The 44,089-nt window shown below is 34.5% G+C and carries 37 protein-coding genes, 2 pseudogenes and 2 riboswitches (1 of these 41 running past the window's edge); of the genes and pseudogenes, 34 read left to right on the top strand and 5 right to left on the bottom strand.

Translation table 11 applies throughout. From position 1 onward, the window contains the following. Window positions 1–185: 185 nt before the first annotated feature. The 3 genes from HMPREF3134_RS04255 (at window position 186) to HMPREF3134_RS04245 (ending at window position 3,342) form a co-directional block, all read left to right on the top strand. Window positions 186–1,181, top strand: coding sequence for a LacI family DNA-binding transcriptional regulator (locus HMPREF3134_RS04255; RefSeq protein ID WP_037551475.1), 996 nt, complete (start codon window positions 186–188; stop codon window positions 1,179–1,181). Between the two features lie 160 nt (window positions 1,182–1,341). After that, window positions 1,342–2,190 carry an AhlS family quorum-quenching N-acyl homoserine lactonase gene (locus tag HMPREF3134_RS04250; protein ID WP_070440984.1) on the top strand — a complete coding sequence of 283 codons (849 nt, stop codon included), beginning with the start codon at window positions 1,342–1,344 and terminating at the stop codon, window positions 2,188–2,190. Window positions 2,191–2,214: 24 nt separating this feature from the next. Then, window positions 2,215–3,342: a zinc-dependent alcohol dehydrogenase family protein gene (locus HMPREF3134_RS04245; protein WP_037551478.1), complete on the top strand. Its 1,128-nt coding sequence runs from the start codon at window positions 2,215–2,217 to the stop codon at window positions 3,340–3,342. An 86-nt stretch (window positions 3,343–3,428) separates the two neighbouring features. Here HMPREF3134_RS04245 and HMPREF3134_RS04240 read toward each other — a convergent pair whose 3' ends face one another. Next, window positions 3,429–3,761 carry an SdpI family protein gene (locus HMPREF3134_RS04240; RefSeq protein WP_037551487.1) on the bottom strand — a complete coding sequence of 111 codons (333 nt, stop codon included), beginning with the start codon at window positions 3,759–3,761 and terminating at the stop codon, window positions 3,429–3,431. Between the two features lie 259 nt (window positions 3,762–4,020). Between HMPREF3134_RS04240 and HMPREF3134_RS04235 the strand changes: the two genes are divergently transcribed. Next, the gene (locus tag HMPREF3134_RS04235) at window positions 4,021–5,103 is read left to right on the top strand and encodes a CapA family protein (protein ID WP_176743870.1); all 1,083 of its coding nucleotides are present in this window, start codon (window positions 4,021–4,023) and stop codon (window positions 5,101–5,103) included. Between the two features lie 62 nt (window positions 5,104–5,165). On the opposite strand, the gene HMPREF3134_RS04230 is transcribed toward HMPREF3134_RS04235, so the two are convergent. Beyond that, complete coding sequence (locus HMPREF3134_RS04230; protein ID WP_070440979.1) at window positions 5,166–6,806, bottom strand: alpha-keto acid decarboxylase family protein; 1,641 nt, start codon at window positions 6,804–6,806, stop codon at window positions 5,166–5,168. 151 nt (window positions 6,807–6,957) lie between these two features. Here HMPREF3134_RS04230 and HMPREF3134_RS04225 point away from each other — a divergent pair, with 151 nt between their 5' ends. Further along, window positions 6,958–7,407, top strand: a complete 450-nt coding sequence (locus HMPREF3134_RS04225) for a MarR family winged helix-turn-helix transcriptional regulator (RefSeq protein ID WP_037551495.1) — start codon at window positions 6,958–6,960, stop codon at window positions 7,405–7,407. Window positions 7,408–7,469: 62 nt separating this feature from the next. Here HMPREF3134_RS04225 and HMPREF3134_RS04220 read toward each other — a convergent pair whose 3' ends face one another. Continuing rightward, on the bottom strand, window positions 7,470–8,096 hold the full coding sequence (locus HMPREF3134_RS04220) for an FMN-dependent NADH-azoreductase (RefSeq protein ID WP_070440976.1): 627 nt from the start codon (window positions 8,094–8,096) through the stop codon (window positions 7,470–7,472). A gap of 219 nt (window positions 8,097–8,315) precedes the next feature. Here HMPREF3134_RS04220 and HMPREF3134_RS11760 point away from each other — a divergent pair, with 219 nt between their 5' ends. The 3 genes and pseudogenes from HMPREF3134_RS11760 to HMPREF3134_RS04210 all read left to right on the top strand — a co-directional run bounded on the left by HMPREF3134_RS11760 (window position 8,316) and on the right by HMPREF3134_RS04210 (window position 10,003). Then, window positions 8,316–8,417 (top strand): SE2200 family small protein, encoded by a 102-nt coding sequence (locus HMPREF3134_RS11760; RefSeq protein WP_016930637.1) that lies wholly within the window; start codon window positions 8,316–8,318, stop codon window positions 8,415–8,417. Between the two features lie 400 nt (window positions 8,418–8,817). After that, window positions 8,818–9,036, top strand: a pseudogene (locus tag HMPREF3134_RS04215) (DegT/DnrJ/EryC1/StrS family aminotransferase); the annotation flags it as partial. A gap of 19 nt (window positions 9,037–9,055) precedes the next feature. Continuing rightward, window positions 9,056–10,003 carry an LCP family protein gene (locus tag HMPREF3134_RS04210; protein ID WP_070440973.1) on the top strand — a complete coding sequence of 316 codons (948 nt, stop codon included), beginning with the start codon at window positions 9,056–9,058 and terminating at the stop codon, window positions 10,001–10,003. A gap of 89 nt (window positions 10,004–10,092) precedes the next feature. Here the strand turns inward: HMPREF3134_RS04210 and HMPREF3134_RS04205 are convergent, their stop codons facing one another. Continuing rightward, the gene (locus tag HMPREF3134_RS04205) at window positions 10,093–11,568 is read right to left on the bottom strand and encodes an alkaline phosphatase (protein WP_070440970.1); all 1,476 of its coding nucleotides are present in this window, start codon (window positions 11,566–11,568) and stop codon (window positions 10,093–10,095) included. A 224-nt stretch (window positions 11,569–11,792) separates the two neighbouring features. Further along, a riboswitch (SAM riboswitch) is annotated at window positions 11,793–11,893 on the top strand. 72 nt (window positions 11,894–11,965) lie between these two features. Between HMPREF3134_RS04205 and HMPREF3134_RS12200 the strand changes: the two genes are divergently transcribed. The 23 genes and pseudogenes from HMPREF3134_RS12200 to HMPREF3134_RS04100 all read left to right on the top strand — a co-directional run bounded on the left by HMPREF3134_RS12200 (window position 11,966) and on the right by HMPREF3134_RS04100 (window position 38,118). Further along, entirely contained in the window at window positions 11,966–12,136 is a 171-nt protein-coding gene (locus HMPREF3134_RS12200; protein ID WP_176744128.1) for a hypothetical protein, read from the top strand. A gap of 185 nt (window positions 12,137–12,321) precedes the next feature. After that, on the top strand, window positions 12,322–12,486 hold the full coding sequence (locus HMPREF3134_RS11960; protein WP_016930641.1) for a hypothetical protein: 165 nt from the start codon (window positions 12,322–12,324) through the stop codon (window positions 12,484–12,486). A 29-nt stretch (window positions 12,487–12,515) separates the two neighbouring features. Then, window positions 12,516–13,193: a response regulator transcription factor gene (locus tag HMPREF3134_RS04200; protein WP_070440967.1), complete on the top strand. Its 678-nt coding sequence runs from the start codon at window positions 12,516–12,518 to the stop codon at window positions 13,191–13,193. A gap of 2 nt (window positions 13,194–13,195) precedes the next feature. Then, window positions 13,196–14,092: a sensor histidine kinase gene (locus HMPREF3134_RS04195; RefSeq protein WP_070440964.1), complete on the top strand. Its 897-nt coding sequence runs from the start codon at window positions 13,196–13,198 to the stop codon at window positions 14,090–14,092. A gap of 174 nt (window positions 14,093–14,266) precedes the next feature. Next, window positions 14,267–15,016: an ABC transporter ATP-binding protein gene (locus HMPREF3134_RS04190; protein ID WP_070440961.1), complete on the top strand. Its 750-nt coding sequence runs from the start codon at window positions 14,267–14,269 to the stop codon at window positions 15,014–15,016. Then, complete coding sequence (locus tag HMPREF3134_RS04185; protein ID WP_256262267.1) at window positions 15,000–17,009, top strand: ABC transporter permease; 2,010 nt, start codon at window positions 15,000–15,002, stop codon at window positions 17,007–17,009. The genes HMPREF3134_RS04190 and HMPREF3134_RS04185 overlap by 17 nt, the downstream gene beginning before the upstream one ends. An 89-nt stretch (window positions 17,010–17,098) precedes the next feature. After that, window positions 17,099–18,103, top strand: coding sequence for a DUF4064 domain-containing protein (locus HMPREF3134_RS04180; protein WP_070440955.1), 1,005 nt, complete (start codon window positions 17,099–17,101; stop codon window positions 18,101–18,103). A gap of 342 nt (window positions 18,104–18,445) precedes the next feature. After that, a riboswitch (TPP riboswitch) is annotated at window positions 18,446–18,547 on the bottom strand. Between the two features lie 359 nt (window positions 18,548–18,906). Continuing rightward, window positions 18,907–20,106: a 5,10-methylene-tetrahydrofolate dehydrogenase gene (locus tag HMPREF3134_RS04175; RefSeq protein WP_070440952.1), complete on the top strand. Its 1,200-nt coding sequence runs from the start codon at window positions 18,907–18,909 to the stop codon at window positions 20,104–20,106. Further along, window positions 20,103–21,221, top strand: a complete 1,119-nt coding sequence (locus HMPREF3134_RS04170; RefSeq protein WP_070440949.1) for a 5,10-methylene-tetrahydrofolate dehydrogenase — start codon at window positions 20,103–20,105, stop codon at window positions 21,219–21,221. Before HMPREF3134_RS04175 ends, HMPREF3134_RS04170 begins: the two co-directional genes overlap by 4 nt. A gap of 173 nt (window positions 21,222–21,394) precedes the next feature. Next, window positions 21,395–22,210, top strand: coding sequence for a zinc ribbon domain-containing protein (locus HMPREF3134_RS04165; protein WP_070440946.1), 816 nt, complete (start codon window positions 21,395–21,397; stop codon window positions 22,208–22,210). Window positions 22,211–22,406: 196 nt separating this feature from the next. Beyond that, window positions 22,407–23,138, top strand: coding sequence for a phosphoadenylyl-sulfate reductase (locus HMPREF3134_RS04160; protein ID WP_070440943.1), 732 nt, complete (start codon window positions 22,407–22,409; stop codon window positions 23,136–23,138). 173 nt (window positions 23,139–23,311) lie between these two features. Further along, window positions 23,312–25,180 carry an assimilatory sulfite reductase (NADPH) flavoprotein subunit gene (locus HMPREF3134_RS04155; RefSeq protein WP_070440940.1) on the top strand — a complete coding sequence of 623 codons (1,869 nt, stop codon included), beginning with the start codon at window positions 23,312–23,314 and terminating at the stop codon, window positions 25,178–25,180. A gap of 18 nt (window positions 25,181–25,198) precedes the next feature. Beyond that, complete coding sequence (gene cysI, locus HMPREF3134_RS04150) at window positions 25,199–26,920, top strand: assimilatory sulfite reductase (NADPH) hemoprotein subunit (protein ID WP_070440937.1); 1,722 nt, start codon at window positions 25,199–25,201, stop codon at window positions 26,918–26,920. 35 nt (window positions 26,921–26,955) lie between these two features. Continuing rightward, complete coding sequence (gene cobA / locus HMPREF3134_RS04145; protein ID WP_011274742.1) at window positions 26,956–27,720, top strand: uroporphyrinogen-III C-methyltransferase; 765 nt, start codon at window positions 26,956–26,958, stop codon at window positions 27,718–27,720. A gap of 43 nt (window positions 27,721–27,763) precedes the next feature. Further along, window positions 27,764–28,375 carry an NAD(P)-binding protein gene (locus HMPREF3134_RS04140; RefSeq protein ID WP_070440934.1) on the top strand — a complete coding sequence of 204 codons (612 nt, stop codon included), beginning with the start codon at window positions 27,764–27,766 and terminating at the stop codon, window positions 28,373–28,375. Between the two features lie 20 nt (window positions 28,376–28,395). Continuing rightward, entirely contained in the window at window positions 28,396–29,265 is an 870-nt protein-coding gene (locus HMPREF3134_RS04135) for a sulfite exporter TauE/SafE family protein (protein WP_011274744.1), read from the top strand. A 51-nt stretch (window positions 29,266–29,316) separates the two neighbouring features. Continuing rightward, window positions 29,317–30,489 (top strand): sulfate adenylyltransferase, encoded by a 1,173-nt coding sequence (gene sat, locus HMPREF3134_RS04130; RefSeq protein WP_070440931.1) that lies wholly within the window; start codon window positions 29,317–29,319, stop codon window positions 30,487–30,489. A gap of 22 nt (window positions 30,490–30,511) precedes the next feature. Then, entirely contained in the window at window positions 30,512–31,111 is a 600-nt protein-coding gene (gene cysC / locus HMPREF3134_RS04125; RefSeq protein ID WP_037551520.1) for an adenylyl-sulfate kinase, read from the top strand. Between the two features lie 404 nt (window positions 31,112–31,515). Beyond that, on the top strand, window positions 31,516–32,886 hold the full coding sequence (locus tag HMPREF3134_RS04120) for a CitMHS family transporter (protein ID WP_070440928.1): 1,371 nt from the start codon (window positions 31,516–31,518) through the stop codon (window positions 32,884–32,886). A gap of 521 nt (window positions 32,887–33,407) precedes the next feature. Next, entirely contained in the window at window positions 33,408–34,187 is a 780-nt protein-coding gene (locus tag HMPREF3134_RS04115; RefSeq protein ID WP_070440925.1) for a CHAP domain-containing protein, read from the top strand. Window positions 34,188–34,368: 181 nt separating this feature from the next. Further along, entirely contained in the window at window positions 34,369–34,635 is a 267-nt protein-coding gene (locus HMPREF3134_RS04110; RefSeq protein ID WP_037551523.1) for a hypothetical protein, read from the top strand. A gap of 201 nt (window positions 34,636–34,836) precedes the next feature. Continuing rightward, entirely contained in the window at window positions 34,837–36,129 is a 1,293-nt protein-coding gene (locus HMPREF3134_RS04105) for an anaerobic C4-dicarboxylate transporter family protein (RefSeq protein WP_070440922.1), read from the top strand. A gap of 363 nt (window positions 36,130–36,492) precedes the next feature. Next, window positions 36,493–38,118, top strand: a pseudogene (locus HMPREF3134_RS04100) (BCCT family transporter). Window positions 38,119–38,177: 59 nt separating this feature from the next. On the opposite strand, the gene HMPREF3134_RS04095 reads toward HMPREF3134_RS04100, so the two are convergent. Beyond that, window positions 38,178–38,732: a choline uptake/conversion transcriptional regulator CudC gene (locus HMPREF3134_RS04095; RefSeq protein ID WP_037551526.1), complete on the bottom strand. Its 555-nt coding sequence runs from the start codon at window positions 38,730–38,732 to the stop codon at window positions 38,178–38,180. Between the two features lie 261 nt (window positions 38,733–38,993). Here HMPREF3134_RS04095 and betB point away from each other — a divergent pair, with 261 nt between their 5' ends. The 3 genes from betB to HMPREF3134_RS04080 form a co-directional block, all read left to right on the top strand. Then, a complete protein-coding gene (gene betB / locus HMPREF3134_RS04090) occupies window positions 38,994–40,484 on the top strand; it encodes a betaine-aldehyde dehydrogenase (protein WP_070440919.1) in 1,491 nt (496 codons plus the stop codon). Window positions 40,485–40,625: 141 nt separating this feature from the next. After that, entirely contained in the window at window positions 40,626–42,332 is a 1,707-nt protein-coding gene (betA, locus tag HMPREF3134_RS04085; protein ID WP_037551528.1) for a choline dehydrogenase, read from the top strand. Between the two features lie 784 nt (window positions 42,333–43,116). Beyond that, window positions 43,117–44,089, top strand: partial view of an amidohydrolase gene (locus HMPREF3134_RS04080; protein ID WP_070440916.1) — the 5' portion only. Its footprint extends 209 nt past the window's final position; the window shows 973 of its 1,182 coding nt (coding positions 1–973); the start codon lies at window positions 43,117–43,119; its stop codon lies off the right edge, out of view.

Genomic DNA, 44,089 nt, shown 5'->3' with positions numbered 1-44,089 from the left:
AAGAAATTCTACAAGCTAAGCAAGCTGGGGATACGACAAAATAAATTTTGAGAAATTATTATTTCTGTCCCACTCCCGTGCTTTTAATATTTTTTAAACTGATAAATATCTAACTTGAGTGATTGACAAAAACTAGGGAACAACCTATCATCAATAATGAAAACGTTTTCGTTAAAGGTGGTACTATGGCAACAATAAAAGATGTAGCTCAGAGAGCAGGGTTATCTATATCGACGGTTTCAAGATATTTAAATCATCATCCTTATATTTCTGAGGATAAGAAAATTAAAATCCAACAAGCGATGGATGAACTTGATTATGTGCCAAATTCAGTCGCTATGCAATTGCGTTCTAACAAGTCGTATACGATTGGTATCATTGTACCTAGAATTACGAATCCATATTTCGCGTATTTGATTGATGCAATTGATAAAAAAATTAAAGGCACACCATACCATATGTTAATTATGCAAACATATAATGATAAAGAAGAGGAATTAAGATTATTAAATATGTTTAAGCAAAGACAAATTGCTGGTGTGATAATGGGCGCACTTGAAAATGACATAGAGGTTTTAGAGACGTATACGAAATATGGACCTATTATTTTATCGGCAGATCAGTCAATGCAGTCTGATAAAGTGAAGATTATACATACCACCCAACGTCAAACGACGTATGATGCCATTCAATACTTAATTAATAAAGGATATCGAAACATAGCTTATTGCACGGACAATAATTACTATGATCATTGCTTCAATAAACCTAGAAATGTCGGATTTAGAGTAGCGATGAAAGATAATGGTCTAGATATTAGAAATGAATGGATTTTTAATAATGTTCATACAATTGAAGATGGTGAGCAGATAGGGAAAATATTGTTGCGACAAGAACAGTTACCAGATGCTATATTTACAGGTAGCGATGAAGTGGCATTAGGGTTAATGCACTTTATGACTGCCCATCAAATAGATATTCCTAACCAAATCGCCATTTTGGGATATGATAATCAACCCATTTCTAGTTTATTGAAGATTCCATTATCGACAGTCAATCAACCAGTCAATGACATTGGTATGCAATTGATTAACTATTTATTGGCATTACTTGAAGAGACAGAATTTGAAATCAACAATAATGTATTAAAATTAAATAACGTAGAACGACAAAGCACATAAATAGAGCTTTCCATTTCGAATTTCAAACGAAGTGGAAGGCTTGTTTTGATTTATAAATCAAACAAGGATACTTAAATATTGTAAGTAATTATTTTTATGTGTAAAATGTAAATAACATCTATGTATAATACATGCAAAAGTTAATAAGGGGATGAGTAGCATGGTAAATGTAAAAAAACAAAGAATGAAAATTTACGTACTAGACAATGGACGCATGAAGATGGATAAAAACTTGATGATTGCTAATTCAAACCAAGCGACGATGGATAATCCAAATCAGCCTAATGAAATGCATGAATTTCCTATTTATACTGTATTCATTGATCATCCTGAAGCAAAGATTTTATTCGATACAGCATGTAATCCAAATGCTATGGGAGATAATGGGCGTTGGATTACAGTAACACAAAAAGCGTTTCCATACTTTGCTGACGAAGCATGTCATTTACCTAATCGACTTGAACAAATTGGCATAGACCCTAAAGATGTTGATATTGTTGTGGCCTCTCACTTGCACTTAGATCATGCAGGATGTCTTGAATACTTTACAAATGCGACTGTCATAGTGCATAACGATGAACTCAACGGAACAATGCAATCTTATGCACGTAACCAAAAAGAAGGTGCGTATATATGGGCGGATATAGACGCATGGATTAAAAACGATTTAACTTGGAAGACTATGAAACGAGATGAAGATTATTTAAAACTCGTAGATGGCGTTAAGGTCTTGAATTTTGGCAGTGGTCATGCATGGGGCATGATTGGCTTAGAAATTGAAACTGAAGAACTTGGAACAATTATTCTCGCCTCAGATGCTATTTATACGAAAGAAAGTATGGAACCAACACTTAAATCTCCAGGTATCTTGTATGATTCGGTTGGTTGGACAAATTCTGTAGAAAAGATAAAAAAATTAGCAGCAGAGAAAAACGCACAAATTTGGTTTGGCCACGATGGAGAACAATTTGCAAAATTTCGAAAATCAACAGACGGATATTATGAATAGGGACTTTCAAGGGAGTGTTTAATTATGAAAACAAGAGCAGCAGTATTATATGAAATGGAAGCATCTCAACCTTATAAAGAATCGAAACCTTTAAAAATTGAGAGCTTAGAGTTAGAAGATCCTCATGAGCATGAAGTATTGCTAAAAATACATGCAGCAGGGCTATGCCATTCAGACTTATCAGTAATTAACGGCAGTAGACCTCGATCTTTACCAATGGTACTTGGTCATGAGGCAACTGGCGAAGTATTAAAAGTTGGAAGTAGTGTCACAAGGGTGAAAGAAGGTGACCATGTAGTTTGTACCTTCATTCCAAGCTGTGGTAAATGTATACCATGTAAAGAAGGACGTCCAGCTTTGTGTGAAAATGGAGCTAAAGCAAATGAAAAAGGCGAAATGTTAGAAGGAGGTATTCGATTATCTAATGAAGATGGACAAGTATATCATCATTTAGGTGTCTCTGGATTTGCAGAACACGCAGTTGTCTCTGAAAATTCTATTGTAAAAATCAGTGATGAAATACCATTTGAACGTGCAGCAGTATTTGGTTGTGCTGTCATTACAGGTATTGGTGCTGTGATGAATACAGCTCAAATTCGTCCAGGTAGTAATGTTGCTGTAGTTGGACTAGGTGGTATAGGATTAAATGCCATTATTGGTGCTAAGTTAGCAGGTGCAAATGAAATTATTGCATTAGATATTAATGAAGACAAATTTGATTTAGCTAAGCAGTTTGGAGCTACCGCGACATTTAACTCTAGTGATGATGATATAGATGAACAAATTAAAGAATATGTGCCTGGCGGAGTAGAATATGCATTTGAAACAGCAGGGGTTGTTCCAGCAATGCAAGTCGCCTATAAAATTACTAAACGAGGGGGTACTACAGTAACAACGGGCTTACCTCATCCTAAAGATGAATTTTCATTTCCACAAGTAACATTAGCTGCAGAAGAACGGACAGTTAAAGGTTCTTATGTAGGAAGCTGTGTTCCTGATAGAGATATTCCTCGTTTTATAAGTTTATATAAACAAGGAAGATTAAACATTGATCCACTCATTAGTGAAGTGATTACTCTAGATGATATCAATGAAGGATTTGATAAATTAGCTGGTGGTGATGTCGGTAGAATTATTGTTAAAATGCATTGATTGAAATTAAAAATTTGAGACTGAATAACGAAAAGTCCTCTATTTCAAATGAATGAAGTAGAGGACCTTGTTGTATAAAGTCAAAATTAAAGTGCTTTCTCCACTTTCCAATACACAATAAACATATACCACAGCATTACTACCAATTCTATGCCTAAACCAGTCATGATGATAATGTCAGTACTTCTCATCATACCTACAATTTCAATCACTACTCCGATAATTCCAAACAATAATAACACCCATAAGTATTTTAAAGAATAGATGCCAAATTGTTTTTGTGCTTTAATCCAATTACGATCATTGACCATTGATTTCGTTGTTCGATAACCGTACCAACGATTGCGCTCGGTAGGTGGATGGAATTTAAAGATATAACCAAAGCAACCCATAACAAAGCTTAATGGCAATAATATCATATTATAAACTCCCTTAATAATTTATCGACTATACAACTAAATGATATATTAAAATTTTTTCTTATCCAAATTGCATTAAAATTAGTAATTGTCTAAAATGAAAATTAAAGAGTTCGTTAATAAATGTTATGCAACTCAACTAAAATATGTTTTGAATATAAAAGACGTTGAAATTCTTCAATGAAAGAAGGCGTACTTTGTGATTAAGTATTATGTTAGTTGTTTAGTACTATTTTTCACTTTTGCAATTCTCTGTGGCATGGCACTGGCTGAAGATGTTACTGATGAAGCATCAGTGGTTGCAGTAGGAGATAATTTAATACACCCCGTTGTCTATAATGATGCACTGCAACAAGATGGGTCATTCAATTTTAAGCCTATGTATTTACATATTAAGAACGACATACAATCACCTGACCTTGCATTTATTAATCAAGAATCTCCATTAGGTGGGGATGATCGCCCATTTTCAGGATTTAAGAACTTCAATACTCCGAGTCAGATTGCTCAAGATGTTGTCGAAACCGGATTTGATATGGTAAATGGTGCCAATAATCATTCATTAGATCAAGGTGATGAAGGTGTCCTAAATCACCTCAAGACATGGAATAAGTTTGATAAACAAGTTTTATTTACAGGTATTTTTAATTCGGAAAAGGACGCTCAAACGATACCAGTTATGACTGTGAATGGTATTAAGGTGAGTTTACTTAGTTATACATATGGTACAAATGAAATGACATCACAATATCCTTACACAATTAAAACGTTTGACGAAGCTACTATTAAACAGGATATACAAAAAGCAAAACAACAAAGCGACGTAGTGATAGTGTCTGCCCATTGGGGAAATGAAAATCACCATACACCAAATAAGACACAGAAGAAATACGCTCAATTATTTGCGGATGAGGGTGTAGATGTTGTCATTGGTACACACCCACATGTCATTCAACCGGTTAAATGGGTGAAGAGTAAGCGTGATAATCATCAAACACTTGTCGCATATTCATTAGGTAACTTTCTGAATGGGCAAAATACTGGAGATGAACATAATCAATTATTAGGAAGACTAAATTTTGATATAGTTAAAGCGCCTAAAGGTGCACATATTGAAAATGTGAAGTGGACGAGTATGGTCAATCATTATCAACAGTGGGATCCTACCAATAAAGACACGAGACATGATTTTGAAGTGTATAATTTAGATGATTATAATGAGAAATTAGCCCAACAACATGGATTAATAAACGATAAGAAAAGTCAATGGGATATAAAACATCTTCAAGATATCACGAAAGATGTCATTGATTCTGAATACTTGGATGAAAAGAGTATATGATGCAAAAAAGCCTGTGACATGGCAGAACATGCGACAGGCTTATTTTAATAATTGTAGATGACCTATTTATTCTGTGCTGCAAAGGCTTTTGAAATGTCGCGAAGTTTAGCTGGTGCGTCATCCCACTTCATTGTGACTTCAGTGAAGTGTAATTGCTCTGGAGCAGCGTTAATGGCGTCAAAGACGTTCTGTAAGTCATTCGATGTTTTCACGTCATGCACAATAACATTATCGCCACCGAACACTTTAGGTAAGGCTTTATAATCCCACATACGGATATCATTGTACGTTTCTTCCATGCCGTGGATTAAACGTTCTACTGTATAACCATCGTTATTAATCACAAAGATAATCGGTTTGATATCTTGGCGGATCATCGTAGATAACTCTTGAACTGTAAGTTGTAATGAGCCATCCCCGATTAGTAAGATGTTACGGCGATTTGGATCAGCCATTTGCGTACCTAAAGTAGCTGGTAGAGTATAACCGATAGAACCCCATAATGGTTGTCCTATAAACGTCATGTCTTTCGGTAAAGCTAAATCATACGCACCGAAGAATGATGTACCTTGCTCAGCTAATAAGACATCATCCTCTTTAATGAATTGTTGCATCATGTCAAAGTAAGTTGATTGCGTTAAGATATCATCTGATAATGCGACTTCTTTTGATGTCCCTTTTTCAAAAGTAGGGAACGAGCCCTCATATCGATAATCAATGGTATTAAGTCCATCAATTAAGCTAGGTAGCGTCACATCTTCAGCAACCGTTTCATTCAATTTAAAGTTATGATGATTAAGCATAACCACATCATCAATATCAAATTCATAAGAGAAACCGGCTGTAGCTGAGTCAGTTAATTTAGCGCCAATATTTAAAATGGCATCACTGTTATCGACATAATCTTTAATTTGGTCTTCTGCAATTTTGCCATCGTAAATGCCAATATAATAGGGGTTCTCTTCGTTAAATGCCCCTTTACCTAATGATAATTGAGCGACTGGAATGTGTGTTTGATTAACAAATTGCTCGAGTGCTTTGTGTAAGTGAAAACTGTTGATTTCATAACCTGTGATAATGACTGGTTGTGAAGCGGAGCGTAGTTTGTCAGCGACCATATTAATATATCGATCAACATTTACGTCTGGAATTGGTGCGACATCATACTCTGAATCTACCTCGATTTCAGTCATTGCAACATCAATAGGAAGATGAATGTGCACTGGGCGACGTTCATGAATAGCAGCATTAATGACTCTAGGGATTTCAGTTGTTGCGTTCTCAGCAGTAATGTATGCTTGCGCTGTCGTAATGTGTTCGAACATCTTTTGATAGCTATCGAAACGACCTTCACCCAATGAATGGTGCACATACTTACCGGCTTGTTCTACTGCTTGCGTTGGCGCGCCTGTAATTGCAATCACTGGGACACGTTCAGCATACGAACCTGCGATACCGTTAACAGCACTTAATTCACCAACACCAAATGTAGTAACGAGCACGCCTAGTCCATTGATACGTGCATAGCCATCTGCAGCATAACTACCGTTAAGTTCATTAGTCGTTCCTACCCATTCAACGCCTTCATGACGTACGATGTCATCTAGAAAAGCTAGGTTGAAGTCTCCTGGCACGCCAAAGATTTTGTCGACGCCTGCATGATGTACTGCATCCATTAAGTATTGTCCTACACGTTGTTTCATATTCATTCCACCTTTATTTATAAATTAGAATACACTTACAATATAATTATATTGGCTAATAAAGTCAATTTAGTTGACCTTTTTTCGACTGTTTTTTGAAAATTGATTATAATGTGTATAATCATTCATAAATGGAAAAGGAAAGAAATCTATGGATAGTAATAAAAATGATTATGAACATATGTTATTTTACTTCGCATATAAGACATTTATAAAAACGGCAGATGAAATTATTGAAAAATACGACATGAGTCGTCAGCACCATCGCTTTTTGTTCTTCATTAATAAATTGCCTGGTATTACCATTAAGCAATTATTAAAGACATTAGAAATCTCTAAACAAGGATCACATGCGACGTTGCGTAAATTGAAGGAAGAAGGGTTAATTGTTGAACAAACATCTGAAGAAGATCGACGTGTGAAACAATTATTTCCAACGCCTAAAGGCAGTAAGTTAGTTGATAAATTAAATAAAGCACAAGATGAATTAATGCAGAGTACCTTTCAGAAGGTAGGACATGATTGGTATGACATCATGGAAGAACTATCGAATTACAGAGAAGGATTTCAAGATATTCAGCATTTGAAAGATGAGAAGTAAATAGGATTGAATAGTAAAAAGGCATTGCGTAAATGACTACGCAATGCCTTTTAATATGCTTATTAGAAATTTTTACCCATTTCTTGTGCTTCAGTAATTGAAGCGGCTTTAATTTCTTCTGTTCTCTCTGGTTCCGCATTATGACCTTCAATAATTACATTTTCGTATGAAGGTACACCTAAGAATGTCATGATTGTTCTTAAGTAACGGTCGCCACTTTCAACATCTGCAGCTGGACCTTCTGAATAGAAACCACCACGTGATTGAATGTGTAATACTTTTTTATCTGTTAAAAGACCTTGAGGACCTTCTGCAGTGTATTTGAATGTTTTACCTGCAATTGAAATTGCGTCAATGTACGCTTTCAATACAGGTGGGAATGATAAGTTCCACATTGGTGAAACGAAAACATATTTATCAGCTGAAAGGAATTCTTCTAAAATTTCACTGAAACGATCAACTTTTTGTTGTTCATCTTGATTAAGTTCATCGCCATTTCTTAATTTACCCCAACCAGTTAATACATCTTTATCAATAACAGGGATATCTTCTTTGAATAAATCAATGTGCTTCACTTCATCACTTGAATGATTATCTTTGTATGAATCAATAAATGCTTTACCAGCAGCCATAGAATTAGAAGCTAATTCATCTAATGGGTGTGCTGTAATGTATAATAATTTTGTCACAGTCGTGCATCTCATATATATTTATTTCGAAATCGATATAATTAATATACTCGATTTTCAAAATAATACAATACTTTTCATGAAAAATCAGACCAATGGTGTATAAGATAATTAAACGTGACTTTAAAAATGAACAATTTTAAGTGTATAATATAGGTAAATTTAGATTTTAATATTTAAGAAATCTAATAAATGTAGAACCTTAAAGGAGTGACAGACATGAAGGGATTATTAATTACAGTAGTTTTAGGCGTAGCTGCATATGTTGGTTTCAAAAAATACCAAAACAAAGTAAACGAAATGCCAAATATTGAATATTAATGTTTTAAGCCAAGATATCTCTGTGTAGAAATATCTTGGCTTTTTTATATTTATGTAAATTACATAATTATTGTTTGTTGGAGAGACCTTAATTGAGGAAGAGGATAAATGTAAGTATAACTTTTTAAGACAAATAATGAATTTATTGCATAAGGACATATATTGACCGTTCAAAATTGTATAATGTACGGATAAAGAAATCTGAAAGTTTTACTCGGAATTACATAGCTATAAAATGAATTTTTATAAATAAGCTACTAATTCATTACGCAAGTAGTTTATTTATTGCATATTTACATGATAGTTACATTAGTTTTAACGTAAATTCTAACTAATATTATAAGATAAAATGTAATGGTTTTGATGAATGTAAAGAATATATTTTGTAATGTTGAAGAAAAACAAAATTAATTCGCAATTACAAAAAAATAATATTGAAGCACGTCCAGTATGGAAACCAATGCACTTACAACCATACTTTGAATCTTATGATTATATAATGGTTGATGGTATAGATAACAGTGCCTATTTATTTGACCATGGAGTATGTTTACCATCAGGTTCTGATATGACAGATGAGCAGCAAACACGAGTGATTGAAATTATTAAAAGTCTATAAAAAATGAGTGATTAATATTATGAAAAAAAAGAAATCAACTACTTTTAAAGTAATTATTACAATACTGATTATATTATTAGTACTTATTGTTGCTGCAGCTATTTTTGTCTTTACGAAATTACATTCATTAAATAATTCAATTAATGAATCCTTAGATAGAGATCATTCCCAATTAAGACAAAAGGCAGCAAAAGAGGGAGACCCTATGACGGTTGTGCTTTACGGTATAGATGACGATGCTGAAAGACAGCAAGAAAATCTCGGGCAACGTAGTGACTCTATCGTCTTGATGTCAATTAACCCAGAGGATAAAAAAACTGTAATGGTAAGTGTACCTCGTGATACACGTGCTAAAATTGTTGGACATGGAACTACCGAAAAAATTAACCATGCTTATGCATATGGTGGTCCCAAAATGGCAGTCAACTCATTGGAAAAATTAATGGATGTACCTGTTGACCATTATATTTCTATTGATATGGATGGCGTTAAAACAGTAGTAGATGAACTTGGTGGAGTTACAATTACGAGTAATGGCTCTTTTATAACTAAAGATAGTACCAATACCTATCAATTCACTAAAGGTGAGCAATACAAAATGGATGGTAAAAAAGCTTTAGCTTACATGCGTAGTCGTAAGGAAGATGGTGCTGGTGGCGATGAAGGTCGTCAATTGCGTCAACAACAAGTAATTACAGCAGTTGCTAGAGAAGCATTCTCTGTTAACTCAGTAACTAAATTAAACGGTATATTCAAAGCTGCTCAAGATAACTTGAAAACAGATTTAAGCTTCGTACAGTTAAATCGCTTCAAATCTGACTATGATAAAGCACAAGACAATGTTAAACGTTTAACAATTAACGGTCAAAATGCACTTGGTGATGACAATCTATACTACTTCTATCCTGATAAAAATAGTCTAAAAGAAGTTAATGAGAAATTAAAAGAAAACTTAAATCTTAACTAAATGAAAGCACCTTGTCGATGATATAAATCATTGACAAAGTGCTTTTAAATTGCAATTAACCTTTATTATACTTAAATTTTTAGTCTTAATTATTGTTGGTTTTGATTAGATGTTACATCGTTATTAAAGAAATCAAAGATATTTTTTGCGCTATCTGTATTATCATTATTACCAGCAAATTTATTTTCACCTGGTCCATGTGCATATGTGTTTACGTCTTCACCTGTATGACCATAAGTAGTCCAACCAGTGTGAGATTCATCGTTGATTGGTTTTTGAATCGCATCTTGAAGTTTAGTAGTTGCTGCAGCTACTTTTTCATCGTCTTCACTTTTAGCTTTATCTTGAGCTTCTTTCAATTCTTTAGCAGCGTCTTTAACTTTATCCATTTGTTTAGAAGGGAATTCGATACCATAACCTTCGTTGATTACTTTTTCAGGATCTTTGCCATCTGCAATTTGTTTAGTCATGTAGCTACCAGAGTGTTTCATTTTATGAATTGCTTCTGGATTCCATACGTAATCTTTCCCTTTAGCAATTGATAAACCACCAGTTGAATGATCGGCAGTTGCTACAACTAAAGTGTCTTTGTGTTTGTTTGAGTAGTCTATTGCATTTTGGAAAGCTTTTTCAAATCCGCCCATTTCTGACATAACACCAGTAATGTCGTTAGGGTGTCCTGATTTATCGATAGACGCACCTTCGACCATTAAGAAGAACCCTTTATCATTCTTTTCTAGTTTAGATAAGGCACTGTTTTCCATATCTACTAATAATGGATTACTTTGTGGTGCATCGATTTGTAAAGGCATATCTTTTTCAGAGAATAAACCTAATACTTGATCACTTTGTGAATTAGCAAGTTCATCTTTGTTTGTTACATAATCATAACCGTCTTTTTGGAACTTATTCGTTAAATTACCATTTTCTTTACCGAAGTATTTAGAACCGCCACCTAAAATAACATCAGCTTTATGTTGACCATTAATTTTGTCATTGTAAAACTGTTGCGCGATTTCGTCTTTCTTATCACGGTCATCAACGTGTGCAGCATATACGGCTGGTGTTGCATCTGTTACTTCAGCAGTTGTCACAATACCAGTTGATTTGCCAAGTTCTTTCGCTTTTTCTAGAACGGATTTTAATGGCTTTTTATTATTATCTACTGAAATTGCACCATTATATGTTTTGTGACCAGTTGCAAAGGCTGTACCACCTGCAGCTGAATCTGTTACATTCTCTTTAGGGTCATTAGGGTTAGTACGGTTAGTACCCTTTAAATATTTGTCAAATGCAGTTTGATCTAATTCTTTAGTATTTGGATTGTCGGCATAGTAACGATAAGCTGAATTGTATGCAGGTCCCATACCATCGCCGACCATGAAAATAACGTTTTTAGGATTCTTTGTGTTACCGATGGCCATGTAATCTTCATTTTGTCCTTGTTGGCCTTGGTTACCTTCGCCAGAACCTGACGCGAATGACACGTGTGTTGTCCCTAATACAGATGCAGCTAAGATTGAACTTGCTACTGTTGTTTTACCAAATTTATTGATGAAACTCATTTAAAAAAAGCCTCCTAATATGTATATTGTATAGTTGTTACACTATTCATATTAAGAAATTTAATTTGATTTTCAGTTAGTATAAAGTTATTTTTAAGTAAAGTAATTGTAAACAATTATTAATGAATAGAATTTATTTTATATTTAGTTTTATCATATGTTGTAAACGTTTTACTTTTATAATTGTTAAAAGTGAGTTATAATACCAATAAATAAAATAGTTCGTCTTATTAAGAGTGAGTGGAGGGAATTGGCCCTATGAAGCTCCAGCAACTGCGTTTGACGTGAGGTGCTAAATCCAACAGGAGTTCCTGAAAGATAAGAAGATGTCCGTGAGCGCTTCTTATTTAAGGAGGGCTATTTTATTTACCCAAATTTAGAAAAGGTGGTAAATCTTATGGAAACATTGAAAGAACTATTTGAACAATTAGACTATTGGGAGCAATATTCACCAAAGAGCTATGGTGGAAGTATGTTGAGAGTAGCCAAAATAGGAGAAGCCAAAACACAAATATACGACAGTATTTCAATAGAAGATATTAGAACTTACATCTTAAATAAAAAGTAATATCTAATCTGTACTTATGAGTCGCAATTAAATTTATAATCTTTATTATGATTGAAGCGGTACGTTGAAATAGTCATTATTTCGGTATCGCTTCAGTTTTTTGATGTTCATTTTATAAGTAAAGTTGTAAAATGAAGACTAAGACGATGTATCAATCAAATATAAAATATAGAGGTGTTCAATCGATGATATTTGTAATGTTATCACCACTACTCATCATTGGATTTATCGCATTATCAATAATGGAAGAACGTAAACGTAAAAAGAAAACTGAACAAAAAGAAGCAGAATTTGAAAAGGAAAAGAATAAAGTTTCAAATCCTGATTATGACGACGACCACAAAGCTTAATAAATCATTAGTAATGAAAGGTGAGCAATATGAAAGTATTCATCGTGGAAGATGATTTTATCATTGCAGAAAGTTTAGAGCAAGAGTTATCGAAATGGAATTATGAGGTCATCGTGGCTAAACAATTTGATAATATTATCGACGTATTTCATGCAAATCAACCGCAACTCGTATTGCTCGATATCAATCTACCGACATTCAATGGCTATCACTGGTGTCAGGAGATACGTAAGACTTCTAATGTACCGATTATGTTTATTAGTTCAAGAACCGACAATATGGATCAAATTATGGCAATTCAAATGGGCGGCGATGACTTTATCGAGAAACCATTTAATTTATCGTTAACTATAACTAAGATTCAAGCATTATTACGTAGAACGTATGATTTAGCAGTGTCTAATAATGAAATTACTGTTAAAAATTGCAAACTTGTTGTAGATGAAGCAACACTTTACCATGAAGACGAATCGGTTCAATCGGTTCAATTGTCCTTTACTGAATTACAAATCTTAAATATGTTGTTCCGCAATGTAGGTAAGTATGTCAGCCGTACCGCATTGATTGAAAAGTGTTGGGAGTCGGAGAATTTTATAGATGACAATACTTTAGCAGTCAATATGACACGATTGCGTAAGAAATTACAATCGATAGGTGTTATAGATTTAATTGAAACTAAGAAGAATGTTGGATATAAGGTGTCTTAATTATGCTGAAAGCTTTTATTAAATCAATATTAAATGAAATTATTATAGTTATCACATTTATATTATTATTCTTACTTATCTTCTTTCTATTTAATTTGCCACTGAGTGCGTATCTATTAGGTGCCGGAATAATGCTATTCATCATGATAATTTATTGGTTAGTACAATTAAGTGGGTTTAGAGAACAAGTTCAGATGAGAGACACTATTCATGAACTAGAGCATGAATTGCAACAGGTGAAAAGTGATCAAACTGAATATCAAGCTAATGTGGAGAATTACTTCTTAACGTGGGTTCATCAAATGAAGACGCCTATTACAGCATCTAAATTGTTGTTAGAGCGTAATGAAGATAATGTCGTCAATCGAGTGCGACAAGAAATTATTCAAATTGATAATTATACAAGTTTAGCGTTAAGTTATTTAAAATTGATGAACCAAGAAACGGATATGTCCTTTTCAAAAGTAAAGATTAATGACCTTGTCCGTCCATTAATTATGAAATATTCTATTCAATTTATTGATCAGAAGACAAAGATTCATTATGAACGGTGTGAGAATGAAGTTCTGACCGATGCACAATGGTGTTCGATTATGATTGAACAGATTCTAAATAATGCATTGAAGTATGCGCGAGGTAAGGACATTTGGATTACGTTTGACCAACAACAGCATGTATTGACTATTCGTGATAATGGTGTCGGTATTAGTCAAGCTGACTTACCGAAGATCTTTGATAAAGGCTATTCAGGATATAATGGTCGATTGAATGCTAATTCATCAGGCATTGGATTGTTTATTGTTAAACATATCTCTCAACATTTACATCATCATGTAGATGTACAGTCTGAGTTGAACAAAGGTACGGCATTTAGTATTTATTTCCCGAAAAATAATTAAACTTTCAATATTGTAAGCTAGCCAACAACATTTGTAAGAAATTATCAATGTTGTTGGCATTTTTTTGTTTTATGATAGAGATAACAAAAGGAACATGAGGTCTTAAATTATTGGATTACATCTTCATTGTGATCATTTTTGTAAAAAATTATTAAAGAGAGCGAGGTTGAAGCGATGTTATTAGACGTCAAAAATGTAAAGAAAACGTTTGGCAGAGGGTTAAATGCGACTACTGCGCTGAATGGCATTTCATTTACAGTTGATAAGGGAGAATTTGTAGCCATTATGGGTGAGTCGGGTTCAGGTAAATCCACATTATTAAACTTAATTGCAACGTTTGATAAAGTGTCTGAAGGCAACATCACTATTAACACTCAAGATATTCGCAAGTTACGTAATAAGCAAATTGCGCATTTTCGTCGTGATAATCTTGGCTTTGTCTTTCAAGATTTCAACGTCTTACCAACTATGACGAATCAAGATAACATCTTAATGCCACTTGTGCTTGCTAACCGCTCTCATAAAGTAATGGAACAGCGTATGAATGCGCTAAGTTCTAAATTAGGTATTGAGAAATTACTTTCTAAATACCCGTATCAAGTTTCTGGTGGTGAACAACAACGAATTGCGATTGGTCGTGCATTAATCAATGAACCCGATTTACTGCTCGCCGATGAGCCGACCGGTGCGCTCGATTCAAAGACTTCGAAACAAATCATGACGCTATTTCGAGAAATTAATGATAATACGCAAACGATATTAATGGTAACTCATTCAACTATCGATGCGTCTTATGCTAAACGAGTATTATTTATTAAAGATGGACGTTTGTATCATGAAATTTACCGAGGGGAAGAATCGCAACAAGATTTTCAAAAGCGTATCGCTGATAGTTTGGCTATTCTGAATGAAAGTGGGTACTAACATGACCATACATATGCTCTGGAAGATGATTGCTCAAAACTTCAAGATGCAGCGACATGTGATCATGCCCTTTATATTAGCACTGAGCATCATGTTCGCAACGGAATTTATTCTATTATCTTTAAATATGAATGACTACGTCCAAAAACGAAGTCAGCTATTACCTATATTTATTGGTGTGGGAAATTTCTTTATGAGTGTCTTGGGTTTTATATTTATTTTATATGCCAATCGCTTCATGATGAAACGTCGTCAACAGGAACTTGCGATGAACATGATACTTGGAATGGAGAAGAAACATTTCCGAATGATTATGCTCATCGAGATGGTATATCAATATGTTTTAATCGCGGTTATCAGTATAACTGGTGGCTATCTCTTTGGCGTATTAATTTTTATGCTTATGAATAAATTAATGCATCAAACGGGCATGTCGCTATTGGATTATCCTTTTGATGTGAAAGCGATGTGCATTACTTTAATTATTTTAGCAGCGGTAATGTTATTTCTCTTCTTGATTAACAATTTAAAAATATTATTCCAAAGTCCTATTAAATTAATACATCAACGTCAAAGAGCTGAAAGAAAGTTACCCAAATTTGTATTATACGTTTTACTAGTTATTGGAGTTGTTACGTTATTTAGCAGTTATCACATTGCGCTCTCTAATCAAATGGTATTACGCTCGTTATATGATTTGTTCGGTGCAATTGGCTTGGTTATGATTGGGACATATTGCTTATATTTATCGTTAGGCGTTTTACTATTAGATTGGTTAAAACGAATCCCTAAATGGTATTATAATCCCAAATACTTTTTTACCATTTCAGGATTGCAGTCTAGGATGAATTCAAATGCGATTGGACTTGCAAGCATCACGATGTTATGTACATTTCTAATTGTTACTGTGGGTATGACGATTTCAACTTATAGAGGGATATCGAATCAGGTCGATTCTATTATGTCGGATCAATATAGAGTTTCAATGGATGGAAATCTTCACAATAATAAGAAGACTCAGGAGAAAGTACGTCATTTGGAACGTGATATTAAAGATCATGCTAAAGTTGATTTCTTTAAGAAGAATGCAGTTTCACTGATTGCGGTGGATTACAAACAACCAGGATTATTTAAACATCGTAATAATAAAGATTATAATATGACGATTAATAGTACCTATCTCGTGATTATGACACAGCACGATTATAATGAGCTAAATACGAAGAAGGTTAAGTTGAAACATGGGGAATTAGGATTTGAAAGTTTAAATCAACCTTTTAAAAAATTAAGAACTGCAACAATGATGGGGGACCAATTCAATATTAAACAGTTAAATGGTCATAATTATTCGTATCCAGTTCCAGGAGCGTTAACTATTATTACTCCAGATGATAAGACATTCCAACAATTAAACAATTATTATGTCAATGCTGATAAGAACGACCATCATGGCACGCAGAAAGTTCAAAATACATTTATGCATTTTAATATCATGACAAAGCATACATCTGATTTTGATAAGTTGAAAAATACATTAATGCAACGCTATAAAGTGAGTATTGATGATAAAAAAGAAGTGGCGGGCACATTATATGAAATTAATGGAGGACTTATCTTTATTGGAACGGTAGTGTCTATCATTTTATTCATTGGCACATTTCTAATGATGTATTATAAAAATGTTGCAGAAGGATATGAGGACCGTAAGAATTATCAAATTATGCAGCAAGTTGGTATAGATAATGACAGAATTAAAGATACCATTAATAAACAAATTATATGGATATTTGCATTGCCAATTATTGTCGCAACGATTCATGTTATCTTTGCTTCAAAAATAATATATAACGTGTTAAGTATTCTGAATGTTAATCATGTTGGTGTGTTTGTGACAAGTTATGTCGGTGTTATTATTTCGGTTGTTGTTATGTATGCGTTGATGTATTGGATTACATCGCGTATTTATTACATGATTGTTAATCGATATCACTAGATCGAGTATTAAAAATTTGCCATACTTTTTAAAAATTAAGTGTAACCTAATCATCGGTAGGGTATACAACAAAAAAAGGAGGCGTAAAAATGGCTAATCAAACAAACGATAATACATTACATCACACGCAAAATAACAAGATTAAACGCACGGTTGAACATATCCTTACTTGGCTAGGGGTTGTATTGCAAGCAATAGCTGCAATCATGTTCTTAGTTCTTAAACCTTTAATGGGAAATAATAACTTTAAAGATCAAATGATTAGTGAATCTCAAAAGCAAGGTAATTCAGTATCTACTTCAGAATTGAATCAAGGTATTGATGCTTTAGGTAGTTTCATTAGCTTCTTAACTTGGGGTGCTGTAATTTCACTAATTTTAGCGATTATTGGCGGTATTTTAATTAGTAAAAAACCTAAAATTGCAGGTATCTTATTAATTATTGCAGGTCTAATTGCATTATTGTCTAACTGGATTAGTTTTATTCTTTGGATCGTAGCTGGTATTATGCTACTTGTAAGAAAAGGTAAGAAAAAAGATAATTACGCTAATGGCTATTATGACAATAACAACCGTCGTGAAAATCATCATGATGATAAAGATGTTAACGCTAAAAACAATGCATTCATCTTAGATGAAGAAGATAAAGCGAAAGAAAAAAGAGATATTAAAGAACATTATTCTAATGATGATGTTCATAATGGTAGTCATAACCATTCAAATCACAATGATAACAATCGTTATGACAATAATAATCATGACCGTTCTAATTTAGAGCGTAATGATTATCAAGAGTCTAATCGTCGGGATGACTTACATCGTTCAGATGAAGACTTTAACCGTCGTAATGATGTAGATTGGTCTTCAGATGACCGTAAAGACAATAACTTTAATCAAAATAAAGAGCACAATCATAATCATCACAATGAAGAACGTAGTCAATTTGGTTCTCATAGTGATAGATATCAAGATGAAACACATAAAGATTTAAATGATTTTGATAAAGATCGAAATGAGCATAAAGATAACGATTTTGTACGTGATGAAGCAGACAAATTGAAAGATAAAAAAGATAATGACCCATATAAATATTAATAGTTGAGTCGTTTAAAGAGTGAGACGAATGTCTCGCTCTTTTTAATTGTAATAAAGAAGTCGGTGACGTCCCTAAGTTAGCATCACCGACTTTACGTTAATTTCTATTATATGGATAAATAAAATGAATTTTCTACAATACTACTAGTCTAAGCTTCTCTCAGACAATGCTTATTTCAACATGACATTTTTGCTACTATGATAAAATTGCCTGGCGGTCACCTCTGTCTCTTTTTTAAAGTAAAAAATACGCAACCTTCACTATAGAAAAGTTACGTAAATGATAGATGTGAGTTTATATGAAATAAGGCATGACATATCTAGACCTTAATCAAGTTATCTACGATTTCGTCCACACTTTCCTACGCTAGTACCATCTAGTTCAGGTTCAAAGGGTTTGGAGTATGACTCCATCTCAGTTTGAAAACACCCCTAGTGCATATTTTTATACTATGTATTTAATTTAGTATTTTTAATTTTAGAAGTCAAGACTGTAATTTGACTAGTTAGAGTTAATGTGAATAGCCGATTATAAAACAATTTCATAAGTCTACAATACAAATTCGCATTAGCTGACTGAACTGATAATAAGTTTAAAATTAACCTCTTCTTAGTACTAGTTATCCTTGCGAGAGTTGAAAAGCGAATTCAAAACGAATTCTGTTCAACTCCCTTAATTGCAAAAAGTATTGTTATTATCATAAAATGAGCATTGCATAATTTTGACCCTGTTAATTAATACTTTTTCAAACAAATAATCAATAGTAAACTTAGCAAATATTAGAAGAGGAAGGAGGTTAATCATGACCTTTACGATTGGATTAGTGCCATCGCCAGGCGTTGCACATAAGCTCGTCGATAATGCGATACCAAAGGTTCAACAACATTTACATGACCGAATTAAGGATGTGGATGAATGGCATTTCGAGAGTAAAGTAGATTTATTAATAGGATCTGCTGAGGATGTACATGAGAGTATAGATAAAGCAGCAGAATTGAAGAAAGAATATGAATGGGATTTCGTTATCTGTATTACAGATTTACCAAGTATCTCAGGTAATAAAGTTGTTATTAGTGACTTTAATAGTGAAAAGCAAGTTTCTATGCTTTCATTACCTGCGTTAGGTTGGATTAATTTAGAGCGTAAGTTAGTGAAGAGTATGACAGCACTAGTTGAACAGTTATATCACAATAATACGAAAGAGCGCCCCAAAGTGCATCCACTGATTAAACCTAAAGCTGTTGATCCTCGAGAAGATGAAAGTTCGAAAAGACGTTATATTAATCGCTACTTTATATTAGGATGGTTGCAGCTTATTTTAGGTTTAACGCGAGCGAATGAGCCATGGAGGAATTTGTTTAATTTTAAGAAGATTATTTCCGTTGCATTTGCGACAGGGACATATGTTTCTATCTTCTCTATGCCATGGGAGTTAAGTGTTCAATATTCAACCTTAAGATTTATTGTCTTAATGATTATTTCTATATTAGGTATGGCGGGATGGTTATTATACGCGCATCAGTTATTTGAAGGAAAAACAGCAAAGTCTCAACGTGTTTATCGCTATGTATATAACGCGACGACATTACTTACTTTAGTCATCATTACATTGATGAATTATGTAGTTTTATATGTATTACTATCTATTAGTATTTCATTATTTGTACCTGTAGGTTTATTTAATAGTTGGACGAGTGCAAATCCTGATTTCACATTTATAAATTATTTGAAATTATTATGGTTTGTATCATCGCTTGGTTTATTAGCGGGTGCAATGGGCTCAACTGTAGAAAATGAAGAGAAGATACGACGTATTACGTATTCTTATCGCCAATATCATCGTTATAAAGAAGCGCAACAAGAGGAAAAAGAGAAAAAAGAACAACAATCACAAGATGTATCGCAACATGACGTGGAACAATCTTCATCAAACAAAGAAAGTAATGATGATGAACAGTATGAAGGTAAAAAACAAGATCATAGAGAGGAGAATGACGCATGAATGAAGCTAAAACAATCGGTTTAGTTGTTGCTCCTGGTGTTACAGAAAAATTAGCTGAGAGTTTAATGGATGATATTCCGAACATCTTATCTCACCAGAATAACAACCAACATGACTGGGAAGTGGATCTCGTGGTTGATCCTCTGACAGGCTACGCAGAATCCGTTGGCAAAATTTTTAAAAAGATACAAGATTATCATGATAAGCGAGAATGGGATTATGTCGTTGCAATTACAGATTTACCTATGTTTCATGATGAACGTGTGTTAGCACTGGACATCAATAAGAAGAATGGTGCTGCTGTCTTTTCTTATCCTGCATTTGGTTGGCGCCCAGTTAAGAAACGTTTTAAGAACGTCATCGTTGCGATAATCAATGAAGTGCATCATTCTGAATCTGAAAAGAATGATTATGATGACAATAATCATGTAACATATGCAGTTAACAAACAATTTCCATTATCTAAAATTGATAAAACTGAAGTACATTTAGATGAAACAGATAATGATCATTTACGCTATTTATCCAATACTAGGTCAATGGGAATGGTTCGGCTTGTGAGTGGTATGACATTTGCAAATAATCCACTTAATATGATGGCAAGCCTTAGTAATATTGTGGCAATTGCTTTTACCACTGGTGCATTTGGCTTAATATTTACGACTATGTGGCAGATGAGTATGGAATTCTCAATGTGGCGTCTATTTGGAATATCTATTATCGCAGTCTTAGGTATGTTACTTTGGATTATGATGTCTCATGATTTGTGGGAATCTGTCAAACAAAGTCGTAATAAACGAATTACATGGTTATATAACTTAACTACAGTGATGACGCTCTTTGTAGCTATTATCATTTATTACATTATTCTCTACACATTATTTTTAATTGCGGAACTTGTGTTACTACCATCTAATTTCTTAGGGCAACAGGTAGGGTTAAAAGGACCGGCTGGAATTGATTTATATCTAAGTATTCCTTGGTTTGCTGCTTCTATTTCAACTGTTGCAGGTGCGATTGGTGCTGGATTATTAAATGATCAACTAATCAAAGAAAGTACTTATGGTTACCGACAACAAATGCGATATGATGATAGAGATAAAGATGAAGGATAACGAGATTAAAGTCGAGAAGCGTGAAGCTTTCTTCGGCTTTGTTTTTTAGGTAAATTTATATAAAAAGATTATAGAAAATAATTGGTGCTTAATTTAAAATTAAATATAATGTAGGTGTCAAAACAAATAAGAGTCCTAAATTCACAACAACTACTTAGATTTAGCAACATGAAGTGAAGGAAGGTAATATCAAGAATTTTTGTCCTAGATGTGGTAATAAAATAACTAAAGAGCAACGATTTTGTAGTAAATGTGGCAATGATTTACGCGTATTTGAAGATGATTCGATTGAGTCACAATATGAGGTAGCTGAGCGTAAGCCAAGCATTTGGCTATTTATATTAGTTGTCTTAGTTGTTATTGGGATTATAGTCAGTTGCTGTTTTGCTTATTATCATTTCTTTTTAAAAGAAGGGAAACAAACGGAGCAGACTACAACTACAACAGCGCATTTGAAGAAAGATAAAGAAACAACGGATGACGATAAAGTGTCTAATGATCCTATTAAAGCAGAAAAGCAAAAAGCGAAACAAAGTGAAGATGAAAAAGACAAAGATGCGATTCATTCACAAGCACCTAAAATTGATGTCATGAGTGAGGATTTCCATAAGTCATTTATGCAAAAGGATACAAGGGATGCTTACATGGGAATTAAACCTGGCATGACTAGAGCAGAAGTGGAAAAAAGATATGGCAGATCCAATCGTGTTTTTCACAAAGTGGGCATGGATAATCTATATACCATTTATGGTGATTTAGCAGTGGTCTATGAATTGAAAGGTAATACTGAAGTAGTAAGAGGAATTGGCGTGTCACCCTCAAATGTTGATGAGCAAACATTTATTAGTAAATACAGTGATTATGAAAAAAATAATGATGCTGGAAGTTATATTTATAATACCGTGAAAAATAATGGCTTTGAAATTTTAGTAACTACAAAGAACGATAAAATTGCTTTGATTCAGTGTATTCCAGAAAATCATTACTAGGGAAAAGTTGAAACGTTTAGGGAGTGTGACGGATGCAAAATGGAATCAATGTCCTACTCCCTACTTCTTTATATAATTCTCCTCAGAACCTTGACTTTATAGCAAAAACTCGATAAAGTAGTAACATATTATTCTGACAATTCTGATAGGTATTAGATTAATAAATTTGTGAAATTTTAGGGGGGACCATAAGTTTATGTCAGTACCGACAATTACGTATGAGAATTTTGAAGGTGACCCTTTCATTGATTCTATTTCTACTGACGATGCAACTAAAGGCGCTTATGAAATATTAGAATGGGCGTATCGCACATATGGTGATTCCATTGTTTATTCATGTAGTTTTGGTGCGGAAAGTATGGTTTTAATTGATTTGATTTACCAGATTAAGCCAGATGCACAAATTGTCTTTCTAGATACGGATTTACATTTCCAAGAAACGTATGACTTGATTGATAGAGTGAAAGAACGCTTTCCAAAACTTCGTATTGAAATGAAGAAGCCTGATTTAACGATTGAGGAACAAGCGGACAAATATAATCCGGCATTGTGGAAGAATAATCCTAATCAATGCTGTTATATAAGAAAGATTAAACCTTTAGAAGAAGTGTTAGGTGGCGCTGTTGCTTGGGTTTCAGGTTTACGTCGAGACCAATCGCCAACACGTGCAAATACGAACTTTATTAATAAAGACGAACGTTTCAAATCAGTGAAAGTGTGTCCTTTAATTTATTGGACAGAAGATGAAGTTTGGGACTATATTAAGAAACATGATTTACCTTATAATGTATTGCATGATCAACATTATCCTAGTATTGGCTGTATCCCATGTACCGCTCCTGTATTTGACTCAGATGATTCTAGAGCAGGGCGTTGGTCGAATTTCGATAAAACAGAATGTGGCTTACATGTTGCTGATAAACCATAATGCGTTTGGATAAAAATTTTTAACCATAAAACATAGTACTCTGATATGTTTTAAACAAAATTTACAAATATGTCCGACAATAGTGTACAGACGGACATATTTCTTACATAATAAAAGTAGTATAAAGCTTTTATAAAATGATTGTTATTTTACGGAATAAGAGGTGGATACAATTGAATTTAAGTGTTACAAATAGTCCTTTTACAGAAGGACAAGCGGCACAAATTAATGAACTCTTACAAACACTTACACCTGAACAAAAGGTATGGTTAAGTGGATACTTAGTTGCTAATCAACAATTGACGTCAAATGGAACTGTACCATCACAAACAGGTTCAAGTTCAACAAATGCAAATGGTCTAACTGAAGGCACAGAAGCAATGCTTCAACAAAACGAGCCTGTCATCACGCCGGAGAAACGAGCAATTACACTCTTATATGGTTCTGAAACAGGTAATGCACAAGGGTTAGCTGAAATATTTGAAGAACGCTTATCAAATATAGGTCATAACGTGACATTGAAAGCAATGGACGAATTTAAACCTAAGAACCTAAAAAATGTTGAAGATTTATTCATTATCACTTCTACTCAAGGTGAAGGGGATCCACCTGATAATGCAGCTGAATTGCATGAGTTCATTCATGGTCGTAAGGCACCTAAACTTGAAGGTGTGAGATTCTCAGTTCTAGCATTAGGGGATCAAACGTATGAATACTTCTGTCAAACAGGTCGTGATTTTGATAGAAAACTAGATGAATTAGGTGCTGAACGTATATATGATCGTGTGGATTGCGACGTTGATTATGAAGAAGACGCTGAAAAGTGGATGGCAAATGTAATCAATGCGATAGATACTGCACCAGAAGGCACTCAAAATGAACAAATTGTAAGTGAATCAATTAAATCTGCGAAAGAAAAGAAATTCTCTAAAGCAAATCCATATCAAGCAGAAGTCTTAGAAAACATTAACCTTAATGGACAAGGTTCAAATAAGGAAACACGTCATATTGAATTTCTATTAGATAATTTCGGTGAAGATTATGAAGTTGGAGACTGTTTAGTCGTTCTACCTCAAAATGACCCAGCTTTAGTTGATTTATTAATTAGCACATTAGGTTGGGATCCGAATGATCAAGTTCAAATTTCAGATGAGGGTGACACATTAGGATTAGAAGAAGCCTTAACAACTCATTTTGAAATTACGAAGTTAACGAAACCGCTTCTTATCAATGCGGCGTCATTCTTTGAAAATGAAGAACTTAATGAAAAGGTTGAAGATAATGAATGGGTTCAAAGTTACATTGAAGGTCGTGACTTAATCGACTTATTAAATGACTTTGCGACAACAGAACTTCAACCAGAAAATTTATATCAATTATTAAGAAAATTACCACCTAGAGAATATTCAATATCTAGTAGTTATCAAGCGCTACCAGATGAAGTGCATATTACAGTTGGGGCAGTTAGATACAACTCACATGGACGTGACCGTTCAGGTGTATGTTCAGTTCAATTTGCTGAACGTATTCAACCAGGTGACACTGTTCCAATTTACTTGAAACGCAATCCAAACTTCAAATTCCCTAAAGAGGGTGACACACCAGTTATCATGATTGGACCTGGAACAGGTGTTGCACCATTTAGAGCATACATGCAGGAAAGAGAAGAGCATGGATTTAAAGGTAATACTTGGTTATTCTTTGGTGATCAACACTTTACAACAGACTTCCTATATCAAACAGAATGGCAAGAATGGTTGAAAGACGGCGTGCTAGGAAAAATGGATGTTGCATTCTCAAGAGACACTGGTGAAAAAGTATACGTCCAACATCGTATTGCTGAACGCAGTAAAGAATTTAATGAATGGCTTCAAAAAGGTGCTTCACTTTACATTTGTGGTGATGAAAAACATATGGCGAAAGATGTACATCAAGCTATCCGCAATGTTTTAATGAAAGAACAAAACTTATCTGAAGAAGATGCTGAAGCCTACCTTAAACAAATGAAGAAAGATAAACGTTACCAACGCGATGTGTACTAATAGAAAGGGTGGTACTTAATGGCTAAGACAAATAAGCAAATGTCAGAAGAACTTGATAAGAAGCTAGATGCTTTAGAGTATTTAAAAGACGAAAGTAATTATTTACGTGGGACAATTGAGCAAGGCTTAGCAGACCCACTTACTGGTGCTATTTCAGATGATGACACTAAATTATTGAAATTCCATGGTAGCTACCAACAAGATGATAGAGATTTACGTGACGAACGTCGCAAGCAGAAATTAGAACCAGCTTACAGCTTTATGATTCGCGTGCGTCTACCAGGAGGAACAGCTACACCTGAACAATGGATTGCCATGGATGACATTTCTAATAATTATGCCAACCAAACGTTGAAATTAACAACACGTCAGACTTTCCAATTTCACGGCATTTTAAAAAGAAATTTAAAAACATCTATGAAGAAAATTAATGAGTCTGTACTCGATACGATTGCGGCATGTGGGGACGTGAATCGTAATACAATGTGTAATCCTAATCCATATCAATCTCATATTCATAAAGAGATTAATGATTATGCAACTAAAATCAGTGACCATCTATTACCTAAGACAAATGCCTATCATGAAATTTGGTTAGATGGAGAGAAAGTATTAGATTCTTCAGAAGAAATTGAACCAATGTACGGTAAGAAATATTTACCACGTAAGTTTAAAATTGGTATCGCCTTACCACCATCTAATGATATTGATGTCTATTCACAAGACATCGGACTTATCGGTATCGTTGAAGATGAAACACTTGTCGGATTTAATGTCACAGTTGGTGGCGGTATGGGTATGACGCACGGAAATACAGATACGTACCCACAAGTTGGTCGTTTAGCTGGTTTCGTTCCTAAAGAACAAGTCGTTGATGTTTGTGAGAAAATCTTAACAATTCAACGTGATTATGGTAATCGTGAGAACCGCAAGAACGCACGATTCAAATATACAGTTGACCGCTTAGGTGTGGATAAAGTTGTAGAAGAACTAAATACACGTTTAGGATGGGAAATTGAAGAACCACGTGATTTTGAATTCGAACATAATGGCGATCGTCTAGGTTGGATTGAGGGCGACGAAGGTGTTTGGAATTATACTTTATTCATTCAAAATGGACGTGTTAAAGATACAGAAGATTATCAATTGAAAACGGCATTACGAAAAATTGCAGAAACACATACGGGTGACTTCAGATTATCTCCTAACCAAAATTTAATTATTGCAAATGTAACTCCAGAGAAAAAAGAAGAAATTCAAAGTCTTATCGATCAGTATGGTTTAACAGATGGTAAAAATTATACGGGATTAAGACGTAATTCAATGGCATGTGTCGCGTTCCCAACATGTGGATTAGCGATGGCTGAGTCAGAACGTTATTTACCATCATTAATCTCTAAGATTGAAGACTTATTAGATGAAGCGGGTGTGGATGATGAAGAAATCACAATCCGTATGACTGGATGCCCAAATGGTTGCGCTAGACCAGCACTTGCAGAAATTGCATTTATAGGTAAAGCACCTGGCAAATATAATATGTATTTAGGCGGTGGCTTCAAAGGTGAACGTTTAAATAAATTGTACAAAGAGAATATTGGAGAACAAGAAATTCTTGAAAGTCTACGTCCAATTCTTATGGATTATGGTAAAGAACGTCTTGAAGGTGAGCATTTTGGTGACTTTGTCATACGTTCGGGCGTTGTTGATAAAGTTCATGGAGGACAAGACTTCCATAGTTAAAGTTTGAAATAAGTTATTTTAAACGGGGTGACAACATGGGGAAAGTGTATTTAGTAGGAGCAGGACCTGGTGATCCTGATTTATTAACTATCAAAGGTATGAAAGCCATTCAAATGTCAGATGTGATTTTATATGATCGCCTAGTCAATAAAGACATTTTAGATTTAGCTAAACCAGGGACAAAGTTCTTTTATTGTGGTAAAGACCCGAATAGACATTCATTACCGCAAGAAGAAACGAATCGGATGTTGGTTAATTTAGCAAAAAAAGGACATGTTATTACTCGTTTAAAAGGTGGTGACCCGTTTGTCTTTGGCCGAGGTGGTGAAGAGGCAGAAATATTGGCACAACATCAGATTGCATTTGAAATTGTGCCTGGTATCACTTCGGGCATTGCTGCACCAGCTTATGCAGGCATTCCTGTCACGCACAGAGATTATAGTTCGTCAGTTGCTTTTGTGACAGCAGTTAATAAACCTGGTATGTCTAAAGATGATTATTGGGCACATTTAGCGCATGGTCCAGAAACACTTTGTGTTTATATGGGTGTTAAACGATTACCAGAAATTTGTGACCTACTTATTGAACATGGTAAATCAATTGACACGCCTGTCGCACTTGTTCATTTAGGAACGACGACTTCTCAAAAAACAATTGATGGTACGTTAGGTAACATCGTTGAAAAAGCGTCAGAAATAAAAAATCCTGCTATGATTATTATTGGCGATGTTGTCCAAATGCGACAAAAAATTAGTTGGTTTAAAGAACAAACTACGGATTTAGAAATAACCTTACCTTAATTATTAATAATAAAAAAGAATAATCATAAAAGGAGGATACAATATGAGCAATATGCCACTTATGATTGATTTACAAAATAAAAAGATTGTCATAGTTGGTGGTGGGAAGGTAGCAACTCGACGAGCAATGTCATTAGTTGAATACTGTTCTCATGTTCATATTGTTAGTCCTTCAATCACCAAAGAATTACATACTTTATTTCAGCAACAGCGATTGACTTGGGCTGAAAAAATGTTTGAACCACAAGATATTAGTCGCGCATTTCTAGTTATTATTGCGACAAATCAACCAGAGGTAAATCAACATGTTAAAGATAGTTTGCCAGAAGGTACATTGTTAAATCACGCTGCAGATGCTTCTAAGGGGAATGTGACGTTTCCTAGTATGCTTAGACGTGGCAAATTGACTATTAGTGTATCTACAGATGGTGCAAGTCCTAAACTAGGTCGACAAATTATATCGACATTGCAAGACACTTACGATGAACGTTATGAAAGTTATATCGATTTTTTATATGAAAGTAGACAACTTATTAAAGCATCACCGATAGAGCCATCTAGAAAGCAAGCGTTATTACAACATGTATTATCTGAGGACTATTTGGATGAGGAGAAACAAAAAGAATTCAAGCGATGGCTTCAATCACAAGTTTAATGTCAGGGGGCATGTGATATATGAGAAAATTATTTATATTTGCATTAGCTGGTTTTTTAGCCCAACTTGTTGATGGTTCACTTGGCATGGGATTCGGTGCCTCATCATCATCAATATTATTAACTTATGGGATTGCACCGGCCATTGTATCGGCAACTGTACATTTTTCAGAAATAGCTACAACTGCTGCATCAGGAACATCACATTGGAAATTTGAGAATGTGCATAAGCCTACCATGTTAAAGTTAGCTATTCCAGGTGCTATAAGTGGATTTATTGGTGCAGGTCTACTTACACAAATACATGGGGATTATATTAAGCCATATATCGCATTGTTCTTACTTTCAATGGGTATATATATTTTGTATCAATTTTTATTTAAAAGAAATAGAGAAATTCATACACATGTTGGTAAGTTGAGTGGTTTCAAACTTGTGCCTCAAGGTGCTATCGCCGGATTCTTAGATGCGATTGGTGGAGGTGGCTGGGGACCAGTAAATACACCTTTGTTATTAGCTAGTCATAAGATTCAACCACGATATGCAATTGGTACTGTATCGGCGAGTGAGTTTTTTGTAACGTTATCAACGTCATTGAGTTTCATCATCTTCTTAGGTATTACTCAGATTAATTGGTGGTTTGTTATTGCGTTAAGTGTCGGCGGTATGATTGCAGCACCTATCTCTGCATATTTAACAAAAATATTACCAATTAATATTTTAGCCATTTGTGTTGGTGGCTTAATCATCTTCACAAATAGCAATGCATTAATGACTTATTTCGTACACGATGACACAATTTCAAATATTGTAAGATTCGCAATTATTTGTGCGATTGTGATACTTGTTATTATCACTGTGATTCGCAACAAAAAATTGTCTTTTTCTTGAAAATAAAACCGAGTAAACTAATCTAATTAATTGGAAAAGGAGTTATCAAAAATGACAACACATGAACAGATTATTAATTATACGATTAAACCACATGGTGGTACATTAATTAACCGCGTAGTAGAAGGTGAAGAAAGAGATCATCTTTTAGAAGCAGCACAATCATATAAAGTGATTACTTTAAATCCTTGGTCAATTTCTGACTTAGAATTAATCGGTATTGGTGGTTTTAGTCCGTTAACAGGATTTATGGGTGAGGCTGACTACACTAAAGTTGTTGAAGATACACATCTTGAAAATGGATTAGTGTGGAGCATTCCGATTACACTACCAGTTACTGAAGAAGAAGCGGATAAATTAGAAATCGGTGATGACATTGCATTATACGGTGAAGATGGCGAATTATATGGCACATTGAAATTAGAAGAAAAGTACACATATGATAAGAAAAAAGAAGCTCAAAATGTGTATGGTACGACTGACGAGGCACATCCAGGTGTTAAAAAGGTTTATGACAAAGGGAATGTTTACCTTGCTGGACCAATCCAATTAATTAATCGACCTAAACATGATGAGTTCTCTGATTTCCATTTAGACCCAGCAGAAACACGTCAATTATTCCATGATTTAGGATGGAAGACTGTCGTTGGATTCCAAACAAGAAATCCTGTACATCGTGCGCATGAATATATACAAAAATCTGCATTAGAAATTGTAGATGGTCTTGTACTTAATCCGTTAGTAGGAGAAACGAAATCAGATGATATTCCAGCGGACGTTCGTATGGAAAGTTATCAAGCTATCTTAAAGAACTACTTCCCTAAAGATAGAGCGCGCTTAGTCATTTATCCTGCGGCAATGCGTTATGCTGGTCCACGTGAAGCAATTCTACATGCTACAGTACGTAAAAACTATGGTTGTACACATTTCATTGTTGGACGTGACCATGCAGGAGTGGGCGATTATTATGGCACATATGAAGCACAAGAATTAATTTCTCAATTTGAAGATGAACTAGATATTCAAATATTGAAATTTGAACATGCATTTTATTGTGAAAAATGTGGCAACATGGCTACTGCTAAAACATGCCCACACGACGCATCAGAGCATGTACATTTAAGTGGTACTAAAGTAAGAGAAAAACTAAGAAATGGTGAATCATTACCTACAAAATTCTCTAGACCTGAAGTAGCTGAAGTCTTAATCAAAGGGTTAAAATAAAATTAATTCGGAGGGATTTAGCATGAGTCAATCAAGTAATATTACATGGCATGATTCTGAAGTTACTAAGTCAGATAGACAACAACAAAATGGTCATAAAAGTGTAGTGATATGGTTTACAGGATTATCAGGATCTGGAAAATCAACTGTATCAGTAGAACTTGAAAAAGCTTTGTTTCAATTAGAAAAACATTCTTATCGATTAGACGGCGATAATGTAAGACATGGTTTAAATAAGAATTTAGGCTTTAGTCCAGAAGATCGTAAGGAAAATATTCGACGCATTGGTGAAGTAAGTAAATTACTTGTAGATGCGGGAACAATTGCTATAACAGCATTTATTTCGCCTTACAGAGCAGATCGTGATGAAGTTCGTGAAATTTTAGAAGATGGAGAATTCATTGAAGTTTACACAGAGTGTAGCGTGGAAGCATGTGAACAACGTGATCCTAAAGGTCTTTATAAAAAAGCGCGCTCTGGTGAAATAAAAGAATTTACTGGTATAAGTGCGCCGTATGAAGCACCACATCAACCAGAAATTACGATTAATACAGAACATCAAAGTGTAGAAGAATCAGTAAGTACTATTATTGAATATTTGAAGAATAAAGAAATTATTTAAAATTATTATGCGTGTGAGGCTGGGACAAAATAAAATGTCTCGGCCTATTTTTATCATTTTGTTAGTAGCTGACTGATTTGAAAATGTACTTGAATCAAGCTTTTTTCAAACCTAGTCATCCTTGCCTGGTAGGCGGGGCCCCAGCAAAGAGAATTTCTTAAAGAAATTCCACGAGCTAAGCAAGTTGGGGTTCGGGGCCCCAGCAAAGAGAATTTCCTAAAGAAATTCTACAAGCTAAGCAAGCTGGGGATACAACGAAATAAATTTTGAGAAAATATTATTTCTGTCCCACCCCATACGCTTTTTTTGCATATCGTCTTAAATTAAAGTCAGATTTCTGATAAAATTATGAAAACGTTTTCTATATAAGTGGAAAGCGTATTTCGAAATAAGGGGGAATTCACATGCAAGGGGATAGTATGTGGTTAACAATAATGGGGATAATCATTATCGGCTCAATTGTTGGACTTTTAATTGCAAAAAAGATTAGTCCGGTCGTTGGTATGATTTTAATTCCTAGTATTGGTGCTTTGCTATTAGGATACGGCATTAAAGATTTAGTTAAATTCTTTAATAGTGGTTTAGAATCTGTGATGAGCGTAGTCATCATGTTTATCTTCGCAATTATATTCTTTGGCATTATGACTGACAGTGGACTGTTCAAACCTATTGTCAAACGACTTATATTAATGACTCGCGGTAATGTAGTCATTGTTTGTATTGTCACAGCATTGATTGGTATGTTTGCACAATTAGATGGTGCAGGTGCTGTCACTTTCTTATTATCAATTCCTGCATTATTGCCACTATATAAAGCTTTAAACATGAACAAATACTTATTAATTCTTTTACTAGCAATTAGTGCTGCGATTATGAATATGGTGCCTTGGGGCGGTCCAATGGCTCGTGTTGCTTCTGTATTGAAAGTGAAAAGTGTTAACGAATTATGGTATGGCATCATTCCAGTACAATTGATTGGCTTCGTGTTAGTACTTATCTTCGCAACTTATTTAGGGTTTAGGGAAAAGAAACGAATTAAGAAGGCAATCGATAACGGTGAAGTAGAACCTACATTAAACATTGATATTCATCGACTTGTGAAAAACTACGAACGAGATCAAGACATTAAGTTTCCTGTAAGAGGACGCGCGCTCAAACATGGTTGGGTAATTTGGACCAATGTATTGTTGACGATTATCGTATTAGTTATGATGTTAACTAACATTGCACCGCCAGAATTTGCCTTTATGGTTGGTGTTGCAATTGCATTAGTGATTAACTTCCCAAATGTGGATGAACAAATGAACCGTCTAAAGGCACATGCACCAAATGCATTAATGATGGCCGCAGTTATTATAGCAGCAGGTATGTTCTTGGGTGTTTTAGAAGAGACAGGTATGTTAAAGTCAATTGCTTTAAATTTCATTAAGATCATTCCTGATGCCGTTGGACCATATTTACATATCATTGTTGGTTTCTTTGGTGTTCCACTTGATTTACTTACAAGTACAGATGCGTATTATTTCGCGTTACTTCCTATAGTAGAACAAACTGCAAGTCAATTTGGTATTAATCCAGTTTCAACAGCATATTCAATGGTAATCGGTAATATTGTAGGAACATTTGTAAGCCCATTCTCTCCTGCATTATGGTTAGCTATTGGTCTCGCTGAGGCAAATATGGGTACATATATTAAGTATGCATTCTTTTGGATTTGGGGATTTGCGATTGTGTTATTAGGCATAGCAGTATTAATTGGTACAGTTACAATCTAAATTACTAGATACAGTACGTTGTTAAAAGATTTTAATTGAATAATTAAACTCATATTCCTCCTTATAAGTATGTCGCTGATGTCTTATAAGGGGGGATTTGATTTTTTTATCATTACTATTATAAAAAATACTTCCAAAATATCCTCGCCAAACCTTGAAAACGATTCATATTTCCCACTTTTCATGAAATAAAACATCTTTAAAATTATCAGATATTTTACAAGTCGGGTATATACATTGTTGATTAATATAGTATAAGCACTGTCATAGAAGTGTTTTTATAATTGTAATATAAGTCTATGTTTATTACATGAAACGTAAAATTATTATGATTCATTTACAAACCCTTAACATTCCACACAAACCCTTGTGTGTCTGTTAGAGTATGTCTTGTCGTTATTTAACGAGGAAAAAATTTCTTAAAACTATTTTGAATCAAATGATTTAAAATTTCTGATATGTCAATTGCAGGTAGCCACGAGAAAAAATAAGCTTTAAACATTCTAGGAGGATATTTTATTATGAAAAAGATCGCTACAGCTACAATTGCAACAGCAGGTATTGCAACATTCGGATTAGCACATCAAGATGCAAACGCAGCGGAAAACAATAATGGATATAACCCTAATGACCCATATTCATATAGTTACACTTACACAATTGACCAACAAGGTAATTATCATTATGAATGGCAAGGTAACTGGAGCCCATCTCAAGTTCAACAAGGTGGTCAACAAAACACTGGCAACCAAGCAGTAAATAATACTCAATCAAACAATAACTACAACTATAATTACAATAACAATCAATCAAACCAATACACTCAATCATACACAGCAAACAATAATGCTGGCGGTGGTTTAGGTGCTAGTTATTCAACTTCAGATCGTAACGTTAAAGTCACAACTCAAAACGCACCAACTACACAATCAACTAGTTCAAGTTCTAGTAGCGAAGCATTAGCTGGTAAATCAAGTGGAGGTTCTAACCTTTACACTGCAGGTCAATGTACGTATTATGTATATGACAAAGTAGGCGGTAAAATTGGTAGCACTTGGGGTAACGCAAATAACTGGGCAACTGCAGCAGCTGCAGATGGCTACACAGTTAATAACACACCTAAAGCAGGTGCAGTAATGCAAACATCTCAAGGTGCATACGGTCACGTTGCATATGTTGAAAGTGTAAACGATGATGGTTCAGTTAAAGTTTCAGAAATGAACTATAATGGTGGACCTGGTGTCGTTTCATCACGTACAATCTCAGCTAGCCAAGCTGGTTCATACAACTACATTTCATAATTTGAAATCACTTTTAACCACGATTCCTTATCATACGGAGTCGTGGTTTTTTCTTTTGAGAAAAGACTGTGACAAGATAGGTATTCGTGTGATTGAAGCCCAACCATAAAGGGAAACATAATATAAAGAAGAATAATGCTTAAAGAATATTATGTTTAATTGTGAAGGAGGGTGAGTAGAGATGACGTTTGATGTGATTAAGTGGATTATATTAGCTCTAATTGCTATTGTAACTATTGCGATTATTTGTGGTCTCATTTGGGGTTCGTTATTAGAAGAACGAGCATATGATAAACGCTCTAAAAAAGAAAAACGAAAAGAAACTGAGAAAAATTTAGAAATGGCAAAAGGTCATACTGATAATAAAGGTGTAGATGGTGACTATGAAGAGGCACCAACTAAAGAAGGAACGCTCAAAGATGAGCATATTAATCATCGTGAGAAATAATGATTATAAAACCCTTGGAAGATGCTATATCAAGCATACTTTCAAGGGTTTTTAAATTGAATAGTAAGGTTGAATGTTCACATTTTATTTACATTTAATATCTCAATTTTTCTTCATTTCTATACTTTTAACATCTGCAAGTGATAAACTATGTATGTTAAAAAATCACAATAATTTTCAGAAAAGTTAGGAGCTTTCATCATGCTACTGTTTGTAGTAGAAATCATCATAATGATACTGGCTATTATATTAGGGCTTCGCACAGCTGGTGCATTAGGGTGTGGTATCTTCGCCATTGTGGCACAACTCATTATGATCTTTGGTTTTCAATTGCCTCCAGGTTCAGCGCCTGTCACTGCAGTTTTAATCATTTTATCTATTGGTATCGCAGGTGGTACTTTACAAGCTACAGGAGGAATAGACTATTTAGTCTTTCTTGCTTCTAAAATTATCGAGCGTTTCCCGAAATCCATTATTTTTATCGCACCAATGATTGTCTTTCTGTTTGTATTTGGTGTAGGTACCGCAAATATTGCGTTATCTTTAGAACCTATTATTGCTAAGACTGCTGTTAGAGCAAATATCCAACCTAAACGACCACTCACCGCATCTGTTTTGACTGCAAATTTAGCCTTATTATGTAGTCCTGCAGCATCAGCAACAGCTTACATCATATCAGTAATGGCTGGTTATCACATTTCAATGGGACAATATTTAAGTATTGTATTACCTACAGCGATTATTACGATGTTAATGTTAAGTGTCTTTTGTACATTTGTTGGTCGTAAGACAACGGTCACTGTAAGTGAAATTGCACATACACCTGAAGTGTCAGTCAAAAAATCATTTACAACGAAAACCAAATTAGGCGTAGTTGGATTTTTATTATGTGTTGCAGGTATATTAACTTTTGGTATTTTTCCAAATTTAATGCCTTCATTTAATGTTGATGGTGAACAAGTTAAAGTAACTATGACGGAAATCGTCCAATTCTTTATGTATTTGAGTGTCGCAATTAATTTATTAATGATAAAGATTAACACGAGTGATATATTGTCATCTAATATTGCGCAATCAGCTATTGGTGCACTCTTTGCAGTACTTGGCCCAGGTTGGTTAGGTGCTACTGTATTTAATGCACCGCAAAATTTAAAAATTATACAAGACGATATTGGACAAACAATTCAATCTATACCTTGGCTAGTCATTGTCTTAGTTGCCATAGTGGCAATGATCGTTATCTCGCAAACTGCAACAGCCTCCATTATGGTGCCGATTGTCATGAGTATGGGTATTCCACCAATGTATTTCATTGCAATGGTCCAAACGCTTAATGTCAATTTCGTCATTCCAGCACAGCCAACATTATTATTTGCAGTTAATCTAGATGAGACTGGACGCACACGTGCAACAAGTTTTATTATTCCAGGATTCTTTGCGATTGGTGTATCAATCGTGGTTGGATTTCTAATTAAATTTTTATTGGGATTATAGATTATAAGACCACTAATTTTGGGTAAATGCTCAAAGTTTAGTGGTCTTTTCTTTTGAAAATGAACAGGTATTTTAAAAGAATTTAAATAAATATAAATTCACAATAACAGTATTATTATGCAAAATTAATACAATATAAAATTTGTTAAATACGTTAAGTTTAAACTTAACACTGTTGTTATGGCAATTTTTAAAGCTTTAAAATATGTCTGAAATATATATTTATTCAATAAAAAGAAAAGTATAATTTGAATGGAATTTGCATTTTTATTTAATTTTAGATATCGTCAATATGTGAATAAACCGTGACAAGAAAGTGGTTTTTAATTTTTATCGAAACAACAATTTTGAGGAGGAACATAATTGAAACGAGAAAAAATTATGGATTGGCCGACTTTTATAGGGACGGTAATCGTATTACTTGTAGCTGTTACACCGATGATGGTATTTCCTAAGGCTAGTGAAAAAGTAATTACCGATATCAATAGCGCAATCTCCAATTCAATTGGATCCGTGTATTTATTTATGGGATTAATCATTCTATTCTTTGTACTATATATTGCATTCGGTCGTTATGGCAATGTAACACTTGGAAAGGCGACTGATAGACCAGAATTCAATAACTTTAGTTGGGCATCTATGCTCTTCTGTGCAGGTATTGGATCGGATATTTTATATTGGGGTGTCATTGAGTGGGCATTCTATTATCAAGTACCACCGAATGGTGCGAAAGCGATGTCTGATGAAGCACTTACATATGCAACGCAATATGGGATGTTCCATTGGGGACCAATCGCTTGGGCAATCTATGTGTTACCAGCGTTACCTATTGGTTATTTAGTATTTGTTAAGAAACAACCAATTTATAAAATCAGTCAAGCATGTCGTCCAGTTTTAAAAGGACAAACGGATAAATTCTTAGGTAAATTAGTGGATATATTATTTATTTTTGGTTTACTAGGAGGCGCAGCAACATCACTTGCTCTTGGAGTGCCAATGATTTCTGCTGGTATAGAGAAACTTACAGGAATCGATGGAGAGAATATGGTTGTGCGTTCAATCATTTTATTAACAATCACAGTAGTATTCGCAGTCAGTTCGTATTCTGGCTTGAAAAAGGGAATTCAAAAATTAAGTGATGTTAACGTATGGCTATCATTCTTATTATTAGGCTTTGTATTTATTGTTGGGCCTACTGTATTTATTATGGAAACAACGATTACAAGCTTTGGTAATATGTTGAGAGATTTCTTCCATATGGCCACTTGGATGGAACCTTTTGGTGGCATTAAGGGACGTAAAGAAACGAATTTCCCACAAGACTGGACAATATTCTATTGGTCATGGTGGTTAGTATATGCACCGTTTATCGGTCTATTCATCGCACGTATTTCAAAAGGACGTCGTCTTAAAGAAGTCATTCTAGGTACTATTATTTATGGTACATTAGGCTGTCTATTGTTCTTTGGTATATTTGGAAACTATGCTGTGTATTTACAAATTACAGGTGAATTTAATGTGATTAACTTTTTAAATACACACGGCACTGAAGCAACGATTATTCAAGTAATGCATCAATTACCATTCTCATCATTAATTGTTGTATTGTTCTTGATTTCTGCTTTCTTATTCTTGGCGACAACATTTGATTCAGGTTCATATATTTTAGCTGCTGCATCTCAGAAAAAAATTGTTGGAGAACCATTAAAGGCTAACCGTCTATTCTGGGCATTTGCGTTATGTCTTTTACCGTTCTCTCTTATGTTAGTTGGTGGTGAACGTGCGCTAGAAGCATTGAAAACAGCATCTTTACTGGCGAGTGTACCGTGAATTGTCATATTTATTTTTATGATGATATCGTTTATTATTACGCTTAATACAGATCGGATTAAACTGGAGACAAGAGCGGATAAACATAAAGAAATTGAGAGACGTTCATTACGTATTGTGCAAGTTAAAGAAAAATCAGATGATGATGACAACTTATAAATAAAAAAGAGCTAGCAGATTCTTCAAAGTTTTACACTTTAGAAAATCTGCTAGCTTTTTTAAATATCTTCTTTTTCTGGAATTGGGTAATGTTCGAATATCTGTCCACTTTCAATGGCATTACTTAAGTTTTCTAACCATTTACAATATTGCTTTGTGTGATCTAATTGAGCTTGGATTTTATCGACTTCTGCTTTAGCATGTTCGTCTAAGTCAGCATTTTTTAATGTTTCGTCTAACAGTAATTGTGCTTTTTCGACCGCTTCTAAATTAGTATCAACTTCACGTTCCCACTTTTGTGTAAAGAAATTTCGGAAAAAATGGAAGAAGTTTTTTTCTGCAATGAAATGTTGTTTTCTGCTACCACGCGTAAATTGTTGTTTTACGATGTCGAATTCTTGTAATTTCTTGACACCAGCACTCATGCTAGGTTTGCTCATTTGTAAATGCTCACGCATCTCATCAAGCGTCATGCTTCCTTCGAAGACCATTGTGCCATATAAATTGCCAACGCTACGATTCGTACCGTACAAATCCATCGTTTCACCGATTGAGTTAATCACAAGGTCTTTTGCTTCTTCAATTTTTTGATCATAATTCGTTGAACGTGCCATAGTGCACCTCCATTGTTACTTAGTAATTTTTCAAAAGAGAATAAACGTTGATGTTCATTTTTCGATTCTAAATCATTATAAAGTGTTTGATGAAAAGTTTCAAAATCGCATATTCATTATTAGCACTTTTGATACTAAAATTTCAAGTTTATGTAAAAAATGTGCAGATATGTGTCGTTTGCAAGGCTGTGAAAAATGTGATAACCTAGTTTTGTAAAATTCGTTAAATAAAAATTTAACAAACTTAACGGAGGTCATTTGATGGAACTTGTAGAGAAATTGTCTGATCGTCAATATATCGATGGTGAATGGGTAGAAAGTTCAAATAAAAATACAAGAGATATTATTAATCCTTATAACCAAGAAGTTATCTTTACGGTTGCAGAAGGTACTGCTGAAGATGCAGAAAGAGCAATACTTGCAGCACGTCGCGCATTTGAAGATGCCGAGTGGTCATTAGAAACAAGTGAAGTCAGAGGTAAAAAAGTAAAAGCAATTGCGGATAAAATAACAGAAAACCGTGATGAATTAGCCAAATTAGAAACTTTAGATACTGGTAAAACGTTAGAAGAATCATATGCGGATATGGATGATATAGCTAATGTATTTACTTACTTTGCAGGTTTAGCAGATAAAGATGGTGGTGAAATGATAAATTCACCAATTCCTAACACTGAGAGTAAAGTAGTTAAAGAACCTGTAGGTGTAGTTACTCAAATCACACCTTGGAACTATCCGTTACTTCAAGCTTCATGGAAGATCGCACCAGCTTTAGCAACAGGATGTTCACTCGTTATGAAACCAAGTGAAATTACGCCATTAACTACCATTCGTGTATTCGAATTAATGGAGGAAGTTGGCTTCCCTAAAGGCGTTATCAACTTAGTATTAAGTAGCGGTGAGGAAATTGGAGATACGTTATCAGGTCATGAAGAAGTAGACTTAGTTTCATTCACAGGCGGAATTGAAACAGGTAAACATATCATGAAGAATGCGGCCAATCATGTAACTAACATCGCTTTAGAACTTGGTGGAAAGAACCCTAATATCATTTTTGATGATGCTGACTTTGAAGTTGCAGTAGATCAAGCGTTAAATGGTGGTTACTTCCACGCAGGTCAAGTATGTTCGGCAGGTTCACGTATATTAGTACACAACGATATTAAAGCTGACTTTGAAAAGGCATTAATCGATCGTGTCGGCAAAATTAAACTTGGTAATGGTTTCGATGATGATACAGAAATGGGACCAGTGATTTCTACAGAACATCGCAATAAGATTGAAGGTTACATGGAAATTGCAAAAGAAGAAGGCGCTACAATCGCGATTGGTGGTAAACGTCCAGAACGAGAAGATTTACAAGCTGGTTTGTTCTTTGAACCAACAGTGATTACAGATTGTGATACTTCAATGCGTATCGTTCAAGAAGAAGTCTTTGGACCAGTTGTGACAATTGAAGGGTTTGGTAGTGAAGAAGAAGCAATTAAATTAGCTAATGATTCTATTTATGGTTTAGCCGGTGCAGTATTCACTAAAGATATCGGTAAAGCACAACGTGTAGCTAATAAATTAAAACTTGGTACAGTTTGGATTAATGATTTCCATCCATACTTTGCACAGGCACCTTGGGGTGGCTATAAACAATCAGGTATTGGACGTGAACTAGGTAAAGAAGGCTTGGAAGAGTACTTAACTAGTAAACACATCTTAACTAACACAAACCCAGAACCAGTCAACTTCTTTAGTAAATAACAAGTCCATGCTAGAACTTTAGAGTCGTTATATTAATTAACTATGCGACTCTATTTATTTGAGTTATAAAGTTGTACGTATCGAACTTAAAACATGAAATAAAAAGACATAATAATCAATTTAAGGGAGGACGAATTTATAATGAGTAAAAAGAATTCATATGATTACGTCATTATTGGTGGCGGTAGTGCAGGATCAGTATTAGGTAATCGTTTAACAGAAGATAAAGATAAAGAGGTATTAGTCTTAGAGGCAGGACGTAGTGACTATCCTTGGGATTTATTCATTCAAATGCCAGCAGCATTAATGTTCCCATCAGGTAATCGTTTTTACGATTGGATTTATCAAACGGAAGAAGAACCGCATATGGGACGTAAAGTAGACCATGCACGTGGTAAAGTGCTTGGTGGCTCTAGTTCAATTAATGGTATGATTTACCAAAGAGGGAATCCAATGGACTATGAAGGATGGGCTGAACCAGAAGGTATGGAATCATGGGACTACGCACATTGTTTACCATACTTTAAACGTCTAGAGAAAACATACGGTGCTACACCATTTGATCAATTCAGAGGACATCACGGTCCAATTAAATTAAAACGTGGACCTGCAACAAATCCTTTATTCAAATCATTCTTTGATGCCGGTGTAGAAGCAGGTTACCATAAAACAAAAGATGTGAACGGATATAGACAAGAAGGGTTTGGACCGTTTGATAGCCAAGTGCATAATGGTCGTCGTGTTTCAGCATCAAGAGCTTACTTACACCCAGCAATGAAACGTAAAAACTTAACTGTTAAGACTCGTGCATTTGTCACTAAAATTCATTTTGATGGTAACAAAGCAACAGGGGTAACATTTAAACGTAATGGTAGATATCATACTGTTGAGGCTGGTGAAGTTATCTTATCTGGTGGAGCGTTCAACACGCCTCAATTATTACAATTATCAGGCATTGGTGACGCAGAATTCTTGAAATCTAAAGGTATAGAACCACGTATGCATTTACCAGGTGTTGGTGAAAACTTCGAGGACCACTTAGAAGTATATATTCAACACGAATGTAAAGAGCCTGTGTCACTTCAACCTAGCTTAGATGTTAAACGTATGCCATGGATTGGTTTACAATGGATATTCGCGCGTAAAGGTGCAGCAGCATCAAATCACTTTGAAGGTGGTGCTTTCGTAAGATCAAATAATCAAGTTGCATACCCTAACTTAATGTTCCACTTCTTACCAATTGCTGTAAGATATGATGGACAAAAAGCACCAGTAGCACATGGTTACCAAGTTCACGTAGGTCCTATGTATTCCAATTCACGTGGTAGCTTGAAAATTAAATCAAAAGACCCGTTTGAAAAACCAAGTATTGTCTTTAATTACCTTTCAACTAAAGAAGACGAACAAGAGTGGGTAGAAGCTATTCGAGTAGCCAGAAATATATTAGCACAAAAAGCAATGGATCCATTTAATGGTGGTGAAATTTCACCAGGACCATCAGTACAAACAGACGAAGAAATCTTGGATTGGGTACGTAGAGATGGTGAAACAGCATTGCATCCATCTTGTAGTGCTAAAATGGGACCTGCCTCAGATCCAATGTCTGTTGTTGACCCATTAACAATGAAAGTTCACGGTATGGAAAATTTACGTGTTGTTGACGCTTCGGCTATGCCTCGTACAACAAACGGTAATATTCATGCACCAGTTTTAATGCTTGCTGAAAAAGCAGCAGATATCATCCGTGGTAAGAAACCATTGGAACCGCAATATGTAGATTATTATAAACATGGCGTAAGCGATGAAAACGCTGGCGCAATGGAATTTGATCCATATTACCAACACTAATTATAAAATACTATATTAATAATCTAGAACCAGTATAATTAATAAATCAATGTTACTTTACAAATTTGCAGTAGCTGACTGAATTGAGAAGGCGTTTAAATTAAGCTTTTATTAGTTCTAGTTATCCCTGAAGGGGGAGTGGGACAATGAATTCAAAATGAATTCTGACTCACTCCCCCTTTTCTATTTAACTTTTGATTTTAAACATTCAGAACAATATCACGTTATTAAAACCTTCTTAGTCATCAAAGTTTGATATTATAGATAGAAAGAAGTGATTGAGAAGGGCGGATGAATACCTCTTGAATACTAATTATGAAATCACGTTTGACACTAAGAAGGATGATATAGCCTCTGATTATTTATCACTTAATTTAATTTTAAAAGGTAACGTCACATGTCAATGTGAAAATCAAAATAAGCACTATCATGTTGGAGATTTAATATTAATCAATAGCTATCAAAACTTTTTGATTTTAGAAGATTCAGATGTAATTTATATGTCGCTCCGACTGTCTAATAATTATTTTTCTCATTACATTGAAGATAAGAATATTTATTTTCATTTTGAATCGGTGTCCTAAACAACAATCTAAATAATTAACGATAATCATTTTACAGTGGCGTATACAAGCATTTATCAAAGCTTGCATATGCTTATTTTTTTCGGGAAAAGCGGACTATAAAATGGATGTAACATTGAATCATGTTTGGAACATATGAAACCGTGACGCAACATTGTTAAAAGAGAAAAGCATATAATGAGGAAAAAGGAGTGGATATAATGATGAAAGAACTAGTAAAACGTCTACAAGAGAAAGAAGAAAAGATGATTGAAATTCGTAGACACTTACATGAGCAACCAGAATTATCATTCCAAGAATCAGAAACACCTAAATATATTGCTGATTTCTATAAAGACAAAGATTGTGAAGTTAAAACAAATGTCGGTGAAAATGGTGTGAAAGTGACTATCGATAGCGGTAATCCTGGAAAAACAATTGCGATTAGAGCAGACTTTGATGCTTTACCAATCCAAGAAGATACTGGATTGTCATTTGCGTCTAAAAATGATGGTGTGATGCATGCATGTGGTCATGATGCGCATACCGCGTATATGTTAATATTAGCTGAAACGTTAATTGAAATGAAAGATCAATTTAATGGTAAAGTGATTGTTATTCACCAACCAGCTGAAGAAATGCCTCCAGGCGGTGCCAAAGGCATGATTGAAGATGGTGTGCTAGATGGAGTCGATCATGTTCTAGGTACACATGTAATGACAAATATGGAACCGGGTAAAGTGTTTTATCGTCCTGAAAATGTTCAAACAGGACGCTCATACTTTAAGTTAACGATACAAGGTGAAGGTGGTCATGGTTCATCACCTCATACAGCAAACGATGCGATTGTCGCTGGTGCTAACTTTGTTACTACTGCACAAACAATCGTTTCACGTCGCCTTAACCCGTTTGAAACAGGTGTTGTAACAATTGGCTCATTTGATGGTAAAGGTCAATTTAATGTCATTAAAGATAAAATCGAGCTTGAAGGTGATGTGCGTGCATTAACTGATGCTACACGTGATAAAATTGCTGACGAATTACAACAAATGGTCAAAGGTCTTGAAGTAACATTTGGTGTTAAATGTGACTTTGAGTTTAGTAAAGACTATCCAGCATTATATAATGACCCTGATTTTACAAATTATGTTGCAGAAACTATTAAAAAAGCTGATTTAGATGATGTAAAAGGGG

It is taken from the genome of Staphylococcus sp. HMSC14D10 (genome assembly GCF_001808125.1).
GTDB lineage: Bacteria > Bacillota > Bacilli > Staphylococcales > Staphylococcaceae > Staphylococcus > Staphylococcus haemolyticus.
Note: the sequence above shows the minus strand (reverse complement) of the source record. Positions and strands in the feature narration are given on the sequence as shown.

Coding starts and splice junctions, on each gene's coding strand:
- HMPREF3134_RS04110 (WP_037551523.1), top strand. CDS start 34,369: ATGACGTTTGATGTGATTAAGTGGATTATATTAGCTCTAATTGCTATT.
- HMPREF3134_RS04115 (WP_070440925.1), top strand. CDS start 33,408: ATGAAAAAGATCGCTACAGCTACAATTGCAACAGCAGGTATTGCAACA.
- HMPREF3134_RS04180 (WP_070440955.1), top strand. CDS start 17,099: ATGGCTAATCAAACAAACGATAATACATTACATCACACGCAAAATAAC.
- HMPREF3134_RS11960 (WP_016930641.1), top strand. CDS start 12,322: ATGATATTTGTAATGTTATCACCACTACTCATCATTGGATTTATCGCA.
- HMPREF3134_RS12200 (WP_176744128.1), top strand. CDS start 11,966: ATGGAAACATTGAAAGAACTATTTGAACAATTAGACTATTGGGAGCAA.
- HMPREF3134_RS04200 (WP_070440967.1), top strand. CDS start 12,516: ATGAAAGTATTCATCGTGGAAGATGATTTTATCATTGCAGAAAGTTTA.
- HMPREF3134_RS04250 (WP_070440984.1), top strand. CDS start 1,342: ATGGTAAATGTAAAAAAACAAAGAATGAAAATTTACGTACTAGACAAT.
- HMPREF3134_RS04205 (WP_070440970.1), bottom strand. CDS start 11,568: ATGAGTTTCATCAATAAATTTGGTAAAACAACAGTAGCAAGTTCAATC.
- HMPREF3134_RS04225 (WP_037551495.1), top strand. CDS start 6,958: ATGGATAGTAATAAAAATGATTATGAACATATGTTATTTTACTTCGCA.
- HMPREF3134_RS04235 (WP_176743870.1), top strand. CDS start 4,021: ATGGCACTGGCTGAAGATGTTACTGATGAAGCATCAGTGGTTGCAGTA.
- HMPREF3134_RS04120 (WP_070440928.1), top strand. CDS start 31,516: ATGCAAGGGGATAGTATGTGGTTAACAATAATGGGGATAATCATTATC.
- cysC (WP_037551520.1), top strand. CDS start 30,512: ATGAGTCAATCAAGTAATATTACATGGCATGATTCTGAAGTTACTAAG.
- HMPREF3134_RS04095 (WP_037551526.1), bottom strand. CDS start 38,732: ATGGCACGTTCAACGAATTATGATCAAAAAATTGAAGAAGCAAAAGAC.
- HMPREF3134_RS04170 (WP_070440949.1), top strand. CDS start 20,103: ATGAATGAAGCTAAAACAATCGGTTTAGTTGTTGCTCCTGGTGTTACA.
- HMPREF3134_RS04230 (WP_070440979.1), bottom strand. CDS start 6,806: ATGAAACAACGTGTAGGACAATACTTAATGGATGCAGTACATCATGCA.
- HMPREF3134_RS04160 (WP_070440943.1), top strand. CDS start 22,407: ATGTCAGTACCGACAATTACGTATGAGAATTTTGAAGGTGACCCTTTC.
- cobA (WP_011274742.1), top strand. CDS start 26,956: ATGGGGAAAGTGTATTTAGTAGGAGCAGGACCTGGTGATCCTGATTTA.
- HMPREF3134_RS04185 (WP_256262267.1), top strand. CDS start 15,000: ATGAAAGTGGGTACTAACATGACCATACATATGCTCTGGAAGATGATT.
- HMPREF3134_RS11760 (WP_016930637.1), top strand. CDS start 8,316: ATGAAGGGATTATTAATTACAGTAGTTTTAGGCGTAGCTGCATATGTT.
- betA (WP_037551528.1), top strand. CDS start 40,626: ATGAGTAAAAAGAATTCATATGATTACGTCATTATTGGTGGCGGTAGT.
- HMPREF3134_RS04140 (WP_070440934.1), top strand. CDS start 27,764: ATGAGCAATATGCCACTTATGATTGATTTACAAAATAAAAAGATTGTC.
- HMPREF3134_RS04175 (WP_070440952.1), top strand. CDS start 18,907: ATGACCTTTACGATTGGATTAGTGCCATCGCCAGGCGTTGCACATAAG.
- HMPREF3134_RS04190 (WP_070440961.1), top strand. CDS start 14,267: ATGTTATTAGACGTCAAAAATGTAAAGAAAACGTTTGGCAGAGGGTTA.
- HMPREF3134_RS04245 (WP_037551478.1), top strand. CDS start 2,215: ATGAAAACAAGAGCAGCAGTATTATATGAAATGGAAGCATCTCAACCT.
- HMPREF3134_RS04135 (WP_011274744.1), top strand. CDS start 28,396: ATGAGAAAATTATTTATATTTGCATTAGCTGGTTTTTTAGCCCAACTT.
- HMPREF3134_RS04195 (WP_070440964.1), top strand. CDS start 13,196: ATGCTGAAAGCTTTTATTAAATCAATATTAAATGAAATTATTATAGTT.
- HMPREF3134_RS04210 (WP_070440973.1), top strand. CDS start 9,056: ATGAAAAAAAAGAAATCAACTACTTTTAAAGTAATTATTACAATACTG.
- cysI (WP_070440937.1), top strand. CDS start 25,199: ATGGCTAAGACAAATAAGCAAATGTCAGAAGAACTTGATAAGAAGCTA.
- betB (WP_070440919.1), top strand. CDS start 38,994: ATGGAACTTGTAGAGAAATTGTCTGATCGTCAATATATCGATGGTGAA.
- HMPREF3134_RS04105 (WP_070440922.1), top strand. CDS start 34,837: ATGCTACTGTTTGTAGTAGAAATCATCATAATGATACTGGCTATTATA.
- HMPREF3134_RS04240 (WP_037551487.1), bottom strand. CDS start 3,761: ATGATATTATTGCCATTAAGCTTTGTTATGGGTTGCTTTGGTTATATC.
- HMPREF3134_RS04255 (WP_037551475.1), top strand. CDS start 186: ATGGCAACAATAAAAGATGTAGCTCAGAGAGCAGGGTTATCTATATCG.
- sat (WP_070440931.1), top strand. CDS start 29,317: ATGACAACACATGAACAGATTATTAATTATACGATTAAACCACATGGT.